This is a genomic window from Alphaproteobacteria bacterium, from assembly GCA_035625915.1.
Taxonomy (GTDB): domain Bacteria; phylum Pseudomonadota; class Alphaproteobacteria; order JACZXZ01; family JACZXZ01; genus DATDHA01.
The window spans coordinates 1-52,937 of record DASPOR010000214.1; the positions used below are offsets into that span (position 1 = coordinate 1).

A 52,937-nucleotide genomic window follows, 5' to 3' on the forward strand; every position below is an offset into this window, starting at 1 on the left:
TTGGTCCGCTATATACGCCAAGGCGGTCACGCGTGGCCTGAGCAGCCCACTGCCGGAGCGAATGGAGACACGATGACTGAGAAGGTAGCGCAAGGGCGATCCAATCGGCCAAAACTGCCTGTATATCTCGATTATCAGGCAACAACGCCGGTCGACTCCCGGGTGCTTGCGGCGATGGTGCCATATTTCACGGAAAAGTTCGGCAATCCCAGTTCGACCAGCTACAGCTTAGGGCGCGAGGCGGCACTTGCCGTTGAATACGCGCGGGCTCAACTCGCGGAAATCATTGGCGCCGACCCGCGCGAGATCGTCTTTACTTCGGGTGCGACGGAATCGAACAATCTCGCGATCAAGGGTGTGGCGAATTTCGCCCATGAGACGCGCCGCCACATCATCGCGGCGACGACCGAGCACAAATGCGTTCTGGAAAGCTGCCGCTCCCTTGAAGAAAAAGGCTTTCGCGTGAGCTATCTACCGGTCGGACGGAATGGGCTCATCGATCTTCAGCGCCTCGACGACGAGATTGGCGACGACACCCTTCTTGTCTCGATCATGGCGGTCAACAACGAGATCGGCGTAATCCAGCCCCTGACCGAGATCGGCGCACTCTGCCGAGCTAAGGGCGTTTATTTCCATAGCGACGCAGCCCAAGCGATTGGACGTATACCGATCGACGTTGACGCCATGGCGGTCGATCTCCTGAGCATTTCGGGGCACAAGATTTATGGCCCCAAGGGAATCGGGGCGCTTTACGTGCGTCGGCGGCCGCGTGTCCGCTTAGAGCCGCTTTTAAGCGGCGGCGGGCAAGAGCGTGGCCTGCGCTCAGGTACGCTGCCGGCACCTCTCTGTGTCGGCATTGGTGTTGCTGCGGCGTTAGCGAGCGCAGAGATGGCTGACGAGGCAGTGCGCCTGCGCGACTTGCGCGACCGACTCTATTCTGGCCTTAAGGAGCGGATTCCCGATCTTTTAGTCAACGGAGATGAACGACGCCGTATCGCCGGCAACCTCAATGTCGCCTTTCCGGGCATCGGCGCGGACAAACTAATTGAGAACCTTCCGGATTTGGCGGTTTCTACAGGTTCTGCCTGTACTTCGACATCCGTTGAGCCCTCCTATGTCCTGCGCGCGATGGGGCTCGACGACGCCCTTGCGGGTGCGAGCTTGCGATTTGGTCTCGGAAGGTTTACCCAAGCCGCCGAGATCGATTATGCGACCCAAGCGATCGCCGACGCGGTCGAGCGACTCCGTCTCGGGACCGCGGAAATCCCCGCTAGAGAGCGCATGAAAGACAGGTGAGCCCGAGACGGGCATCACCGGTTCGGCAGTCAGACGGAGCGGATACGAGATGCCCAGGATGGTGTTTATCGAGCGAGATGGCACACGTAAGGAGGTCGAAGCACCAATTGGCCTTTCCGTTCTTGAGATCGCCCACCGCAATGATATCGACCTGGAGGGAGCATGCGAAGGCTCGCTCGCCTGCTCGACCTGTCATGTCATCGTCGAACCCGAGTGGTCCGACCTGCTCGTCGAACCGACCGATGACGAAGAGGACATGCTCGATCTTGCCTTCGGCCTCACCAAGACCTCGCGGCTCGGCTGCCAGATCAAAATGACGGATGAGCTCGATGGATTGACCGTCCGACTGCCCGCGGGCAGTCGCAACATGATGGCCAGCGGCTGAGTCGGGTTCCAGACAGTTCGCAATTGGCTACGCTAATTCGGCGCGCGGCGCATTTGCAGTCCCCCTCCGATGGCTTATATTCGCGGCCATGATGACGCGCAGTGAAGCAACGGGTGGTTCCGGAAAGCGGATCGTCGTCGCCATGTCGGGTGGCGTCGACAGCTCGGCCGTGGCTGCCATTCTGCAGGCAGAGGGCTATGAGGTCGTGGGCGTTACGCTCCAGCTCTACGATCACGGCGCTGCTGCAGGGCGAAGGAGCGCGTGTTGCGCCGGACAAGACATTTACGATGCTCGGCGCGTTGCGGAGCGGCTCGACATTCCCCATTACGTGCTCGACTATGAGGCTCGTTTCCGCAAGGAGGTGATCGAGGATTTCGCGGCGAGTTACGTGGCCGGGGAGACCCCTATCCCATGCGTGCGCTGCAACGAGCGGATCAAGTTTCGCGACCTCCTCGCTGTTGCCAGAGACCTCGGTGCTGAGGCACTTGCGACCGGCCATTACGTGCGCCGGGTCGAGGGTGCCGGCGGGCCGGAGCTTCACCGCGCCGTCGATGAGAGCCGGGATCAAAGTTACTTCCTTTTTGCGACGAGCCGCGAGCAGCTCGACGCCCTGCGCTTTCCCTTGGGCAATATGCCGAAGCGGGAAACGCGAGCGCTTGCACAGCGCTTCGGCCTTCCCGTGGCCGACAAGCCCGACAGCCAGGATATTTGCTTCGTGCCGAGCGGGTCCTATGCGCAGATCGTCGAAAAGCTCCGGCCCGATGCGGCAACCCCGGGAGAAATCGTCGACCTCGAAGGCCGCGTGATCGGGCGGCACGGTGGCATCATTCATTTCACGGTGGGCCAGCGTCGCGGCCTCAATGTCGGGGGGTGTGCGGAGCCCCTCTACGTGGTGCGCCTGGACGCTGCCCGCCATCATGTGGTGGTCGGGCCGCGTAACGCCTTGGGGCGCTCGACCGTGGCACTGCGCGAGGTCAATTGGCTCAGCGCCCAACCGTTAGGCCCGGAAGGACTTCGGGTCACAGCCAGGCTTCGCTCGACGCACCGTCCGGCCGATGCCACCATCGTTCCGTGCGATGGCGGACGTGCAGCACTTCGATTCGATGAGCCGCAGCACGGTACCGCACCAGGCCAGGCGGCGGTCTTCTACGATGGAACGCGGCTTCTGGGCGGGGGCTGGATCGCCCCCGCCGAGGAAGTCCCCGTTGCGGCCTGAGCGACAAATTCGGGGAGAATCCAATGAGTTTGGAAAGCCTGACCGAGGAACTGCGCCGGCGCGTTACTCAAAGCCCGCCCCTTGGCCACAAAGTCAAATTCGACCTCGGTGATGACGGTACGATCCTTTGGGATGGTACGGCGACCCCGCCTCTCATCTCGAACGCCGACGAGGAGGCTGAAACCACGATCAGGCTCTCGGCAGAGAATTTCGAGAAACTGATGACCGGCGGCCTCGACCCGACCATGGCGTTCATGCTCGGCAAGCTTAAGGTCGACGGGAAGATGGGTGTGGCAATGAAGATTGGCTCCTTTCTCGGCGAATGAATGGTCTTCTCGGCAAGTTGCCCGTACGCGCTTGACAGCTTGTCTGCTTTGGCCCTATAGGCGCATCCTCCGATCCGAGCCGCCATAGCGGCGCCTCCTGTGGCGGAGTAGCTCAGCTGGTTAGAGCAGCGGAATCATAATCCGTGTGTCGGGGGTTCAAGTCCCTCCTCCGCTACCAACAAAATCAAGGGCTTGGCTATCCGCCAAGCCCTTTTTCATGTTGCAGCTCGTTCCGATGTTTTCCAAGAGGCCGCGGTGAAACTCGAGCGATCTCACGCTACGCGAACGCAAGTCGCATTGCATTCCGCGCGCAAATGCTGCTCGCTTATTTGATGGTTAGCACGCTATCGTTATGATCTCAACCACGTGAGGGATCCTCGAAGTTCTTATTGGGGAAGGTGGACCTGGCCCCTCAGGGGCGATGCGGTGTCGCGACTATCGCGGCGTGGTTTTGATCCAAGCGGCGATTCCGGCGAGTATTTCTGCGCGCAGGGCGTCACTATGGCTGACCATCCACGGTTGAGTCGGCACACCAGACTATCACCACAGCGTGCATAATCGCGACTTTCCGTCCCGATTACATCGACTGTGGGCGAACTGACGTTCGGCAGTTGGGTATGGACTCATGGCACCGCTAGGCCGGAAAATATTTTCGTGAAGCTGATCGTCGCGTCCTGTCCAGGTCGCCCGTCATCTTGACGCAGCGATTCGGCCGCCATTTGGCACGAATTCCACCGATGACAACGACAAAGAGAAATGAACGGAGGCCACGATGATAAATCTTACGCGCCGGCAAACTTTGAAGAGTGCTGTCGCAACCGCGGCAGTTGGGATCCTTGGCGGCACACTCGGCTCAATCGGGCGTGCATCGGCTGCCACCGATCTCACCTGCGTCGAATGGGGCGGCGATGTCGTCAACGCCATGAAGAAAATCGAAGCGACGCAACACAACGTGAAGGTCAACTGGGTGCTGCACCAGGGCGGTTCGGGCGCCATTCTCCCCAAGATAAAGTCGACTTGGCCGAAGGCCGAATACGATTATGTCGCCGGTTGGGAAGGCTCGTTCAACGGCATGATCAAGGAGGATTGGCTGGTTCCCGTGACGGTCGAATCAGTGCCGAATCTTGCCGACATTCCGAAGAAGATCATCGTCAAGAACGCAAAAGGCGATTGGGAGGCTGTCCCGCGCGCGGTCGGCGGTATTTACATCGCGTATCGCAAGGACATCAGCCCGGTTGAGGTCAAGAGCATCGATGACCTCTTCGACCCGAAATTGAAAGGCAAAGTCTGTTGGCCGGGGCCCACGCAAGCCATGATGTTGCCCTTGGTGGCACTGTCGCTCCATGCTGGGGGCAATGAGAACAACATGGATCCCGGGTTCGCGCTCATGAAAAAGCTGGCCCAATCGGGGAATATTGGCCGCGTCGGCGTCACGGACACGGATTTTTCGACGTCGCTGACGAGCGGGGAAACCGCCGTCGGATTTTATTCCGAGCCGCAGTTGACCGACGTTGCCAAGGCCTTCCCGCTCGTACGACTCACGAAGCAGGCGGGTGTACCGTGCTTCCTTTATCAGAGCGGCTTTGCCGTATTGAAAAATCGGCCAAACACGGCGGCCACGTTGGAGTTCATCAACTATTGCATCAGCCCGGAAATGAGCAGCCTCTATGCCGAAGTGGCCGGAGAGGCGCCGCTTAATGTCAAAGCCAAGACGCCAGACAGCCTCAAGCATCTCTCTTTTACGCCCGAGGAAATGGACAAGTACGTCTATGTCCCCGATTTCAATGTGGTGCTGGCGCAACAGGACGCTTGGAGCAAGCGCTGGGAAAACGAGATCGCTCCCTTGCTTTAGAGCGCCTGCCGTGTTGGATTTGGACCGGAGCCGCTGCAAATGGCAATGAATCCTAGCCGCGGCTCCGTCCCGCTCCTCATTCCCGCCGTTACGGTTTTCATGGGCCTTTTTTTCCTGCCCATGGCGGGGCTTTTTCTCGAAAGCTTGCGGCTCTATACGCCAGGCAGCATCGGCTCAACCGCCAATGCTCCCTTCACACTTGCCAACTATACGGAGCTGCTCACGCCGTCTTTCGCAGAATTCTTTTTCGAAACACTTCGCATCAGCCTCTTGGCATCCTTGGTCGGCATGCTTTTCGCGTTCCCGCTCGCATACTGGATCATCCGGCGATTATCCGCGCGCTGGCGGGCGATCGCAGTCGGCTTTTTCGTCACCTTGATGTTCCTGAGTGTGCTGGTGCGCACCTATGCACTCGAACTCACCTTTGGCGCCGCCGGCCCTTTGCGCCCGTTACTGCTTTCGATGGGCATCTCCCCCAACAGTCGATTCTACATTGAGATCCTCGTCGGGGGCGGACTGCTTCATTACATCGTGCCCATGGCCACGCTCACACTGTTGGGGACGATCCAGAATGTCGACCCCAGGCTTGTCGATGCGGCGCAAGCCCTTGGTGCGCCGGGCTGGAAGGCGCATCTGAGCATCACATTGCCACTTTGCATGCGCGGCCTGCTCGCCGCCTTTCTTTTCGCCTTCACCTTCTCCATTAGTGCCTTTGTGATACCCATGATCCTGGGGAAGGGGCGCGTCCTGTTTATTTCCAACCTGATTTACAACCGATTCAGCGAGATCGCCGACTATCCTAGCGGTGCGGCGATATCGATGGTGCTGTTTTTCGTGGCACTTGCGATTGTATACGTGACGTCTCGCCAAGTGGCGAAGCGATGGAACTCATGAGCGGACGCCTGCTCGACAATGTCTTTTGGCTGGCGGGTCTGTTGATGGTCGGTGTGATTATCTGCTTCCTTATCACGCCGATCATTGTGACCACGATCATGGCCTTCGATGCGCGGGCTTACCTTGGCCCGCTGCCCCCGCCTGCGCTGTCGTTTCGCTGGTTCGCGCAGTTTTTCTCCGACGATTATTTTCTGCGTGGATTGACGACAAGCATTCAGCTCGCCGTCATCTCCGTCGCGGTATCGGTCTCGATCGGGATATCGACGGCCATCGCAGTCGATCGAGTGAGTTTCGCGGGCAAGGACGCACTGATATCCCTTTTCCTCTCGCCCCTTCTCGTACCGCCGGTCGTCATCGGATTCGCACTTCTGCTCTTTCTCTCTCACTTGGGCTTGGTCAACGGCCTTGCACGTTTGATGTGCGGCCATATCATCATCACCGCACCCTATACAATCCGCGCAACGTTGGCAGGACTGTCGGGCATCGATCGCTCGCTTACTGAAGCAGCGTTGATCCTAGGCGCCACGGAACGCCGCGCCTTTTGGGATGTAACATTTCCGCTTGCCCGGACGAGCATCGTTAGCGGCGCCATTTTTGCGTTTGCCGTTTCCTTGGACGATGTAGCGGTTTCGATCATGCTGACAGACGCAAACACCTATTCGCTGCCGGTTGCGCTCATAAGCAGCATGCGCGCGAATTTCGACCTCAGTATCGCTGCAGCATCGGTGATGCTGATGCTCGTGACCCTTACGCTGATCCTCGTCCTTGACAGGTTTGTCGGCTTCAATCGTGTCATCGGCCAAGGCGTTTTCCGATCATAGTGGGCCCCATGCAACCTCCTCTTGAAAAAATCATCGAGTTCCGCAACGTTATAAAACGGTTTGGCGCCACGAGTGCCGTGGACAATGTGACATTCAGCGTCGACGCCGGTGCCACGGTTTCGCTGCTCGGGCCGAGTGGGTGCGGCAAGACCACGACGCTGCGCCTCATCTCCGGTTTTGAGGACCCCGACGAAGGGACCATCGAGATTGCCGGCGAATCCATGCTCGGCAAACGTCCCTACGAGCGCAACGTGGGTCTGTTGTTTCAACATTATGCACTCTTTCCCCACATGACGGTCGCCGAGAATATTGCCTATGGCCTGAAGCACCGACATTGGCCCAAAGCCGAAATCGGCGGCCGTGTACGGGAAATGTTGCGGCTTGTGCAGTTGCAAGGATTCGAGGATCGGCGACCCGGCCAGATGAGCGGCGGCCAGCAGCAGCGCGTGGCGCTCGCTCGCGTGCTTGCGACAGGGCCCAAGCTTGTCCTCCTCGACGAACCGCTGTCGGCGCTGGACGCCAAGCTGCGCGAGGAACTTCGCCTTGAACTAAAACAGATTTTGACGGCCGTCGGTTCGACGACGATCGTGGTCACACACGATCAGGATGAAGCGATGAGCCTCGCCGACCATATCATTGTGATGAATCGCGGCCGGATCGAGCAACAGGGTACGCCGGACGAGATATATATGCGGCCACAGAGCGCCTTCGTGGCAGCCTTCATCGGCCGAACCAATTGGTTTCACGGCCGTATATCGGGGACGCCGGGGGACGCCTTCCTTCGCCTTACCACCGATGCCGGCACGGTGCTTGCCATCCCAGGCCCTGGCCCCCAAAGAAGTGAAAAGTGGAGCGTTTGTATTCGGCCTGAACGAATTTCGGTTGCATCGGTCGAAGCAGACGCTAATAGGCCCGGCGACAATCTGCTGCGTGGTCAAGTTGTCGACGTCGTCAACATGGGTGCCGAAATTCACTACATCGTCGATGGCGCTGAAGGACGGGCGATGGTGGTCGAACCCAATCGTGAGGGGCCGCGTGTGCGCAAGGGCGATAACGTCCGTCTGTTCTTTCGCGCTGAGGATTGCGTCGTCCTTGCGCAAGGCGACGGCTGAGCGAGCATATTAAAGCGTTCTTCAGATTGACTTCGACGCGTCGGGCACGAAACGGACGACCATTTCATACCTCATACCAAGCGTGACGCCGCTCCTCGGCCGGCCTCATTCTTGTCGCGATTGGCGTGGGAGGATTTGACCGTGGCGGTCGTCGGTTTTCCGGCAACCCCGTCACGGTGGGCACGATAGAGTTCATGTACGAAGGCAGATAAAACGGGCGAGTGCCGTTCTGTCTTGCGGGTCGCGAGGTAGATCGGATTCTGGTAGCCCAGTTTTCGCTCGAGCAGCGGGCGCATCAGGTCGCGTTCCACCCAGTGCTCCGCATAATGCTGGGGCAGGAAGCCGATATATCGACCGGTAAGAATGAACAACGCAACACTTTCCATCAGATCGCCGACCGCCGTCGAAGCCAAGCGCAAGCCTACGGGAAACTTGTTGGGTGCGGCATAGGCGCGGCGAACGAATTGCTGATTCCTCAGCTCGGCAATACCGACCTCCCCGCTGTTTTGGAATAGGGGATGTCCGCGCCCGCAGTAGAGAACCTGACGCTCTTCGAATATGTCATCGTAGGTAAGATATGGCGAGTGTCGCCCACAGGCGCCGAGCCCGAGATCGAATCGGCCATCGAGTACTGTCCGCTCAAGTTCCGTCGGCGAAATAACGTGGATCGAGATTTGCACCTCTGGAGCACGGGCGTTGAAGGCCATGACCGCTTCATGCAAGTGGGACATGGGATTGGTGATCAGATTGTCGACGATCCCGATGTCCAGTGTCCCGACGAGGCAATTTCGAACGGCGCCCGCTTCCGAGCGAAATTCATCGAGTGAGGCAAACAGCCGTTGGCTTGCCTGGTAAATCAATTGACCCTTTTCGGTCAGTCTGAATCCAGCTCGACCGCGTTGGCAAAGCCGTACGCCCAGGCGTTGCTCAAGTGCTGTCATATGGGTGCTGATAGTTGACTGGCCGACATTGAGTTCAATCTGTGCAGCCGAGAACCCGCCGGCCTCGACGACTTTCGAAAAGACCTTGAGCAAGCGTATATCGCCTTCGCTGAGGTTCCCAAGCATTGGTCCGTTCCTTACATTGATTTTTCCTCATATCAATCTACGTCGAACTACAATTCGACCATTGTCTATTGTAGCGCGTCGCCAAGCAAGGCATCTTGACCTGTCTCGCCCCGACAAGATCTCTTGTCGGGAATATTCCATCGGTTGAGGAGCGGGTCGAAGGCCATGGCGACATGCGGCGAATTGTTGGTACGGCTGCTCGAGGCCTACGGTGTCGAGCTGGTATTCGGCATACCCGGCGTGCATACCGTCGAACTCTACCGGGGTTTGCCGGCGACCCGGATCCGCCATATAACCCCGCGCCATGAGCAGGGGGCGGGGTTCATGGCCGACGGCTACGCCCGGGTGACGGGCAAACCCGGCGTCTGCTTCATCGTCACAGGTCCGGGCATGACCAACATTCTGACCGCGATGGGTCAGGCGTATGCCGATTCCGTCCCTATGCTGGTGATCTCGAGCGTCAATCGCCGCGAGCATTTGGCCATGGGCGACGGCCGGCTGCACGAGCTTCCCTCCCAACGCAATCTAGCAGCGGGCGCCGCCGCCTTCAGCCACACCTTGCTGCGCGCCGATCAATTGCCGCAGGTATTGGCGCGCGCCTTCGCGGTTTTCGCGAGCGCTCGGCCGCGCCCTGTTCATATCGAAATTCCAATCGACGTGATTGCGGAGCCGCTTGACCCTGCGATCATGACCGTGCGGCCCTTGCCCAGCCCGCCCGCGGCGCCACCCGCCTCAGTGGAGCGTGCCCGCCTCTGGTTAGCCAACGCAAAGAGTCCTCTTGTGATCTTAGGGGGTGGTGCTGTCGGTGCTGCAAGAGAGGCGCTGGCACTTGTCGAATTTCTCGATGCGCCGGTCGTCCATACCGTCAACGCCAAAGGAATTCTGCCGCCCGGGCATCCCCTGTGGGCCGGTCAGAATATGGCGTTTGCGCCAATCCGCGAGGCGATAGGTCGAGCCGACGTGGTGCTAGCGGTGGGCACCGAATTTGGCGAAACCGAAATGTATCCCGATCCTCAACCACTCGTCTTCGCGGGCAAGCTCATTCGCGTCGACATCGATCCCGAACAATTGGTCCGTGGGTTTCCGGCGACACTTCCGATCCTATCCGATGCGCGTTCGGTCCTGTCCGAGATCAATGGCGCACTTGGAGTGGGGAAAGGCGGAAACGTCCGGCCTGATAGCCCCGGCGCACGGCGTGCCGCTGAGATACGGCACGCTGCAGCCAAGCACTGGTGGCCGGCCATCGCCCTCCACCAGCGCATCGCACGGGCAATCCAGGAGAGTCTACCCAACGTCATCATCGTCGGCGATTCGGCCGAACCGGTCTATGCACTCAATCAATGTTACGAATCGCCGCAGCCTCGTTCCTATTTCACCTCGAGCACGGGCTACGGCACCCTAGGTTATGCCTTGCCGGCCGGGGTCGGCGCGCAACTTGCAGCCCCGGACCGACCGGTGGTGGCGCTCGTCGGGGACGGCGGATTTCAGTTCACTGTGGGGGAGCTTGCTGCCGCGGTCGAGGCCAAGGTCCCGTTGATCGTGTTGCTGTGGAACAACGAGGGCTATGGCGAGATCAAGTCCTATATGATCGAACGCCAGATAGCGCCCATCGGGGTCGACATTTTCACACCGGATTTCCTTGCGATCGCAAAAGGCTTCGGCTGCCAAGCCGCGCGCGCAGAGAGTTTCGAGCAATTGGCCCAATTACTGAAATCATCGGTCAAGCGAACCGCCCCGACATTGATCGAAATTCGCGCCGATGCTGCCTTTTTGAAGGTTTGATCAGGTTCAGTCTTACCCGCCGCACGAATAAAGGAAGCGAAATCGGTGCTCCGCAGGCCGCACGCCTATGGTTCGACCCCATGGCTACGTTCTTGCGTTCGTGCGGCCATCTCTGGCGAGTACGCGATCGTATGTGACCCTTCGCGAAACGTCTCGAAGGACTGCGTCCAAGCCGCCTTGGGCCAGCGAAATTCGGCGCGCCCGCTCGCGACATGATAGACAGCCGTGTATAGCGTGCCGAACCCTCTTTCATACTCGGTGGAGTAAAGCGGCGGCTTGTGAAAATCGGCGATCAACTCGTCGAGGCTGTCGTGTTTGCGGCCTAAACGCATTTGGAGATGACGCTCGCGTTCCAAACTATTTGTAAAAGCGGCGTGCCGATGCCATTCGACATGCCCCTGATGATTGGTAGCAAGCGGCGAACCGCTTATCACTGCCGGGCGGTTGGGCGACAGATAAACCGTTCGAATGCTTCCCAAGCGATCGACAATAGTCACGTTGTATGCCATATGCGTTGGCACGCGCGTCAACACTGAAGCCGCCTCCGCGGCGGTCTCGGCAAACTCGAGGACGTATCGTAGGATAAGCGGCGTTCCGAAACCGTCAGCCACGGCGCGGCGGCCGCCGAATGTCAGTGAAACGGCAAGCCCGGCATCGTTCATGCCGTCGAGTACGCCCCATGCGCAATCGCTCATCGCAATCACGCGCCGGCTGTTCCAGCGCGTGCACCAGAGTGTGCCCTCGCACAACCACGGCGCATAGTCGTAATTGCGAATGAGGATCGGCTCCTCGCCAAGCCAAACCAACTGTGAGCATCCGACTAGATACGATGGCGGGCAATAGAGACTGAGGAATCGGGCGGCGAGTTCATCGCCTTCGACGAGTTTGCATAGCCGCTCGTAGGTCGGCAATAGTTCGGGCATGGCATCCTTGAGCGCACGATAGGACGACCCATAAGGTCGCCTCGCCCCGTCGCCCTCCGAGAGAAACCAGTTTCGGTAGGCCGGCCAGTTCTTTTCAAAGAGAGTACGCCATTTGTGCCCCGGCTTCACTTCAGCCAGGGCCTGAAAGGAAAGCTTCACGACCTCTTATCCTTTGCACTTCGATCCATTGCTATTCTCGGTCGCGGCTTCCTTTGCATCAGCATCAGCTACGCAGTGCGTCCCGAAGCGAATCTAGTGAATCTCCGGCCCCACTCTACATCCACCACTAGAGGATCTTGAACTGGGTGTTGACGGCGACCGGTGGGGCCGCGACTTCGGCCGTGGCAAGCGACCGGCCGATGAAATGTGCCCGGATGCCCTTGATCCACGCTTTCGCGCGATCGTTGAGTTTGAAATCGTCGGTCATGAGGCGGCCACGCGTAATGAGAATCCCAAGGTCGGCGCCCTTATATCGATAGTCGCCCGCACCGCTTATTCGCAGAAAGAAGGCCTCTCTTTCGCTTCCGACCGCTCGGCGATGGTAGTCGAATCGGTCATAAGCCAAGGTGCCATCATCGCGCATGCGCCAGATCCCCGACTCGGGTGCCGCGATCACGACGTCGACACTGTCTTCGGGATGCTTGATCACCATTTGGCTCCAACTGTCGATGTTCTCGGGATCGGACCAGCGCTTGTTGAGCTCGTCGACGTCAAGCTTGAACTTAGCACCCGAGCATTCGAGCAAATGGAAGACGAAAAGTGGAGCGTCTGCATGCGCGAATGCAGCATGATTTGTCATCGAACTCGCGCCCGTGACGCGCGGGTTGAGTTCCCCAAGATAAATCTTGCCGCTATCTTGGTCGATTAGGAAATCGAGCTCGAAATAACCGCGATAGCCTTCCTTGCGGAGCTGCTCCCCGAATTGGAAGGTGTATTGCCGCGCTTTATTGCGAATGGCCTGAGTGAAGGAACTGGGGAAGATTTCGTTGCCGCACCAGCCGCCGCGATAGGGCGTCAATTCGGCGAATCCCACCAGTTCGGTCATCAGTGGACCGACGATCGTTCCTTGCTTGGTCGTGCATGCTTCAATTGCCGCGCTGCGGCAGTTGATGCGCTTCATGACTTTGACTTCCGGCTCCGCGGCTATTTCGTCGGCATGTTTTCGGTAATCCGCTTCCTTGGATATGAAGAAAGTCGTATGGCCCGAATCGCCGAATGCGGTCTGGACAACGAGGTCGCTGCCCAATTTGGCGCGGACCGCTACCGAACGCAGATCCGCATAGCTCCCAATCTTGGCGAGCGCGTTTGGAACGCTTGGCACGCGGGCTTTATTGCCGATTCGCACGGTTTCGACTTTGTTGTCGACGCGGTTGCGCAACGCGGCCGGCGGGAACCATATTTCCAGGCCCAGTTTGCGGGCAAGCGTCTCGGTAGTCTCGTCGAACATGAGAAAACATGCTTTGGCGCCATCGCCGCGGCGCTTGATGTACTCGATGACCTCCCTGTGTTGGAGCAGGTAATTGTTGATGTCCTCGATGCTCGTAAATTCGCGGTGAGGAATCTTACTCGGCACGAAGGTATTCGGATGGCGCCCATCGTAGCAGTCTATGTAGCAAACAAATTTGAAATTCTTGACCCACTCGTCCATTCCGAGCAGGTTGAAATTCGTGGCGCTGATAAAGTAGATGGGCGTTTCGTTGCGATGGAAGAACCGCCGGATATCGGAGATGCCGTTAAGTTGCTTTGCCATACTCCCCTCCTCGCAGGCTCGACGCCTCGAAGACGTCTCAATCGTCGCTCGCCGCCGCAGAAACGCTCGCCTTCGCCGCTGCGGTTGGCTTCGTCGCCGCTGTGAGTGCATCCACGGTGAAGACTCTCAGGCCGAATTCAGGCCGATAGCCGTGGATTTCCTTTACGTCCGTCTTAGCTATGAATGTCAAAATGTCATCGCTGACGACCTGGCCGGGCACCAAGATCGGGAAGCCCGGCGGATAGGGCGTTACGAAGTTCGCTGACACTATTTGCCGCCCGGCGGCCAAGCGCTGACGGGCGCCCGCAAGCAGAATGTATTCCACCTTGTCCTCGTCGTACGCGAGAAAATACGCCTGTCGGATATCGCCTTCACGCGTCTCACTGCCGGTCGAAGAGCGGAAGGCATCGTGAAAGCACGTGAAATCGGGAAGTGGCGGCAAATCCTGACATAGCGAGTTGACGCGATTATCTTGCATGCGCCGTTCGATGGCGCTCGCGTCAGCCTGACTTTCGTCCAGTTCCTGCGCGATCTTCACCAGGACTTCGATCAAATAGGCGATCGAGCTGCGGGTCGTCCCGATGTTGGTCATGAATAGCACCGTATTGCGGGACGTCTTGTTGATCTGGATCCCGAACTTATCCATGAGGTGCTTGTTCTTGAAGGTGTTGCCGTCGATCCCCGTCGGGCCGACATAAAGCGTGAGGCGGGTGGGGTCGAGAACGAATTCGTCTCCCGCCCAGGCTTGTTCCATACGCGACCAGCCCGTGTCCGGACTGTAATAGGTCTCGATGCCCGACTGACGGTGCTCCGCTGGAATGACATCCTCGATGGTGAGAAAACGAAAATAGCGGCGTAAAAGCGGGTGCGTTGCGACACTTTCGCGCAGTACCATCGCCATCTCGACCTGTTTTTGGACGAGCTCGTAACCTTCGAGTTCGACCTGCCGGCGGCCGACGTCGAGCGATGCAAGAATCTGGTAGTTGGGCGAGGTCGACGTGTGCGTCATGTATGCTTCGTGGAACATCTCCTCGCTCTTCGCCTTGAAATCCTGATCGTTGATATGGATCATCGAGCCTTGCCGCAGCGATGTGAGCGTCTTGTGCGTCGACTGGGTGCTGTAGGCTCGCACGCGCACCTTATCGGGATCGGGTAACAGTCTGGTCGTCAGCCACGCCTGATCGCTGTCGCGGTCGAATACGGCCTTGAAATCTTCATGGCGCTTACGGTAGGTCGACGTGCGATAACGCTCTCTGAGACGCTCCGCCACCGCCATCGCGGTACGCTGACGATAAGTTGGCGTAAACCGTGCAAAGGCGAACCAAGCCTCATCCCATAGAAAGATCAAGTCAGGCTTTATCGCAAGGCACTCCTCCATCACGCGCTCGACGTTGTAGACGACACCGTCGAACGTGCAATTGGTGAGTAACAACAGACGCACCCGATCAAGCTTTCCGGCGCGGCGATATTGAAGGAGCGCCTCTTTAATCTGGCTGAGGGGTACCGCGCCATACATCGAGTAATCGTGAAGTGGGTAAGAATCGAGGTAATGAACTTGAGCGCCTGCAAGCACGAGCCCGTAGTGGTGTGACTTGTGGCAATCGCGATCAACGAGCACGATATCGCCCGGTTGCACAAGCGCCTGCACGACGATCTTGTTGGCTGTCGAGGTTCCGTTGGTCACAAAAAAAGTGTGACGTGCGCCGAACGCTCTCGCGGCCATCTCCTGGGCGGCTTTGAGCGGACCGGACGGATAGAGCAGCGAGTCGAGACCACCGGACGTGGCGGAGGTTTCCGCAAGGAAGACGTTGATGCCGTAAAATTGAGCCATGTCCTGGATCCAGTGGGATTTAACTATCGACTTCCCGCGAGAAATCGGCAGGGCATGAAAAACGCCAGTCGGTTGACGCGCATAGGCCCTCAGTGCGCTGAAGAACGGTGCATCGAAGCGGTGACTAACCCCGCGCAAGATACTGAGGTGCAGCTCGAGATAATCTTCCTGACGATAGAAGATTCGGCGAAACTTCTGACTGATGGTGCCGGCAATATCCTCAACCGAAACATCGGTGACGAGATAAAGATCGATTTCGGGGCGCAGAGTATTAATTACGGCTCCAAGCAGGGGACCCCGTTCGGTATCGGGCTGGAGTTCGAGATCGCTCTCATCGATTCCGTCGAGATATGACTGCAAAATTTCTAGTCGGTGTTGTGAACGAAAGGCGAATCCGTAGCGTATCACGCAGGCCTGGATGTTGTGGTTGAACAGCACGGCGATCAACGCGTCTTCGAAACTCGGCACAACAACAAGCTCGTAGACGAACGGGTCCTCCGGTCGACGCACGCGGCGGAGGCCGATCCGCAAATTTTCTTCCTCCTTCTCGTCGAGCGTATCGACGATCAAGACCTCGAAGTATGGTCGGGCGCGGCCGATTTCCTCTGGAACGTCTTCCGGCTCGACGTCTTCGGTTCTCCCGGCCTGCAGCCCAGCCGCATTGCGCTCCATCCCGCCGCGGTACGATTCGCTTATGAGTGCCCGGTTGATGCGCGCGGACGATTGAGCAAGTGCTCCGTAATCTTTTCGATCGAAAAGGAGCCTGAGCCTGCTTAGGCAACTTTTGCCGGGAAACGCCCAGTAGCTCTCCACGGGCTCCAGCAGCCGTATGTCCTTTTCGACGGCTGCGCGAACCCGCTCATTTTCGGCCTTTCGGAGCGTCGCTTCCGCGAGCCTTGCCGAGTTATGCTTGACTCTGTTCCAGGCGTCCGCCCGCAACTGCGAGGCATTGTAATATGCGCTCAGCGACGACCCCGCAGGATGAGTGTCGCTATCCGGTCGATCGTGCGACATCAAAGCAACTCCCACGTCATGGCTGAATTGCGTCAGGGCCAAATTCAGTCAGGTGGTCCGACACGCAATCAGCGATCGGCGCTAGCCGGTTCAGTTTCCACGCACGGGCTTGCTCACTTTCCCCAACGAGTTGAGGTACGACCCATCGAAACTTTCGCGCTTGTAGACAGTAAAGTCGACAGGTCTGTCACGGAAACTTTTCAGCGGTTGCCCTAGTCCGCGCACGCCCCGCTCGCGCTCCCATCGCACACGCTCGAGGTCGATCTGAATTGGCATCAGTTCGGTGTCATCGCCGGCTTGATGCAACACGTAGCCCGAGGGATCGATCACAATCGATCGGCCGACACCGCCCCCGCCCGCGCCATTGATATCGAAGAAGTAGCACTGGTTGATCGCCGCCATGGCGCGAGCAATCGGCAGTTCGACATCGCGGTCTATGGTATCCGTCATGGTTGGATGCAAGATTACCTCAGCCCCGAGTGCGGCTAGTGTGCGCGTCGTCTCGGGAAACCACATGTCGTAGCAAATCGATAAGCCAAATCGGCCGGTCTGCGGTACGTCGAAGACGCAAAACTCCGTGCCGGCTTCGACGCCGAGCTCGAAGGGGCGAAATGGAAACATCTTGCGGTAGCGCTGGATGACTTCACCCGTCGGATCGATGACGAGTGCGGTGTTGTATATGCGGTCATCGACTCGCTCGAAATAACTCCCCGGAATGAGCCAAATCTTGTGGCGCACCGCCATTTCTCGGAAAGCTGTTTCCGCCGGGCCTCCAGGCGCCTGGGCAAGTGCGGGCATTGGACCGTAAGCGGCTAGTTCGCTGAACAATGCCATTTGCACCCAGGGGAAGCGGTGCATCAGCGCGTCGAGCGCTTGTCGAAGGACGGGCACATTGTCGACACCCGCCGATATTCGCAATTGGATGCCGGCAATTGTGAATGGAATCATGCATTACCTCTGATTGTCACGCCATCCGCCGCTACACGTATCGACTAGCCGGTCCTTTTCACAGCATTATGGTTTTCCTCGGCGCGAACACGGCATCGAGCCGTTTCGCTCGCCTGCCCCCCGCACGGGTCAGGCGGCCGACCCCATATTCCGCCAGGGATTAAATTGAATTGTACCGATAGCGCCCGGGGTTAGCGACCGGGAAAAAGCGACCATTCGTCCTAAAATGAGCTCGGCCGATAAACGACCTTCTGGCCACCGTTGAATCGATGGGCGGGCGGATGATCGTGTCCGATCAGCCCGCCGCCTCGCCTAATCCATTCGAAATCGACGCGATTGGGACGTTGCCTGCGAGCCACATGAAGAAGATCAAGACGACGCCAAGCGTGAACGGAAAGCTCAGATAGTTGTGGGCGTACCTCGCCCATTTCGATCACGCCGTGAAGGCTTCGGGGATTATGAGTGGCAACAACAGCGACTTGCCGAAAGTGATTTTGGGTCCGGAGAGGGCCAGTGTGACGAAACAGGTCGCGGTAAGCCAGTGAACGAAGCGGGAGAACCACAATGCGCAGCTTCATTGCCGTCTGTGTGGCGACTATCCCGATCGCCGTCGTTGGAGCAATCGGCCGGAGTTTCATGCAGGAGCCTGTGTCGGTAGCGTTCCCAACACAAGCCGTCAGACTATAGTCCCCGGCAGAATCGTCGGCTCGCGCCTGGTTCGTTTTTGCGAGTTGGCGTCAGCGAACCAGGTGACGATCTAGCGGCGGTCTTGCAGGCCATTTAATAGCCCCGGACCGGATCAACGACGTTTTTCAGCGCTTCACCGCTGCGCAATCGGCGCGCGTTCTCGAAAACAATATCCATGGTTTTGGGCATGTAGTTCTCAGCGTCGTCTGAGGACACGTGCGGCGTGATCACGAGGTTGGGCGTGCGCCAGAGCGGAGAGGTGGACGGCAACGGCTCCCGCTCGTGAACGTCTATGACCGCACCCGAGAGAGTGCCAGACTTAAGCACCTCGGCGAGCACTTCATGGTCGATTGAAGCGGCACGACCAATGTTCATGAAGGCGGCCCCAGGCTTCATCAGCGCGAACCGCTCCCGGTTCATGAGCAGTTTCGTCCGAGGCGTCACTGGCACGGACAGGACGACTATGTCGGCCTGTGGCAGCACTTGGTCAAGTTCGTCTTCGCGAAACATACGATCGACATGGGGATGAGGCGCACCTCTCATCCGAATGCCAAGTACGCGGCATCCAAGAGATTTCGCAGCCTCAGCTACCGTGCCACCCATGTGGCCGACACCAATGACCAGAACGGTCCGACCTTTAATTCTCGGGGTGAAAATCTGCTCCCAGCGGGATTCTCTTTGGTTCGTCATCATTGCCGGAAGGCGCGCATGCATCATCAGAAGCGCCATCAATGCGAACTCGCGCAGCTTCTCTACATGGACGCCGCTGTTATTCGTAAGCCGGATTCGGTCAGGTAACCAATCGAGCGGCAACAGGGGCTCGATTCCCGCACCGTTGATATGTATCCACTGAAGGTTTGGCGCCTGCCGCAAGAGGTCGCGCAGCGGAAATTTGGGGTCGCGGAGCACGTCGTTGGACGTCACGAGGGCGTTGGCCGTGGCAAGTGGGGTAAGGTCCGCGAGATCGGAGCCCAGGGTCGTGTGAATGTCCGACATGCCAGACCTCGACTTGGCCGCGTCGATCAACTCGGTCGTCATACGGAAGACCACCGCGCGCGTGCGCCGCGTCTCGAAATGAATGTGGAAGGTAACGGACGTCGCACTCGCCATGCGCATCTCCGATCGGGCGCTCGAGGTAATCTAACTTTTGAACAATTGGGCCATTGAGCATGTGGGTCTTGTTCGGTGATCGTCGAAGCTGAACCAAGCGCAGGCGTAGATCAAGTCGCGATTTGCGCCGATGCGACGATGCGCGCTTGGAAGATTTGGCCTAATCTAGTGCAATTTACTGCATTCACAGCGCAGGTGGTCCATGAAGGCTTTCCGGCTTCCAGATCTGGGAGAAGGCCTGCAGGAGGCAGAGATAAGGGAATGGCACGTAGGAGAGGGTGATCAGGTCAGGTCCGACGATCCGCTCGTCTCAGTCGAAACGGAAAAGGCGGTAGTCGAGGTACCCGCACCTTGGACTGGTCGCATTGGGAAGCTATGCGCCCGTACTGGCGAAACCGTCAAAGTCGGAGCGGTGATTGTCGAATTTGAAGATACCTCGGCCACTGCTACTGCAGGTCGTGAACAGCACCTCAGCACCAATAGACCGTTAATTGAGTTTCCGCCGCTGCGGCCATTCGCGGGTTCAGATCGCATTGTCGCAATGCCCGCGGTGCGGTTGCTTGCGCGAGAACTTGCCGTGGATCTGACGACAGTCAAAGGTTCGGGCCCGGAGGGTGCAATCCTGGTCCGCGACCTGGCCGCGGCATTCAGGGCCCGTTCGGGAGTCGAACCGGAACAGATAGGGCCAGCCGTAACTGAGAGCGACGTCACGGCGGACTATCGTCCGCTCGCCGGAACGAGACGTGCGATGGCGCGAACGATGGCGCGTTCGCACGCCGAGGTTGTGCCGGCGACCGTTCATGAGGAGGCCACGTTCGCTCCCTCTCGAGTCCGAACGAACCTCACGGTACGGCTGCTTCGCGCGCTTATCGCCGCGATTGAGACCGAGCCTGTATTGAATGCCTGGTTCGAAATGCACCACGGTCTGAAGATGAATCGCAGGATCGATGTAGGAATTGCCGTCGACACCGCGGACGGCCTTATCGTACCGGTGCTGAAGGACGTCCAGGGGCGTGATTCAGCAAATCTTCGCGCCGAACTTGACCGTTTGGTTGCGGCGGCACATGCGCGCACGCTGCGCGTCGACGAGTTGCGTGGTGCGACTATTACGCTTTCGAACTATGGGATGATCGGCGGCCTCCATGCTACACCGGTCGTCGTACCACCACAGGTCGCAATTCTCGGTGCAGGGCGGCTCACGCCTCGTGTGCTTGCCCAAGAAGAACGGCCCGTTGTCCGTCCAGTTTTACCGCTTTCCCTTAGCTATGATCATCGGGCGATCACCGGCGGTGAGGCTGCCCGTTTCATATTGGCCGTGGTCGCGGACCTCGAACGACCGGAATGACAGAGGCGGCGCACGGGAGGACCGCGGCAATATTGACCCGGCGTCGTCGTGTTATTAGCATTGGATTTCATCGCAATTCGAAAGTGTGCGCGCGACCACCAGGGAGGGTGTTCCATGCCTAAATATCGCGTGCGCAATGCCGACACCTACGGGCACGCCATAGGGGTGCTCCTGCTCGATTATCGTGGGCCCTTCATACCGGGCGATGTCGGTAACGCGACGACCTATCGCTATCCGGTTCTGTTCAAGCTCGTGAAGGGCCTGACGCTCGATCGCGTCTTTGCGGGGGATCCGGAGTGCGAGACCGCTATCGTGGAGGCGGCGAGAGAGCTTGAGGCTTTCGGTGTGCGCGGCATATCGAGCGATTGCGGATTCCTCATCCAGTACCAGGAGGCCGTGAAAAAGGCAGTCAAAGTGCCGGTATTCATGTCGAGCCTCTTGCAGATCCCGTTCCTGGCCCAAATGTTCGAACCTTCGCGTCCGGTCGGCTGCATCACGGCCAGCCGCACTAATCTCGGCAACAGGGTACTGGAGCTGGCGGGGATCAAGAGCGAGATCAACGTGGTCATCCGGGGCATGGAAGATCAGCCGCACTTCAGGCAGGCCATTCTCGAGGAAGCCGGCGACCTCGATTCCGACATGATCGAGGCCGAGACGATTGCATGTGCTCAGGACCTGAAGGAGCGGTACCCCGACATGGGCGCCATCGTGTTCGAGTGCTCCATGTTGCCGCCTTACGCGAAGGCAGTACAGGATGCGACGGGTCTCCCCGTGTTCGATTTCATTACCATGATCAATTACTTCTACGAAGGCGCTCATCGGCGGGCTTATCATGGATATTACTGATCGGTAGGCTGCGACCGGAGAAACGAATGGCGGAAGGCCAGACGGGAAAGCCCGATACGCTTGTTGCAGCGTTCGAAATCCGACGTCGGCAATACCTCGATGAGCATGGCATTGCCGTGGCCACACTTCCCGCAAGCGCTGCCGATCCGCAATTTCTCAAGCGACTCTATCGCGCGATGTCTCAGGCACGCGCCTTCGATGCCAAATGCGTGAACTTGCAACGCACTGGCCGTCTCGGCACGTACGCGACTGCACTTGGCCAGGAGGCAGTACCAGTTGGCGTTGCATCTGCCATGCGAGAGCGAGATGTGCTCGTGCCCTCTTATCGAGAAGGGGGTGCTCAGATTTGGCGCGGCGTTCGGATGGACGAGCTATTGATCTACTGGGGTGGCGATGAAAGTGGCAATGCCTACGCCGACCCGCGCGTGAGGCACGATCTGCCGGTTTGCATCACCGTTGGCAATCACGCCCTCCATGCCGCAGGTGTGGCCACAGCGTTCAAACTCAGAGGCGAGGATCGTACCGCTGTCTGTGTGTTCGGTGACGGGGCCACGTCGAAAGGCGATGTCTATGAGGCATTCAATGTCGCAGGTGCGTGGTCGCTGCCGGTCGTATTCGTCATTACCAATAATGGCTGGGCTATTTCGACCCCGCTCGAGCGGCAAACGGCTGCAAAAACGCTCGCCCAGAAGGGACTAGCCGGCGGACTTCAGGTTCTTCAAGTCGACGGAAATGACGTGATCGCCGTTCACGACGCCATGCAGGAGGCGCTCGAGTTCGCCCGCGCAGGAGTCGGGGCGAGCCTCATCGAATGTTTGACCTACCGTCTGAACGATCACAACACGGCTGACGACTCGACGCGCTATCGCGAACACGCCGAGGTCGAGGCGCGCTGGCCCTATTGCCCGCTGAAACGGATGCGCGCATTCCTCGAAAATCGGGGCTTATGGTCCGAAGTTGACGAGGAGGCCTTGCAGGCGGAGTTGGCATCCTCGATCGAGCACAGCGTCGCCCTCTATCTCGCCCATACCGCGCCCGCGGTTGATAGTATGTTTGCTTATCTTCATGCCGAACTGCCGGCCGCCTACTTGGCCCAGCAGGCGGATGCGCTGCAACACGTCGATGGCTGAAGTCAACGTCATCCAAGCGATCAACATGGCTTTGAGGCGCGCACTCGAGGACGATCCAGCGGTTGTGATCTTCGGGCAGGACGTTGGTGTTCATGGCGGGGTGTTCCGTGCGACGGAAGGCCTCTACCAGCGATACGGCGGCAAACGAGTGCTCGACACGCCACTGGCCGAGACAATGATTGGAGGCCTTGCAGTCGGCATGTCGACACAAGGAATGAAACCCGTCTGCGAAATCCAGTTTCAAGGTTTCCTCTATCCCGTGCTCGACAATCTCGCAAACCATGCCTCTCGATTGCGCACGCGCACGCGGGGGCGGATTAGCTGCCCGATCGTGCTCCGGGTGACCCATGGCGGCGGCGTCCAGGCACCCGAGCATCATTCTGAGGCTATCGAGTCGATCCTGGCTCATATTCCGGGCCTTAGGGTGGTCATTCCATCCACGCCGGCAAAGGCCTACGGGCTTTTGCTGTCGGCGATCCGCGATCCAGACCCCGTTATTTTCCTTGAGCCGACGCGCCTCTACCGATCAGTGAAGGCAAACGTGGAAGATAGCGGCGATGGCTGGCCGCTCGATTGTTGCGACGTGGTGCGCGAAGGGGACGACCTGACCCTCGTCGCGTGGGGTGCGATGATGCAGGAAACGCTTGCGGCAGCGTCAACACTCGCCGAACGCGGGGTGTCGGCCGAAGTCATCGACGTCGCCACGATAAAGCCCTTCGATGCGGAGACTGTGCTCCGCTCGGTCTCCAAGACGGGGCGCTGCGTGATCGTCCACGAGGCGGCCCGCACGGCTGGATTCGGCGCGGAAATCGCAGCAATCCTCGCAGAACGAGCAATGACGGCGCTTTTGGCGCCAGTTGGGCGGGTCACCGGCTACGATGTCGTCATGCCGCTTCCGAAACTCGAGAAGCGATATCTTCCAACAACCGGTCGTATCCTCGCTGCTTGCGAGCGGTCGCTCGCATGGGGGTGACCCAGCACTCATGCGCTAAGGCCACCGTCCACGACAATCGTCTCGCCCGTAACGTAGCCTGCTCCCGCGCAAAGGAAGAGGATGACTTCGGCATAGTCCGCGGGCGTGCCGGCCCGCTTGAGCGGCACGCTCGCAATTGCCCGGCCCATCCATTCAGGGTCCCATTTGCATTCCCACGCAGACCCGTGGACGATCCCCGGAGCGATCGCATTCACGCGAACTTCGGGGGCAAGGCCACGTGCGAGTTCTTTGGTCATGTTGACGAGGGCGGCTTTTGTCGCGCAATAGACCGAGCTGCTGCCGCCGCCGGCGAATGCGGAAATCGACGCTGTATTAACGACGGCGCCATGGGCGGCCCTGAGGTGCGGTGCTGCTGCCTTCGTGCAGCGAAATGGTCCAAGGAGATTGACGGACAATAGCCGCTGCCAGAACGCTTCCGTCTGGCGGTGAAGATCGCTTGGCGAAATTGGATGCGGGGTGCCGGGCGTTGCCGCGTTATTGATCAGGTAATCGAGCCGACCCAGCTTGGCGACGGTCGTTTGCACCATTGATTTCGCGTCCTCAGGGTCGCCGACATCGCCTGGGGCGGCCACCGCCTTATGGCCTTCGGCACAAAGTTGCTCGACTTCGGATGCCAAAGTGGCGTTTTGCGGCAGATCGTTCAATGCCACGTAGGCTCCCATTCGCGCCAATAGCGTCGCCGTCGCCAGCCCGATTCCTGCGGCAGCGCCGGTTACGAGTGCTGCCTTGCCGCTCAGGTCCGTCGCAAGCATCTGCGCACCTCGCTGCAAAAGGTCATGACCAAGTGCAGGTTATCGTACTGCGTTAACGCGGCGGAATCATCGACTCCGCCACGCGAGACCTAGATTGACAGAACGACTCCCCAGCGCGAACAATGTCGAATGGCAAGGGGGGGAATAGGGGAACGACTCCTCCGCAAGGAGGACGCGCGATTTCTTGAGGGCCGGGGCCAGTACGTTGCCGACATCGTCCTTCCGGGCATGATGCATGCAGCGTTCTTGCGCAGCCCCCACGCCCACGCGCGTCTCAAGTCCGTGCGCAAACCTCGTGGACAGGACAATCGGGTCTTTGTCGCCGCCGATCTCGATGGCATCAGGGCAATCCGCTCAAGTCCAAACTTTGCAGGATTCAAAGCGGCTGATTTCCCGGTTCTGGCGGTTGGCAAGGTCCGCTATGCCGGCGAGGCGGTTGCCATGGCGGTGGCGGAAACAGCCGCCGTCGCCGAGGACCTGATCCACGAAACCGCGGCCGACTATGAACCGCTCGAGGCGGTCGTCGACATGAAACGTGCCCTCGATCCGACGTCGCCGCGCGTTCACGATGAGTGGGCCGACAATCTCTTCTGCGAGTCGCGGTTCGATTGGGGCGATATGGACGCGGCGATTAAGTCGGCCAAGCATGTGATTACGCGGGAATTCCGCATGAACCGCCAGACCCCAATGCCGCTAGAGGGGCGTGCATGCCTTGCTTACGAGGATAAGCGGACCGGCGAGATATCGGTTTACGTCTCGCACCAGCTACCGGTGCCCATTCAAATCGGTCTCGCCAACTTTCTTGGATTGAGCCAGCGGCGCATCCGCGTTATCTCACCGGACGTTGGTGGTGCGTTCGGGCTCAAGACATACCTCGATGGAGAGACGATTGCGGTTACATGGGCGGCGTTGCGGCTTGGCCGACCGGTTCGATGGGTCCAGGATCGGTATGAGCACCTCGTCTGCGACGCCAACTGTAGGGATCACTGGTATCGGGTGACCGGCTACGCCGACGAGTCCGCAAAGATTCTTGCCATCGACTGCGAGGCTTGGTGCGACACCGGCGCATACTCGCCGTGGCCCTGGCCCGCTGGAATCGAGGCGGGCACCGCACCCGGCAATATTCAGGGCCCATACGACGTAAAGGCGGTACGAGGACGTGCCGTGACCGTGGCCACCAACAAGCCGCCTTCCCAACCCTATCGCGGCGTCGCGCGCCCCGGTGCGTGCTTCGCGCATGAGACAATGATAGACGCGCTCGCCCACGTGGTCGGGCTCGAGCCGCATGAAGTAAGGCTTCGCAATCTCGTCCGTCCCGAGCAGATGCCGTACCGGACCATTTCACGCAAGCTTCTTGATAGCGGCGACTATCCCGAAGCGATGCGACGTGCTGCGGAACTTATCCGCGTTGAGGCCGTGCGTGAGCGGCAGAAGCGTGGTGAGCCCGATGGGCGGCTCATAGGGCTCGGCTTTGCCGCCTTTTACGAACAGACTGCCTATGGCACGGGTCCATTTGGTTATTCCGCATGGGGCATTGAATTGGTTCCAGGACTCGAGCCGGCGACCGCGCGGCTTACTGGCGATGGGGAACTCGTTGTCGACGTCGGCGTCCATTCCGACGGTCAAGGTCACGAGACGATTTTCGCTCAAATCGCTGCGGAGGTTCTCGGCATCCACCCGGACAAAATCACCGTGCGATATGGCGATACATCGATCTCGCCTGTCGGGACGGGCACCTACACCTCGCGCAGCACGGTTTCGGCCGGTGGTGCAGTCGTGACTGCTTGCAAGCTCCTACGAAAATCTCTTGCCCGGATCGGCGCGCATCTTCTGCAGGCGAAGGAATCGGAGGTTGAAATTCGCGACGGCCATGTAGTTTGTCCGCATGGCAGCGTCTCTTTCGCCGAGATCGGCCGTGCCTGGTACCATCATCCTGAGGAACTGCCGGCCGATGTCGATCCACAAGGCCTTACAGCTATCGCGGGCTACAAAGCGATCGACGGCGGCGTTTTTTCATACTCGGTCCACGGCGTCACGGTCGCCGTCGATCCGGAGATCGGCACTGTCGAGATCCTCGATTACGTGATCGTCGAGGATTGCGGGCGCATGGTGAACCCGTTACTGGTCGAAGGTCAGGTGATCGGCGGTCTCGCGGCGGGCATCGGCAACGCGCTTTTCGAGGAATCGACTTATAACGAGCAGGGCCAACCCTTGGCGGCCACGCTTGCCGACTATCGTGTACCCGGTGCCGCGGCGATCCCGGACGTTCGTATCGTGCACATGGAAACACCGTCACCTTTCTCGGAGTTTGGCATGAAGGGTGTTGGCGAGTCCGGTGCGATCGGCCCACCCGCTGCGATCGCCAACGCGGTCAACGACGCGCTTCGCGCATTGGGCGTTGAAATCCTGGAAACGCCGATGACTCCCAAACGCGTTCTCGATGCGACTCGGCAAAGGCCGTCACGCTCATGAAGCCCGCCAAATTCGAATATACGCGGCCGAACTCAATCGAAGAAGCACTGCACCTTCTTGCGGGCAGCGCTGGACGAGGCCGCTTGCTAGCCGGCGGCCAGTCGCTAGGGCCGATGCTTAATTTGCGACTCGCGATGCCTGAGCTGGTTATCGATATTGGTCGAATCCAGGAGTTGCAGCGCGTCGAAGAAACGAGCGACGAAATCATTCTTGGCGCTGGAATCTGCCACGCCGACATAGAGGACGGCCGTGTCGTCGACGTCGCGCGTGGCCTATTGAGGCGGGTCGCAGGAGGCATCGCACATCGCGCGGTGCGCAATCGTGGGACGATCGGAGGTAGCCTCGCCCATGCCGATCCGGCAGCGGATTGGCCGCCGACGATGATCGCGTTGGATGCTGCACTCGATATCCGAAGCGTGCGGGGCGCTCGTAGAATGCAGGTTGCCGATTTCGTGACTGGTCCGCTAACGACGGCACTGGCGGAGGACGAAATGATCACGGCGATCCGTCTGAGGCGCTTCGACGCTGCGCTGTGCTGGGGGCATTGCAAGATTTCCGCAAAGCCAGGCGACTTCGCCGAAGCCGTCGCCATCGTGGCGATTGACCGCGCGCGCAACTCAGTGCGAGCCGTACTTGCCGGGCGTGCCCAGGCACCTACGATCATGCCTCTGACCGCGCGACGCATCGCCGAAAAACCGGGATGGACCAGCATCGATGGTCCTGCGATCAAGGAGGCGGTCCGTACCGACATTCACAGCGGCGCATCTGTGGCGCCGTTGCCGTTTTACGACCTCGCGCTGTTTGAAGCGAGCATGGCACGGGCCGCACGCGAGGCTCTAGCCGCATGATCACGGTTCATCTTCGCCTCAATGGACATCCCGTCGAGGGGTTGGTTGAACCACGGACTTCCCTTGCCGACTTCATTCGCGACAGCCAGCGCCTGACCGGTACGCACCTCGGGTGTGAACATGGTGTCTGCGGTGCTTGCACGCTGCTTGTCGACGGAAGGCCAATCCGCTCGTGTCTCATGTTGGCCGCCAGTGCTGATGGGCGCGATGTGCGCACGGTCGAGGGATTTAGAGGCGACAAAATTATGGGCGTTATTCACCGCTGCTTCACCGAATGCCATGCCCTTCAGTGCGGTTTCTGTACGCCGGGCATGCTCGCGACGGCATACGACATCGTGACGCGGTTGCCGGGGGCGGACCGCGCAAGGATCCGCGCCGAGCTCAGCGGCAATCTTTGCCGATGTACGGGTTACCTCGGCATCATCGCTGCCATCGAACGAGCACTTGACCAACTGCATGGCAAGGATCGCCACTCGCAATCGTCCTGATGCGTGGACGATCGAAATTGGTCGCAAATTCTGGAGGCTCAATGATCACACCACGCAAGGCCGCCATGAACCCCGAGGGCGTTGCAAAGCCCCTGAAGCCCCATTACTCCAACGCCGTTCGTGTGACCGCGGGGCCGCTCCTGTTCGTTGCGGGTCAAGTTGCCGTCGACCCCGAGGGTAAGATCATCGGCAAGGGAGACCTTCGCGTACAGGCGGTCCAGGTCTTGGAAAATATTCGGCTCATTCTTCGCGCACATGCCGCCGACATGGAAGACGTCGTTAGCGTTACCGTCTACGTGACCGACATCCGAGCATTCAATGAGATCGCGGATATCCGATTGCGCTACTTTCCCAAGGATGGCCCGGCCAGTGCCATCGTCGAGGTCTCGCGACTCGCTTTACCGGAGTTGTTGGTGGAGATATCTGCGGTCGCCGCGGTACCGTGACACATTGAGACTTATTCCTTGGCGCCCAACCAGCCCTTACGGGAGATGTCGAAGATGATACCGTCGGGATCCTTGAATTTGCGCTCGAAGTTTTCCTTTTCCTGATCGTTGCCGAGGTCAAAGAAAAAGGTACCGCCCGCTTCCTCTATTCGCTTTTGGGTCTCGACCATATCGTCGACCTGAAAACCAAAATGATGGGCGCCGACGAAACTCTCGGCATTGTCGAGCCCCGATCCCCGCTTGCCACGGTATTTGAGGATTGCGAGGTTGATGACGCCATCGCTCAAATAGATGGCGGACGCGAAGTCGAGATCCTCGCGCCCGACCCGCTTGAGATCGAAAACCTGCTCGTAGAACCGCGCAGATTTCTCGAGATCCCGAGCGACGATCGCAAAATGCCGAAGTCGAGCCATTTGTCTCCTCACTGAATAATTGGCAGATAATCCATCGCGATCAGGTGTTACGCAAGAGGGTGCGGACCCTGGTCGTCCACGGGCGATCGGCGATGCCGCAATCCTCGTGCGTGTTGAAGTGATTGCGGCACTCAAGCTCGAGAAGCTCGGCAACGTTTCCCGCGGCGCGCAAAGCGTCCGCCATCCGGCTCGCCTGCGGAATGAGTTCGGGAAGATCCTTTGCGCCGTAGGTAATGTGGAACCGGACATGGTTTCCCATCGTAAAGCAAATCGGGCTTGCGACGGTGACGTCCTCGGGTCGCGACAAAAAGCTAGCGACTTTCTGGCGGCGCACGGGGTCGTCGCTTGCCAGATCGAATGGTGCGCTGATCGCCAGGCAACTTTGAATCGCGCCGTCGGGCACCCCGCGGGCGCGCGCAGCATCACGCCGCAACGTTGCCAACGCCGCGAGATGGCCGCCTGCGGAATGACCGCCAAGATGGATTCTATGCGGATTACCCCCGTATTTAGCGATGTTGCGTAGAATCCAGCCAACCGCATCCAACGTGTCTTCAAGCTGTGCGGGGAACCGTGCCGCCGGCGCATGGCGATAGGAAACGGCAACGAAAGCCGCCGGCGTGCCAACAATGGCGGGTGCCATGAAGGCGAGCCATTCCTTGCAGCCGTTGACCCAAGCCCCGCCAGGTAAAAAACACAAGACCGGCAGATCGGCGTGACTCTCGCCGTCAGGCAGATAGACATCGAGTTTCTGCCAGTAATCCGGTCCGTAGGGTTGATCGAGAACGCATCTCGTCGCCGACTGCGCCTGCCGCCCAAGCGTCATGATGTGGTCGACATAGCGCGGACCGTCGGGGTGTATCAGGGCCGGAAGCGGTGGCAAATCGTCGAATGACATGAGACCGAGGAACCGCCGTCGATTTCGATGTACACGCGGATAGTAAGTCCCAAATACCTCCTTGGCGCAAACGTTCTCAAATCCAGACGCCCGCCAAGTGTTGCACATTTTTACTCGTCCTTGGGCTGCGGCTTGCAGGACAAATATTTCCGCGATATGTTGAAAATGCGGGCTATTTCGCGCTTGCCGACGCGAATTTCGGGCGGGTGCAACCGAATTGAGAGGCGCCCGCCGGCCTTTGCAGGGACGATCGTGATGCCCTTATACGGCGAGCGAATTCGATGCCGACCCCTCGCGCCGGCCCCGACGTCTCAAAGAACTCTACCGAAACGACGACGGGAACACGGAACATGAGTAGCAAGGCCAACGCCGGTAAGCCGCTTTTCACGCGTCGGTCTGCGAGCTTAATTCTCGCGGGTGCCACGATATCGATCGTCATGCCGCGCGCGAGGGCGGATGAAAAGACGGTCTATCTCCTCACCTGGGGTGGCACCATCCAGCAAATGTTGGAACGCGATAATTGGGCCCAGAAATTTGCCGACGCGGCGGGCTTTCGCGTGGTGCTCGTCCCCAAGGCCACCGGTACCGAAATCATGGCGACGGCGATTGCACAGAAATCGAACCCACAGGTTGATGTCGTGCAGTCGGACCTTTTGCCCTGGCTCAGCGGGATTGATCAGGACCTTTACGTCCCGCTCGATCGGTCGTCCGTGCCGAATATCGCGAAGCTATACGAGCCGGCACTGATCAAAGATCGGAAGGGGGCGCAAATCCTCGGTGTCGAGCCATATGGCGACTTGTTCTGCCTGATCTACAACAAGGACACATTTGCAAAGAAAGGGTGGGCACCGCCAAGCAAATGGACTGACCTCGAGCGGCCGGAATTGAAGGGTCAGTTGTTGATTCCCCCGGGTACATCCGCATATGGGCTTTATGCGTTGATCATCGAGGCGCGCGCCCATGGCGGCAGCGAGAGAGACATTGAGCCGGGCTTCAAAGCCATGGAGAAGATCGGTCCCGGCGTGGTCGACTGGAGCGATACCTTCGCCAAAATGTCGCAATTCCTGGAGGATGGAACGGCAGCGCTCGCCTTCCACGGCGTCGCGGGCGCGCTTGACATGCAGCGACGCGGCCTGCCGGTCGCTTATGTCATTCCGGACCCCGCCTATATGAGCCCGACGGCCATGGGCATCATGAAAAACGGGCCGAACCCTGCCGGCGCACGCGCGTTTGTCAATTGGTGGATCAGTCCTGAGGTCCTGGCTTATCGCGCGGAGACTTATGGACAGACGGTCACAAACAAAGACGTCAAACTTTCGGAGGCGGCCGCTGCGAAGCTCCCCGACAAGGAGAAATTGGCCAATCTCGTTGAAATCGATTATTTCACAGTGCTGAATAATCGCCAGGCATGGGTGGACCGCTTCCAGCGTGAGGTTTCCAAATAGGATTGTTGACAATCGCTGGCGGCAAGAACGGCGCAATGGCTTCGCGTGGAGTTATTCCGGCGCCACGGGCATATGATTTTGCGCGTGAGATCGCCCGAAGAATTCAAGAGCAATTTGCAATGATGTCGTAGGTGCGCCGAATGTCTCTTGAGCTTGTGGGGGTCAAGAAATTCTTTGACGGCGTACGCGCGGTCGACGGAATTGATCTGTCGGTCGTGAAGAGCGAGCTCTTCGTTCTCCTTGGGCCGTCCGGCTGTGGGAAGACGACGTTGCTTCGCACGATCGCTGGCATCTATGGGATCGATTCGGGCCGTGTAATCCTCAATGGCCGCGATCTAACGCGCACGCCGATGCATCGGCGGAACATGGCGATGGTGTTCCAGAGCTTCGCACTCTTTCCGCATCTCTCAGCCTTCGACAATGTCGCCTTCGGCCTGAAAAACCGCGGGCTAGACCGGCGCGAGATCGATAAACGGGCGAAGGAGGCGCTCGCCCTTGTGAGGTTGGAGACGCTCGCGGCTCGCTATCCGGCTCAACTCTCGGGTGGCCAGCAGCAGCGCGTGGCCCTTGCACGCGCACTTGCGGTTCGTCCCGATCTTCTTCTTCTCGATGAACCCCTGAGCAACCTTGATGCGCGTCTGCGCGACGAGATGCGCGTTGAGATCAGGGAACTTCAACGCCGACTTGGAATCACGACCGTACTTGTCACTCACGACATCGGTGAGGCTTTCACCATGTCCGACAGGATAGCAGTGATGAGGGAGGGTCAGATCGTCCAAATTGGACGGTCGACGGAAATCTATCACTCCCCGGCAAACCGGTTCGTCGCGAATTTCGTGGGTCCGGCGAACGAGTTCCAGTTGACGAGCATCGAACAGGTGTCGGATCGGATGCGGGGCTTGGCGGGGGGAGAACTACAGGTCTGGCTACCCTCGCGAATTGACCGCCATGTTCTCGAAGCCGGCCCGAGCCTCATACTTCGCCCAGAGAGTCTACGCGTCGCGGTCGCCGATGGGGTGACGGACAACAAAATCACGGCCGAAATCGAGGATCTTGTTTTCCGCGGCAGTACTACCGAATGCCGCCTTCGGATCGGCACGCTGAAGCTCCTCGCCATATTGCCGAGCGCAGACGCCGCCTTGCTTCACGCTGGCCACTGCGTCACCGTCGGCTGGAATGCTGCGGACGGCGTGGTGACCGGTGCTCAGTAGTTCGGCAAACGTCCACATTTCCGCCAACAGGACAGGCGGCACATCCGCAATCTTTGCGGCGCCACTCATCCTCGTGATGGCGATCGGATTCGTCTTGCCGCTGATCCAGGTCTTCGTTAACAGCTTCCACCCAAACACCACGCGCGGTGTCGATTTCGAGCATTGGACCGTCGAAAATTATTTTCGTCTCGCCGATCCACTATATCTCGAGATCCTTCTGCGCACTCTGCGGATCAGCGCTGCGGTCACGGTGGTGAGCGCCATCCTCGCTTATCCGGTGGCGCTATTCATCGCGCGACTCTCACCGCGTCTGCAATCATGGATGATCCTCGCCTATGTCAGCCCGTGGCTCGTCAACACTGTCGTCAAAGCCCTCGGGTGGACAGTGCTCTTACGCACCAACGGCGTGATCAATACCGTCCTGAGCCAGCTCGATCTCATCGATCGTCCGCTGCGGCTTTTGCTCACGGAGGCAGGTGTCGTCATAGCACTCGTGCCCGGACATTTCATGTTCGTCCTTTTGCCACTGTGGACGGCGATTTGTGCGCTCGACCCGGCGTTATCCTGGGCGGCGGGAACGCTCGGCGCAACACCGGGTGGGGTATTTCGGCGCGTTGTCTTGCCATTGACATTGCCCGCTTTGATTGCCGGACTCGTTATCAACTTCATTATGAATATGACCGCCTTTGCCATTCCGATGCTGATCGGTGGCGTGCGCAACATGGTCGTTTCGATGCTGGCCTATCAGGTCGACCTTATCTCGCTCGACTGGCCATTGGGGGGTGCGCTTGCCGTAACCCTGCTCGCCTTCACACTGGCACTCGTCTGGGCTGGTCAGCGCATCGCGGTTCTCGGGGTTTCGAGGCAGGCGGTCAGGCTATGATCCGTGCGATCAACGTCATCATGCTCGTTGTCGTGCTGGCGCCGGTGGTGGTCGTCGTGTGGATCTCATTCACGCCGACCGCAACCTTTGTAATGCCTTTCGGGTCGCTTTCGCTGCGCTGGTACCGAGAAGCTCTCTCCTATCCAGGATTTGTCGACGCCTTTTTTCTAAGTGTGGAGGTCGCCGCTATCGCCTCGCTAATTACGGTTGCCGCAAGTTTTCTCGCGGCCTACGGCCTTGTGCGGTATCCGCGCAATGCAGCGCCCGCGTTGATGGGTATCTTCACGGCACCCCTGCTGGTCCCGGCGGTTGTCTACGGCATCGCCATGCTGCAATTCGTCAATCGGATCGGCCTCTATAACCAACTCCTCGGTCTTGTCCTGGCGCATGCGATCCTCGTCGTCCCCTTCGCCATTCGTTCCCTGGCCTCGACAATACGCAGTGTTCCGGAGGAGCTCGAATGGGCGGCGATGATACTCGGGTATAATCGCGTCCGCATGCTGTCGCTCATTACCTTACCGCTTTGCACGCGCGGGATTGTGACCGCCGGCCTGTTTTGCTTTCTTCTCTCTTTCTCCGAAGTGACGACCACGATTTTCATGTCCGGCCCGAGCTTGCAGACGCTTCCAGTGCGCATCTACAACTACATGTCCGACCGCATCGATCCGACCGTGGCCGCAGTCTCGGCGCTTGTCGTTTTCGTTTCCCTTGCGCTGGTCCTCATACTCAATCTGTTAGGTGGCTTTCGACGCATGGGTTCGCGGCTTTATCCATGAAGGTACGAACCAATGAGCAACGATTTACTCGTCGAGCACGATGGCTTCCTCACCAAGCTGACAATCAACCGCCCGCCTCTCAATCTTATGACCCTGCAACTTCTGAAAGACATCGTGCTGGCGCTCGAAGAGATGAAAGCGCGTTCAGATACTCGCGCGATCCTGATTGGTGCCACGGGTACGCGGGCCTTTTGCGCCGGCGCCGATCTCAAGACGCAGGATGAGACCAGTTCGGCTGGCGCTGCCGCTTCCCGCGAAGTTGGGATGCGAATGATCGAATTGATCGAAGATCATCCAAAACCCATAATTTCGGCCGTACGCGGCTGGTGTATTGGCGGCGGTACCGCAATCGCCTGGCCCTGTGACATCCGCCTTGCGGCGCAATCGGCCAGATTCCGTGCGGGCGACGTGTACCTTGGTCTGGCGCCGAGCTGGGGTTTGGGCAACGCACGCCTCGTACATTATATCGGCCGCAACCGCACGCTCGACGTATCGTTGCTCGGCGACGATGTTACGGCTCAGGAGGCTTATGACTGGGGCCTTGTCACGCGCGTCTTCCCCGATGAGATCTTCGATCAGGAAGTTATGCACCTTGCCCACAAGCTCGCGGGCGCTGCACCCCTTCCGGTGCGAGCAATAAAGGAGAGCGTGCGCGTTCAATACCGGGAATCGCCCGATCGCGCCATGGAGATTGCCGAGCACTGGACTCGTGTCATTCACGACTCGGAGGATGCAAAGGAAGGTGTGCGCGCAATGCTGGAAAAGCGTAAGCCTGTATTCAAGGGCCGGTAAAGTCCCGTATAGGGTGTCATTGGAATGCAGATTGACAACCGCGCACAGCGTCGTCGGAGTATGAAATGACGAGCGCGCCGAATAAGAGCGCTCCCCGCCTCACAATACGCGAGATTTTGGAGCCGAAACGAGTGGCTGTCTTCGGCGCCTCCGATGACCGCGGAAAGTGGGGCGGTCGCATCATGCACTATCTCGCCTTGCATGGTTTTGCGGGCGACGTCGTGCCAATCAATACGCGCCGCGACCTGGTGCAAGGGCGCAAATGCTATTCCCGTATCGGCGATGCGCCAAAGGCCGATGTCGCGGTGATTGCGGTGCCGGCACCCGCTGTGCCGAACACGCTCCGCGAATGCGCCGACGCCCATGTTGGTTGCTGCGTCATCATTACCGCAGGGTTTGCCGAGGCTGGTCCTGAAGGCGAGCAAGCGCAGCGCGAAATAGCGGCGATCGCCGCGCAGTCGGGCATGCGACTTGTCGGACCGAATTGTCTCGGCCTCATCAATTTTCGCAATGGAATGGCGCTTACGTCGGCGCGCGTTCTCGATGTCGAGAAAATTCACCGCGGCCATATCGGGCTCGTCTCGCAGAGTGGAGCCTTGATGCTTTCCGTCTATAACCGCGCCCACGACCAGGCGATCGGCTTTAGTCAGATTATCTCCGTTGGCAACCAGGTCGATCTCGATATAAGCGATTTCTTCGAGCACATGATCGGCGATCCCGATACCCAGGCCATCTGTTTGCACATCGAGGGCCTGCCAGACGGGAAACGCTATCTCGAACTGCTGCAACGCGCCCGGCGAGAGGGTAAGCCCGTGGTCGTGCTGAAAACCGGCCGCAGTGCGCAAGGGGAGCAAGCCGCACGCTCGCACACGGCGAGCCTCGCCGGCGCTTATCCGGTGTTCGCGGCCGCAAGTCGCGAGGCCGGCGCCGTCCTTGTCGACGATCCCGACGTGATGGTGATGCTGGCGAATTTCCTGATTCGCTACGGCCCAGCGCGCGGCGAGACCCTAGGCATTGTGTCGTCCTCGGGAGGTATGAACGGAATTGTTGCGGACCGATTGGCTGATGTAGGCCTGAGGCTCGCGCGCTTCGAAGACAAGACGCGCAAGGCGCTATCCTTCGCAATACTTCCCGATCATCTCGATAATCCAGTCGATATGGGAGCCCGCCGGCAGGACGCGGGCGAAGCGAAGGTAATCGCCGAGCCTATCGCCGCCGCGGTGGCTGCCGATTCCAACGTTGGGGTTGTGTTCGTCCCGCTGACGACGATTCCGAACTATGAGGCCTCGGTGACGGGAATCGCGAACGGCCTTCTTACCTCGAACACACCGGCGCTAATGGCACTCACGCCGGGCTCGGTCGCGACAGAGGTACGCGCGATCATCCGCGAGAAAGGCATTCCTTACTGCGACCGCATCGATGACGCTATCCGTCTCATGCGTGCGTATTTCGAGTATCGTCCACAGGCGGGAGCGCCTGCCAAACCGGCGCCGCGTCGGTTTCGCGGACGGGTGCCACATGGCGGGTACCTGACCGAGCCCGAGACTAAATCGTTGCTTGCCGCGGCAGGCGTGCGCGTGACGCGGGAACAGCTCGTGCGCACGCGCGAGGAAGCGGTGGAGGCGGCACAGGCGATCCGATTTCCTGTTGTCCTCAAGGGGGTCAGCAAAAAGGTGGTGCATAAAAGCGACGCCGGCCTCGTGCGAACTTCGCTAAACGATCAGCGCGATGTCGAAGCCGCCTTCGATGATGTGCGTGCCAAGCTTGCCGCTGTCGATCCCCACGCCGCGGCATGCGTTGTGGCTGAAATGGTGGCAGGTGAGGCAGAGTTGATCGTCGGCGTCAAGTACGACGGGCAGTTCGGCTCGGCGGTAATGGTCGGCTCAGGTGGAGTGCTGGTCGAGCTGATCGGCGACGTCGAAGTGGCGCTAGCACCGCTTTCACCCGAGATGGCCGAGGCGATGCTGCGGAGGCTGCGGATTTGGCCCTTGCTCGGGGGCTTCCGCGGGCATGCCCCGCTTGACGTTGCTGCCGTCATAGACACCCTCGTCAAGGTTGGCGAACTTGCTGCGGCGCTGGGCGAGCGTCTCGTGGAACTCGACATCAATCCGCTTTTCGTCAAACCTCGTGGGATGGGCGTCGTCGCCGCGGACGCGAGGGCCGTCATCTCCTGAAGCGATATGCACCAGTACCGCAATTTCGACGAACAATGTATCGCGGGTCAGTCGAGCCGGAAAAAGTTGCGCGCATTGTTGTAAAGCCATTTGTCAATGACATGATCCTTCAAGGGCAGCGCCTCGTAAAGCGCAATCGATTCCTTATAGGGAATTCCAACGCTTCCGAGCGATATGCCCACCATTATCTTGTCCTGCAGGAGCGTATTGCCGAATTGCAGGAACTGCTCCCAGCCCGAACCTGCCTGTGCGAAATAACGCGGGTGATGTGCCGCCGTATCGCAATAGAGATTGGGGTGGCGACGTAACAGACCGACCATGTCCGCGACCCAGGGCCAGCCGCTAAGTCCCGCGATGATGCGCAATTCCGGGAAATCGATGGCAACCTGGTCAAGATGCCGCGGATGACCCAAGTCGTACGGCCTGTCATTGGCATAGTTCATCGATGTGTAAATTCGCACGGGGACGTCGAGTTCGACGCACTTCGCGTAGAGCGGATAGTAGCGGCGGTCGCTCGCGGGGATCGTGTTGAAAAGGGCTGCGATCCGTAGGCCATGCAGGCCGAAGTCGCGAATGGCACGCTCAAATGCTCGCACGCCGCGCATGCCGTCGAAGGGGCTTATCGACGCGAGGCCCAGAAACCGGCCGGGATATTTCGCGACAATTCCGCCGAGTTCTTCGTTTGCGACCCGTCCAACGACACCGGTTACCACACCGGCCTCATCCATGCGCGATACGAAATCGTCAAGCGACATTCCCGTCGCGACTTTTGTGCTGCCCTCCGGTTGTGGTGCGCGGGAGCGAAAGATTCTGCCATAATTCGCAAATCCGTAGTCAGGCGGCGGTTCCATTCGTTCGGGATCGCCGTAGCCTTGCACGAGCGTCGTCGTTTCGAATTTGCGTGGCCGACCATGCTCATCAGGCGGCAGATCGCACTCGACATCGATTACTTTTCGCATTTGGCTCCCCAACGACGACCGATCGGAACGGGATTCGCAATCGTCGACAGCATGATAGCGAATTGCTGCGCGCAAAAGCGCGATTCGATAGGCGGAATTTTCTACGCGGGTCGGACCTTTCGACGTAAATCCTTAATGACGCGCATTGCGGCATTGTGTCCTGGACCGCCGGTCACGCCACCGCCTGGATGACTACCGGAACCGCATAAATAGAGCGCTTGGATAGGTGTGCGATAACGTGCTGCCCGCGGCTGTGGGCGGAGGCTGAATAACTGGTCAAGCTCATGGCGGCCGTGAAATATGCACCCTTCGGTCAATCCGAAAATGCGCTCGAGATCGAGCGGCGTGAGAACCTGACGAGCTACCGTGATCGTGCCGAGATTCGGAATGTGACGCTCCACGGCGGCAAGGATTCGATCGGCCACCTGGTCCTTGATATCATCCCAATTCCTCCCGCCTGAAAGCTGGTAGGGGTAGTATTTACACAGCAGAGACATGACGTGATGGCCGTCGGGCGCCAAGCTATCGTCGAGTGCCGAGGCGATTTGGATCGTTACGTATGGTTCGTCAGAGAGCTCGCCATTGCGGGCGAGATTATAGTTTCTCTCCATCGTCTCGACATCTGGCAGCATGTTGATGATCGAGCCCCGTGCGAGTTCGCCCTCGGCACCGGGAAGGGCCGAAAATTCCGGAGTCGCGCGAAGTGCCAAATTCATGCGCAGCGAAGCCGTTCCCATTCGAAAACGCTCGATATCCGCGGCAAAGGTCGCGTCCAGATGCTCCTTGCCGACAAGGTGAAGAAAGGTGCGCTTGGGATCCGTGTTTGCAAGTACGACCCGTGCGCGGACCTCCTCGCCACTCTCGAGCCGAACCCCTTCGGCACGGCCGTTCTCGACCATTATCCGCGCGATTGGGGCCGACGTTCGTATCTCGACGCCATTTTTGCGCGCGGATGCGGCTAGTGCCTCGCTGACCGCACCCATGCCTCCTTTGGCGACCCCCCATCTGTATCGCACACCATCGAGCTCGCCCATGACGTTGAGGAGAAACGGCACCGCCGAGCCCGGTGCTCGAAGGCTCGCGAAATTACTGCTGACGCAGTGCACAGTGTAGATCTGACGGACCGTGTCGCTCTCGAACCAGCGCGCTGCGAGATCCTCGGCACTCAATGTAAACATTTGAATCAAGAAGTGCCGATCTTCCAGGCTCAACTTCCGAAGCTGCCGGCCGATGGCCACCGCGCCAAGAAGCGAGTCGAGTCCACCCGCAAGATCGGGCGGCGCGCGGAGCCAGAGGCGGCGCACGATATCGCCGACTCGCAGCAATCGAGCACGCAGCGCTTTCATTGCCTCGTAGTCCCGGTTCGAAAAGCGGCCGATAACCATTTGGTCGTGGCCTTCGTCGCCCGTCAGCAAGATAGCCCGGCCGTCGCTCAGCAGATCGACCGCGCCGCGATAGGGGATCGCTCGCAACCCGTGCTGCTTGAGATTGAGATCACGACTTATTTCGGAGCGAAACAGGCCGAGCGAATAGGATGCGATCGAGTTGCGGTAGCCAGGATGGAACTCCTCGCTGACGGCTGCGCCGCCGACGATGTGGCGACGCTCGAGGACCAGCGTTTTGAATCGTGCCCTGCCCAAGTAGGCCGCGGCAGTCAGCCCGTTATGTCCAGCGCCAATGACTATCGCGTCGTAAACGCCTGCCATGGATGGATATCCCTGAGGCGGATTCTCTTTACGTCATTATGCCCTGGCGCCGTTGCAAATCAAATTTGGAAATGCCGGTAGCACCTTACACCCAGGACACGCAGCTCAGGATGCGGCTAGATCGATCGCTCGTATTGGCGTCGCATGATAAAAGGGTATTCCATTCGCCGCAGCCGTCCCCTAGGCTGACTGAGTCGCCGATAGGAGCCGATAGGTTCAAGGGCTTGCCGATGAGAAAGCAATGCGCGCTGGTTGCAGTGGTGATGTATGCCACGGCACTCCTTGTGCCCCAAGGTTTTGCGACGCTGACGGTTCTCGTTCATGATGCGGTGGCGTCGCCCGCTTTTGCAGCGGCCGATTCGGAAACCGCTGCGCTGTGGTCAAGTCTGGTCGATCTGGCATCCCGCCATGGCACCAAAGACGAGCAACTCGACCCCGGAATCTGCAAGGGCTTTGGGCTTAGTGCGAAAAACCCTCAATGCAAATTCACCGACATCTCGATTTCGAACGACGATGGTGATTCGATCGGATTTGGGATTTTCAAAGAGCCCGGGACGGAGCGCACGCTTTGCGTCTCGGGCGACCGAGATCGACAAACAGGCCGTTATTATCTCAGCTCGCCCGACGGTACTCTGTTGCAGGCGTTGCGCGCGGAAGTGGGAAAGGGCTTTTCCCCCATGCCAAAAGGCGAGGCTCCCAAATCCTTTATGGAACACGTGTCGTTACTGAAGTCGCATTTGCAAGATCTTGTTGCCGCGTATGGTCAGTAATGCAGGCTGCTGACAGAGCGAAGCCTGCCGCGAGCGCTCTTGCGACAAAAGAGCGGCTTAATTTCGGAGCAAGGGGCAAAGCGGCCGTCGAATAGGCTCACCGCAATCGCCTGGCTACTCGTCGACGGGGTGTGGTGGCACGGCCCGCGACGAGGGGGGCCGGCATTCCCTTATTTGGACCTTTGCATCGCGCGCCCACCCGCGCGAGAATGTGTCATTCGCTACTCGCGATAGCGGGAATGGCACTTCGCGGCTGCGCTACATTATTTCGTTCGACGGAGATGGTACAGGATTAGCCTGTTTCGCGGGAGGGTCGAATGTTTAATCCAACGCGGCTCGTCATCGACGCATTTGTCGACCACTTGCAGGAAATGTATAAGCGCATATACGGCCTGCTGGAACCCGGTTATCCGGGAATCATCGAATTCGTGGGAAACCTGGCCCTCGAGAATATTGCCAACAGCGATGCGCCATACCATGACATGGCGCATACGATCATGGTGACGTTGCTGGGCCAGGAGGTCCTGCGCGGCAAGCATATCAGCGAGGGTGGGGTGACGCCGCATGACTGGCTGCACTTCATCATTTCCCTGCTCTGCCACGACATTGGCTATGTGCGCGGCGTCTGCAGAGGCGATCGCGACGGGCGCTATGTCATCAGCTTTCAGGGCGATACCATGGAACTGGCGCCGGGTTCCACGGATGTGTCGCTGACCCCCCATCACGTCACTCGATCAAAGCTCTTTGTGCGCGAGCGCTTCGGGAAGGGTACGCTCGCGAAGATCGACACGGAGATTGTCGAGGCGAATATCGAGCATACGCGCTTTCCGGTACCTCAGGATGAAACGCATGCGCCGACCAGCGATTATCCAGGGCTCGTCCGCGCATCTGATCTGACTGGACAGCTCGCGGATATCGATTATCTGCGGAAGATCCCAGCATTATTCGCCGAATTTCAGGAGACCGGCACGGCCGAAAAGTTGGGCTATCGCAACTCTGCCGATTTGCGCGCGGCGTATCCCGGCTTCTTCTGGAACCTCGTCAACCCCTATATCGCCGACGCCCTTCGATATTTGCGCGTGACGCAGGAGGGCAAACAATGGATTTCAAATCTCTATGCCCACGTCTTCTCCGTGGAGCACCGGGACGCCCTACACTAGCTCAACCCTGGTGGCTTTCGAACATCTTGGCGAGCGTACGATGCACAATACATTGCTTTATTGCGCGGTTACCCGCCGGCGAATTCGAAGATCGGCGTCAAAAGTGAACAACGATGGGCGAGCCCATGTCGAGGACCCAAAAGCCTGACGCCGGCCCAGAGGAATTGTTGGTCGCCGTCGTAGCGTACCCGACGCCCGCGTCATTCAGATCGTCGGTGAGGATCTGCTCTCGATTGGACGGGTTCGCCATCCAGTCGGCAATGACTTCCTGAGGATCTGCATGCGGTGCTGCAACCACTTCGACGGCGATCGAGTACCGATAGCCAGCTTGCAGGAAACGGGCATCTATCCCGGCGCCATTGCTGTCCACGTGTGAGAGAACGCCACGCCGCGCCAGGTCGTCCGCCATCGATTGAGCGACCGCAGTCAGCTCCGCGTTCGGATGCACGGGAGCGAGCCCGGCATCGCTGCGCGCCCGATTTACGAGCGCCAAGAGATTAGCTGCCGCCGCCGGATCGGCGGCGGGACCGACCGCAGTCGCCGGGACAGCGGAAAGGGACATCAAAATCGCGAACAAGACCGAGGACTTTGCTATCTTCATTGTCTTCCTCATGTTTTGAGATTTAAACCAGGCGGCTACGTGAAAATACCCCATCGAGCCAGCGCCGCCCGAACAGCGCCCCCACAATTCAATCGAGGGCGCACGGCCCAAGCGGTCAACAACGGCAAACGGCAGCGCAAAATATTGGAACGAAGATGGGACATTGATGAGACAAATTCGGGATCATTTGGCGTCGGATCGAGTCGTAGTGATCAAGCATTGAGCCGCCAGACGGTCGAATTGAGACAAACGGCATAGCTGACCCACAAGAGATACGGCACGAGGGCTGCCGTTGCGAGGGTCGAATGAAGGCGAAAATCGAGCAGAGTCGCGAGCAGGACGGCCCATAGAACCATTGCATCTATCATTGCGGCAAACGGACATTCGAGCCCGAAGAAGAGAATTGGCCAAAGGAAATTGAAGGTCAGCTGTCCCGCGTAAAGAAGCAACGCTCGCTTGCCGTTTCGCCAGCCGCTTTCGCGCCAAACCAGCCATGCGGCCAAGGCCATTAAGGCGTAGAGGACCGACCAGACGGAACTTAATACAGAATTGGGTGGCGCCCACTCGGGCTTCAAAAGGGTCGCATACCATTGATCGACTTTCCCAACCGAGGCATGTCTGCCGAAACCGTAAACGGTAAAGACAAGGACAAAAGAGACGGCAAGCCAAGCGAGATCATTTATCCGGCTCGCTTGGGTTTTTAGTACCATACTATGTTTCCGTGGTTATTCGGAGAGAAACAGCGACAGCGTGGAGGAATTGCATTCACTGCCTGCCGCGCCCCATGGCGCTACGTTCGGCTTCGACGTACCAATCGGCAATGGCGCCACCCGTCACGAATATGACGTCTTCGCGGTCGAGCAGCACATCAAGTATTTTCTGGAGATATACGAAGCGATGGGGCACACCGATCAAGTGTGGATGAAGCCCCAACGTGAGCACGCGCGGTTGCTGCCGCAATTCCCAATCGAAGACTTCGAGTGTATCGGTGAAGCGGCGATAAATTTCCGGCGAGGGATGACGCTCGACCGCGTAGATCACGCTGTCGTTGAGTTCGAGCGTGTAAGGCATCGACAGAAGAGGGCCGCTTGCAGTGTCCAGCCAGCTTGGCAAATCGTCGATTACCCAATCGAAGAGGTACTCGATTCCCGCGGCTTTAAGAAGATCTGGCGTCTCGAACGATTCCCGGAGCCCGGGGCCGAGCCAACCACGCGGACGGCGTCCGGCAAACCGCGCTATCTTGTCGAGCGCCAATTCGATGACTGCCGCCTCGTCGCCAGCGTCTTGGATCGAGCGCTGGTGCATGCCGTGGCCGACAAATTCCCAGCCGGCCTCCAGAATTGCTTCCGCACAGGACGGATAGGCCTCAATCACACTTGCATTGATACTCGCTGAAGCCGGAAGGGTTCGGTCCTCCAGGAGCGTGAGGATGCGGGGGATACCGCAACGCAGTCCGTACTCTGCCCAAGCGAAGTTGGGCACGTCCGGCACTTGGTCGAGGCCATGGGGTGGAGGAAGGATCGTGCGCGGCATCTTCTGATCGAATGGCCAGTGTTCGACGTTGACGACGATATGAACCATGAGTGGCTTTCCTTCAAGCGGCTCAAGATGCGGACGGCCAAACGACATTCGAAAAGGGATGCGGGGATTGGCCATTTCTGTTCTCCCTTGCCGTCGGAGGCGAGCTGCTTGGCCGAAAGAGTTTGAATGCCCAGGGTAATCGAGCGCGGGAATAATTGGTATCGGCCAGTCACAAGCGCCCAATGGCGGGCGGCTGCCCGCGAAGTGGCGGATTGGGGTGAGTCGCCCCGCGATTGCAACCGGAACCCGCGGCAAAGGGCGCGATCTCGGCAGATCGTTGCTTGGGATCGCGCGTCGACGAACTATATCGAAGAGGCGGCCCTCAAATGTACTCTGTGCCGTATCGGGTAGGGATTTGTTTATTGACGCACCAAAGATGCAGGAGCGGCTGAGGCGATCCGGAACCGTGGTCAGGGTGGGTATCGTTCGACAAGGGTTGCGTCGTTTTATCGGCATTTTGCTGCGCTTGGCAGTGGCCGTCGTCGGCATTTGGTTTGCGCTCATCCTTCTCTATCGCTGGGTCGATCCGCCGCTGACGCCTCTCATGCTGTTGCGGCTTCCCGCGGCTGGCACGATCCGTCACCAGACGGTCCCATTCCGAGATATTTCGCTCGAGCTACGGCGCGCTGTGATCGCGTCGGAGGACAATCGATTCTGCTTTCATCATGGGATCGATTGGCAGGCGGTCTCCCAAGCGGTCGATGAATATGAGATAGAAAACAGATTAAGGGGCGCCAGCACGATCACCATGCAGACCGTGCGAAATCTTTTCCTTTGGCCAGGTGGGGGATTTTTCCGCAAGGCCATCGAGGCTGGTTTGGCCCTGACGGTCGATGCCCTGTGGCCGAAGCAGCGGATTCTCGAAGTCTATCTCAATGTCATCGAGTGGGGCGATGGCATATATGGCGCCGAGGCGGCGGCGCGCATCTACTTTCATAAAGACGCGTCCCGCCTGACGCAGCGAGAAGCCGCACTCCTTGCAGCCGTATTGCCGAATCCTCGCCGCTGGTCCCCCGAGGCGCCGAACCGATACACCGCCGGGCGAGCGCGGCTGATTGCCGAGCGGATCGAGAAACTCGATGGTTATTTCGGCTGCACGCAATAGTGTCTTTTCGCAAGGCCTGCGATCCGATGTCCCTAAACGCGATTTGAGCTATATCGATTCGATGGATTCCAACGGCCCTTGCGCGGATAGCCCGGCGACCCCAGACTCTTAATTGCTACTTCGGCGCTTGGAGGGGGATTCGATGCGGCACGTCATGGTCAGCGCGCTCTCACTCGGCTTTGCAATTGTGGTCTCCGTGTCGGCGCATGCGGACTATACGATGCAGGCATTTCCCTTGCCGGAAGGTGCTGAACCGCACGATGTCTTTCCCGCCGCCGATGGAACCGTCTGGTACACGGCACAGCGTGCGGGTGCGCTCGGCCACCTTGACCCCAAGACCGGCAAAGTGACGCTTATTCCCCTCGGCGAGAACGCAGCACCTCACGGCGTGATCGTGGGCCCCGATGACGCGCCGTGGATCACGGACGGTGGGCTCAATGCGATCGTGCGAGTCGATCCGCAAACCCAGAAGATCGACACGTACAAGTTGCCGCCGCACGGGAATGAGCTCGCAAATCTCAATACGGCGACCTTCGATCGGCGAGGAATTCTGTGGTTCACCGGGCAAAATGGCGTCTACGGTGTTCTCGATCCTCGCACCGGCGGAATGCAGGTTTACGATGCTCCAAAGGGGGCCGGTCCCTATGGAATTACGACAACGCCCCAAGGTGCGGTCTTCTTCGCGTCGCTTGCAGGCAATTATCTGGGCCGTATCGACATTGATAGCGGCGAGGTCAAGGTCATCGAGCCGCCGACGCACGACCAAGGGGCCCGGCGCGTGTGGTCGGATTCAAAAGGTGGCATCTGGGTTAGCGAGTGGAACGCAGGTCAACTGGCGTGTTACGACTCTAAAAACGGGACGTGGCAAGGTTGGAAACTTCCAGGCGCGCATCCCCAACCCTACGCGATCTACGTCGATGAGCAGGATGAAGTTTGGCTCAGCGATTGGGGTGCGAATGCGATTCTGCGGTTCGATCCGGTCAAGCAAACCTTCGAGACGTTCGCACTCCCTCGGCGCGACGCGAATATCCGTCAGATGGCCGGACGCAAGGGCGAGGTGTGGGCGGCTGAGTCAGGCACCGACCACCTTCTCGTCATTCGGTTCTAGCGAGAGAAGCAATTGGCCAAGAAATGAAAACCCCGGCGCTTGAATTTTCTCGCCGGGGTCCATCAAGGCTGCGGGCCTGCATCCCCTCGCGCGGCGGGGGCATGCAGGCCCGCGTCGCGCGATACTAGCGCTTCTTCGCGGCCTTCTTCTTGGCCGGCTTCTTAGCAGTTTTCTTCACGGTCTTCTTTTTCGCAGCCATATCGTTCCCCTTTGCGAAAAAATACCCGCCGCGGGGCGGGCCGGGCGGGGGCGGGTTGAAAGCCCGCCGGACACCGACACGCGGGCGCACACGATGTGCAAGCGCCAATAACATATGTTGTGGTCAAAGCCGCTGTCAACACTTTCTATTGTTGGGGATAACTTTTTGAGCGAATTTTGTTCGTAGAAGTTTCCCTTCGCTGGATTTCATCCTTCAAATTCCACGATAGATACCCTCGCATGTCATTCCGGCGTCGTCGGGACAACAAGACCGCCTAGAGTGGTGGATTTGAAGTTCCCAGCATTTTGCTGGCATCCGCGATTAGGAACTTCAAATCCGAATACCACGCTCAATACAATATATTCCTCGTGTGGCCTTGAATCCGAAATTCGCTCCCGGTCCCGCCCCCTTAATGTGGCGAATATCGGAATCGTCACACGAGGCGTCTGTACCGAAAAAGCCCGCATCTCCCCTTTTTGCTCGGAGGTGTTGGACAATCGGCATCAGCGACCGTTTCGATCTTAAACGCCGAGCGTTGACGGCGGGGGTCGCAACGCTGTCTTCTTGGGGCTCTTGCGTGCGTTTGCCGCCTCATGCGATGACGGAAAACAGGGAATGCCGAAGCATGGAAAGCCGTCTATCCGCTGCTCCACCCGCCGCCTTCGGCCACCGCGAAATTCTCGTGATTTTGAGCGGGGTCATGTTGGGAATGATACTCGCCGGCCTCGATCAGACGATCGTGGCGACAGCGCTGCCGACAATCGCGCGCGAACTTCATGGCATCCAGCACATGTCATGGGTTGTTTCCGGCTATTTGCTCACTTCGACCGCTGCGACCCCAATCTACGGAAAGCTATCGGACCTTTACGGCCGGAAGGTCATGCTGCAGGTGGCGATCGGTATTTTTCTGGTCGCATCGACCCTTTGCGCGATTGCCGGCACGATGACCGAACTTATACTCGCTCGCGCCCTGCAGGGAATTGGCGGTGGCGGCCTCATGGCCATGGCGCACGCCACGATCGCCGATGTGATCGCACCCCGCGATCGAGGGCGCTATCAGGGTTATTTTTCGAGCGTCTTTGCCGCCACCAGCGTTGCCGGTCCGGTGCTCGGTGGATTTTTCTCGGATCACCTCACTTGGCGATGGGTTTTCTGGATCAACATTCCGATCGGCGTGGTCGCGATTCTCATATGCAATAAGACGCTCCGCAAGCTCACAGTCCCGCGGACGGCGCGCCGCGAGATCGATTATGTGGGTGCTACGCTGTTAGTGAGTGCTATAACCCTGCTCGTTCTTGCAACGACCTGGGGCGGCGTCGAGATGGCCTGGTCGTCGCCGAATCTAATCGGGCTCGTGGTCGCAAGTCTCGTACTTTTGGCCGCCTTCGTATTGAGGGAGCGGATTGCGCGCGAGCCTATTATTCCTCTTCGTCTATTCAGGATCGGCATATTCACCGTTGCTAGCATCGGATCCTTCCTGTCCTCGATGGCGATGTTCGGCGCCATCATATTTCTTCCGTTGTTCCTCCAGCTCGTATCCGGCGAGACGGCGTCACAGTCCGGGTTTTTGTTGATTCCACTTACCGGTGCCATCGTCGCTGGCGCTTATGCGGCTGGGCGCATTGTCAGCCACACCGGACGGTACAAGATATTTCCAATCCTTGGGCTCGCCATTGCAACATTCGCGTTCGTACTTCTTTCGACGATGGATGCGCGTACCGGCCGCATCGAGTCCGGTTGTTTTATGGCGCTCGTCGGTTTGGGGATCGGAATGGTGCTGCCGATCATGGTGGTCACGATACAAAACGCCGTCGATCTGCGAGACCTCGGCACGGGCACCGCCGCCGTGAATTTCTTCCGCTCGATGGGCGGATCTTTCGGCGTGGCTCTGCTCGGGTCGGTGCTGCTCAGTGAGCTCGATAGGCGGATTGCACGTGTGCCCGGTCACGAAACGATGGGCGACCGTCCAGCCTTCGACCTTCTGCACGGCGATACGAGCAACATCGGTAAGCTTGGTGAATCGGCGCGCCGGCTACTCGTGATGGCTTTGGAGCAATCATTCACCGTCGTCTTTTTGACGGGGGCTGCCATTTCCGCAATCGCTCTGATTACGGTGTTTTTCCTCAAGGAGCTGCCCTTGCGGACTGCACAGCCGCACGGCCTCCCGGCGCCCTCGGCATCGGACGACTGTGCTTGAATAGGGTGATTTGGCGCTACCGCGACGCCATTCGATCCTGCAGTGCCGCAAGAAACTTCGCGACTCGTCTGGCATTGACGCCAAAATCGCTTCGGCCGTAGCGCGATTCTGAGCGCATATCCAGCCGAGTTCCCGAGCCATCCGCAATAATTCGGAGCACGATATCGTCCTTGAAGCCGTACCAGAGGGTCGTATCGAATGCCTCAATGCGTCCCTCGGCGGGAGCGTCCGCCGTCACTGTCCAACCTGATTCCTTGACGAGCGAGAGCGCGGCAGCGAATACCTGATCGGGTGGTGCATTGAAAAAGGCGGGCTTGATATCGGGATAGCTCGCCAACTGTTGCTTTGCGATATCCGGCCCGCCATATGTGGCAGAATTCTCCGCACCTTGGCGGAGTGCCACTGCAGCGACAAAGGCCGGGGGGTTTTCGGTATCGGTTGTGATGTCGTGGATGTATGGCTTCGATGGCAGGATCACGTAACGGAAATACGCGGGATAACCGGCGATCACAACGCTGACGGCGAGGCCACACAACGCGGCGAGGGTGCCCGATCGCCGGATTCGTTGGCGCGGCCAGAAAAGGGCGACGAGCGAAAGAAGGCCGGCGGCGATCGCAACATAGACCGAATACTCCAGGATCTTGAATCCGTCCCGGAAGTACCACAGGCCAAGGCGCCAGCCGAAACCGGAGGAAATTGCGGCGATACCCGCAAGAATGGCGAGTGTCAGGGCATAGCTCGACAGCGTCGCTCTGGTCGACGACTTGCCAGCGGAACTCGCGGCGGAATGGGCGGTTCGGTCAGACACGGCTTGCCTCCACGCAATTGAACGCGCGCGTCCCCGTTTCTTCGTCGCCGCTAGGCAAGCATGGGGGGTCTTGAAAAGGCAAGCGCCTTGAAAATTAGGTTTTTCTAACGACTGGCCTAATGAGTTGGTGCCTGGCGCTGGATTCTCCCGCGGCGGTGCGGCAATCTAGGTCGACGAAAGAACTTGACAGCCGATGACGGATACCGACGGCACGGCGTCCTGACAAAGGTAAAAAATGACAAATCCCGCGGTAGCCGGCGAGTCGCAGCCGAACAATTTTAGTGCGAGCGAAGCTGCGCGCCGCATTGCGCGCGGCGAGCTCAGTTCAATTGACCTTGTCGAGGCATGCCTCACGCGCATCGCCAAGCGCGAGCGCACCGTCGGTGCGTGGCAGCATCTCGACCCGGATTCCGCGCGCGAAATGGCGCGCACGCACGACGCCGAGGCGCCGCGTGGCGCGCTTCACGGTGTGCCGGTCGGAATCAAGGACATCTTCGACACGGCTGACATGCCCACTACCTATGGCTCTGACATCTATCGGCATAACCGGCCGAGCGCCCATGCTGCGGCGGTCGAATTGCTGGTGGCGGCCGGCGCCATCGTGCTCGGTAAGACGGTCTCTACCGAGTTCGCGTATTTCACGCCGGGAAAAACCTCTAACCCCCATAACCGGGCTCATACGCCAGGCGGCTCATCGAGTGGATCGGCGGCGGCCGTGGCGGACTACATGGTGCCGCTTGCGATCGGCAGCCAGACCGCGGGCTCGGTGATTCGGCCAGCGGCTTTCTGCGGTGTCATCGGATTCAAACCGAGTCATGGTGTCGTCTCGATGATGGGTGCCAAACCCTTTGCCCCTTCCCTTGATACCGTCGGCACTTTCTCTCGCTCGGTCGAAGACACCGAATTGATTGCCCGCGTCCTCATGGGCGACAATCTCAGAACGCCGGATTTGGCGGTTGAGCGTCCGCGCCGCATCGGCATTTGCCGGACCGAACATTGGAGGGAGGCGGGGCCCGCCACCGTCGTTGCGATGGACACGGCGGCGGCCGAGCTTCAACGGCACGGTGTCGAGACTGTCGACCTCATGTTGCCGGAAGCTTGCCAAGGGCTCACCGAAGCCCAGCATGTCGTCATGGCGTTCGAGGCGCGCCTCTCCTACGCGGTGGAACTGCGCGACCACGCGAGTCAGCTAAGTCAAAAGCTTCTCGACTTTCTTGAGGAATCCCGCACGATCTCTGAAGGGCGATATTCTGCGGCCCTCCAACGCACGGCAATCGCGCGAGCTGCATTCGACGCCCTCCTTGAAAAATTCGACCTTGTGATGACCCCGAGCGCGCCGGGTGAGGCGCCTCTCGGACTGAACGCGACGGGCGATCCCATTTTCAACCGACTCTGGACGTTGCTTCACGTTCCGTGCGTGACGATCCCTTTTGCAACCGGGCCGCACGGCCTGCCGATCGGTCTGCAGTTCGTAGGGCGTTTCAAGCACGACCGCACACTGTTGGCGCTTGTGCGTTGGATTGAAGCCGAACTCTCTTAGGGGATGGTACGACGAGCGGGGCCTCTCCGGGCGTGGAGCGCTTCATGCGCGCTGCGGGAGTTCCACCGCTGAAGCACTACATCACTGCACCCATCTGCCAAGGTGCGAATTCATCTTCGCCCATGCCGAGGAGTTCGCTCTTCGTCTTCTGGCCGGACGCCGTCTTGAGGATGAGATCGAAGATTCGTGCCCCGCACGCCTCGACCGACTCAGCACCGTCTACGATCGTTCCGCAATTAATGTCCATATCGTCGCTCATCCGGTGGTAAAGCGAAGTGTTTGTCGCCAGCTTGAGTGACGGCGAGGGCTTGCAGCCGAAGACGGAGCCCCGTCCCGTCGTGAAGCAAATTACGTTGGCGCCACCCGCGACCTGGCCTGTCGCGGAAACAGGATCATAGCCGGGCGTGTCCATGAACACGAAACCCTTGGCCGTCACGGGTTCCGCGTATTTATAGACATCGACCAGGTTCGTCGTACCGGCCTTGGCGGCCGCACCGAGCGACTTTTCCAGAATCGTCGAAATGCCGCCCGCCTTGTTGCCGGGCGAAGGATTGTGGTTCATTTCGCCGCCGTGCTTAGCCGTGTAGTTTTCCCACCAATTCATGAGCTCGACGAGCTTGGCGCCGACCCCGGGGCTGACCGCCCGCCGTGTCAGAAGGTGCTCCGCCCCATACGTTTCGGGCGTTTCGGAGAGGATGACGGTGCCCCCGTGGCGTACGATGAGGTCGGAGGCCGCACCCAAAGCGGGGTTGGCCGAAATGCCCGAATATCCGTCGGAGCCGCCGCACTGAAGGCCGATTGTGATGTTGGAGGCAGGTACGGCATTGCGGCGTACCTTGTTCGCATCGGGCAACATCGCCTTGATCCGGGCAATGGCTTCCTGCACGGTCCTCCTGACGCCGCCTGTCTCTTGAATCGTCATGGTCTGGAGCAAGGGACCCTCGGAAAGTTCCTCGGCGCGCATGAGCCCGCCTATTTGCGCGGCCTCGCAGCCAAGGCCAAGGATAAGCACGCCGAAGAAGTTCGGATGACGCGCATAGCCGGCGATTGTGCGATGGAGAAGCTCCATGCCTTCCCCGTCGACGGCCATGCCGCATCCCGTCTTGTGGGTAAGAGCGACGACGCCGTCGACATTGGGAAAATCGACAAGCAGCCCTTCGCCTGTGAAGGGATTGGTACGGAAAGCGTCGGAAATATGTCGTGCGGTTCCGGCTGAGCAGTTCACCGACGTCAGGATTCCGATGTAGTTGCGGGTGGCGACACGGCCGTCCACGCGCACGATGCCTTCGAAGCTCGCGGGTTCATTCATATACTGGGTCGGTTTGGCGTTTTCACAATAGGCATAGTCACGGGTAAAATCGTGCATGCCGCAATTATGTGTATGGATATGTTCCCCCGCCGAGATCGCGGACTCGGCAAAGCCGATTATTTGCCCATAGCGCAGGATTGGCTCACCCTTGGCGATGGCGCGCGTTGCGATCTTATGGCCGGAGGGTATATGGGTTCGGGCACTCACACCCTCGCCCGGAATATTGGTGCCAGGAAGAATATCGGCCCGGGCGACCGCGATATTGTCCGAAGGATTTAGACGAATGGTGAGGGCGGCGACTTCGGCCATGGAATATCTCACATCGATTGGATCGTATGCTCGCAGTATAGCCTTGCCGACGGGGATGTGAAGCGAAGGGAGCCGTGTGCGGCCCGCGTCTTGCCAAAGGTGCCATGTCACTTCTACCATCCGCCCAGAAACGAAAAGGGGCGAAGAGTGAGCGGACGGCTTCAAGGAAAGAAGGCGCTGATTACGGCCGCAGGGCAAGGGATTGGCCGGGCAAGCGCACTCGCTTTCGCACGCGAAGGTGCCGAAGTTGTCGCGACTGACATTAACGAGACGACGCTAGGGGAGATATCCGAAATCCCAGGTATCAGCGTGCGGCGGCTCAATGTGATGGACTTTACCGCCATCGAACGACTCGGGCATGAACTCGGCTTCGTCGATATCCTCTTCAACTGCGCGGGCTATGTCCACCACGGCAATGTCCTCGAGGCCAGGGAGCCGGAATGGGATCTCGCGATGAATCTTAACGCGAAATCGATGTTTTACACGATCAAAACGTTCCTTCCGGCAATGCTGGAGAAGGGTCGGGGCTCGATCATCAATATGGCGTCGGTATCAGGCTCGGTGAGTGGCATCTTGAATCGCTTCGTTTATGGCGCAAGCAAGGCGGCCGTAATCGGACTTACCAAATCGGTGGCGATCGATTACATCAAGCGCGGCATCC

At 59.1% G+C, this 52,937-nt stretch carries 45 protein-coding genes, 1 tRNA gene and 2 pseudogenes; 31 read left to right on the top strand and 17 right to left on the bottom strand.

Annotated elements, in window-relative coordinates; translation table 11 throughout:
- Window positions 1-72: 72 nt before the first annotated feature.
- From VEJ16_17480 to VEJ16_17520, 9 genes are all read left to right on the top strand, one after another.
- A complete protein-coding gene (locus tag VEJ16_17480; GenBank protein HYB11456.1) occupies window positions 73-1,296 on the top strand; it encodes an IscS subfamily cysteine desulfurase in 1,224 nt (407 codons plus the stop codon).
- 49 nt (window positions 1,297-1,345) lie between these two features.
- Window positions 1,346-1,681, top strand: coding sequence for a ferredoxin family 2Fe-2S iron-sulfur cluster binding protein (locus tag VEJ16_17485; protein HYB11457.1), 336 nt, complete (start codon window positions 1,346-1,348; stop codon window positions 1,679-1,681).
- A gap of 88 nt (window positions 1,682-1,769) precedes the next feature.
- Window positions 1,770-2,897, top strand: a complete 1,128-nt coding sequence (gene mnmA, locus VEJ16_17490) for a tRNA 2-thiouridine(34) synthase MnmA (GenBank protein ID HYB11458.1) — start codon at window positions 1,770-1,772, stop codon at window positions 2,895-2,897.
- Between the two features lie 23 nt (window positions 2,898-2,920).
- Window positions 2,921-3,223 carry an SCP2 sterol-binding domain-containing protein gene (locus VEJ16_17495; GenBank protein ID HYB11459.1) on the top strand — a complete coding sequence of 101 codons (303 nt, stop codon included), beginning with the start codon at window positions 2,921-2,923 and terminating at the stop codon, window positions 3,221-3,223.
- 101 nt (window positions 3,224-3,324) lie between these two features.
- Window positions 3,325-3,401: transfer RNA gene (locus tag VEJ16_17500), tRNA-Met, on the top strand.
- A 594-nt stretch (window positions 3,402-3,995) separates the two neighbouring features.
- Window positions 3,996-5,075 carry an extracellular solute-binding protein gene (locus VEJ16_17505; protein HYB11460.1) on the top strand — a complete coding sequence of 360 codons (1,080 nt, stop codon included), beginning with the start codon at window positions 3,996-3,998 and terminating at the stop codon, window positions 5,073-5,075.
- 39 nt (window positions 5,076-5,114) lie between these two features.
- Window positions 5,115-5,969 carry an ABC transporter permease gene (locus tag VEJ16_17510; protein HYB11461.1) on the top strand — a complete coding sequence of 285 codons (855 nt, stop codon included), beginning with the start codon at window positions 5,115-5,117 and terminating at the stop codon, window positions 5,967-5,969.
- A complete protein-coding gene (locus VEJ16_17515) occupies window positions 5,966-6,790 on the top strand; it encodes an ABC transporter permease (protein HYB11462.1) in 825 nt (274 codons plus the stop codon). Before VEJ16_17510 ends, VEJ16_17515 begins: the two co-directional genes overlap by 4 nt.
- Before the next feature lie 8 nt (window positions 6,791-6,798).
- A complete protein-coding gene (locus VEJ16_17520; protein ID HYB11463.1) occupies window positions 6,799-7,902 on the top strand; it encodes an ABC transporter ATP-binding protein in 1,104 nt (367 codons plus the stop codon).
- 71 nt (window positions 7,903-7,973) lie between these two features.
- Here the strand turns inward: VEJ16_17520 and VEJ16_17525 are convergent, their stop codons facing one another.
- The gene (locus VEJ16_17525; GenBank protein ID HYB11464.1) at window positions 7,974-8,969 is read right to left on the bottom strand and encodes a LysR family transcriptional regulator; all 996 of its coding nucleotides are present in this window, start codon (window positions 8,967-8,969) and stop codon (window positions 7,974-7,976) included.
- Between the two features lie 165 nt (window positions 8,970-9,134).
- On the opposite strand from VEJ16_17525, the gene VEJ16_17530 reads away from it, so the two are divergent.
- Window positions 9,135-10,751, top strand: a complete 1,617-nt coding sequence (locus VEJ16_17530) for a 5-guanidino-2-oxopentanoate decarboxylase (protein HYB11465.1) — start codon at window positions 9,135-9,137, stop codon at window positions 10,749-10,751.
- A 65-nt stretch (window positions 10,752-10,816) separates the two neighbouring features.
- On the opposite strand, the gene VEJ16_17535 is transcribed toward VEJ16_17530, so the two are convergent.
- From VEJ16_17535 to VEJ16_17560, 6 genes and pseudogenes are all read right to left on the bottom strand, one after another.
- Complete coding sequence (locus VEJ16_17535; protein HYB11466.1) at window positions 10,817-11,833, bottom strand: C45 family peptidase; 1,017 nt, start codon at window positions 11,831-11,833, stop codon at window positions 10,817-10,819.
- Between the two features lie 127 nt (window positions 11,834-11,960).
- Window positions 11,961-13,424, bottom strand: coding sequence for a biotin carboxylase (locus tag VEJ16_17540; GenBank protein HYB11467.1), 1,464 nt, complete (start codon window positions 13,422-13,424; stop codon window positions 11,961-11,963).
- Window positions 13,425-13,461: 37 nt separating this feature from the next.
- Window positions 13,462-16,269, bottom strand: a complete 2,808-nt coding sequence (locus VEJ16_17545; protein ID HYB11468.1) for an aminotransferase class I/II-fold pyridoxal phosphate-dependent enzyme — start codon at window positions 16,267-16,269, stop codon at window positions 13,462-13,464.
- Window positions 16,270-16,359: 90 nt separating this feature from the next.
- Window positions 16,360-17,217 (bottom strand): carbon-nitrogen hydrolase family protein, encoded by an 858-nt coding sequence (locus VEJ16_17550; protein ID HYB11469.1) that lies wholly within the window; start codon window positions 17,215-17,217, stop codon window positions 16,360-16,362.
- A gap of 239 nt (window positions 17,218-17,456) precedes the next feature.
- Window positions 17,457-17,776 (bottom strand): annotated as a pseudogene (locus VEJ16_17555) (cytochrome b/b6 domain-containing protein).
- A gap of 221 nt (window positions 17,777-17,997) precedes the next feature.
- Window positions 17,998-19,014, bottom strand: a complete 1,017-nt coding sequence (locus VEJ16_17560) for a D-2-hydroxyacid dehydrogenase (GenBank protein HYB11470.1) — start codon at window positions 19,012-19,014, stop codon at window positions 17,998-18,000.
- Between the two features lie 202 nt (window positions 19,015-19,216).
- On the opposite strand from VEJ16_17560, the gene VEJ16_17565 reads away from it, so the two are divergent.
- The 4 genes from VEJ16_17565 to VEJ16_17580 all read left to right on the top strand — a co-directional run bounded on the left by VEJ16_17565 (window position 19,217) and on the right by VEJ16_17580 (window position 23,308).
- Complete coding sequence (locus VEJ16_17565) at window positions 19,217-20,359, top strand: dihydrolipoamide acetyltransferase family protein (protein ID HYB11471.1); 1,143 nt, start codon at window positions 19,217-19,219, stop codon at window positions 20,357-20,359.
- Window positions 20,360-20,473: 114 nt separating this feature from the next.
- Window positions 20,474-21,205, top strand: coding sequence for an aspartate/glutamate racemase family protein (locus VEJ16_17570; protein ID HYB11472.1), 732 nt, complete (start codon window positions 20,474-20,476; stop codon window positions 21,203-21,205).
- A gap of 26 nt (window positions 21,206-21,231) precedes the next feature.
- A complete protein-coding gene (gene pdhA / locus VEJ16_17575) occupies window positions 21,232-22,335 on the top strand; it encodes a pyruvate dehydrogenase (acetyl-transferring) E1 component subunit alpha (protein HYB11473.1) in 1,104 nt (367 codons plus the stop codon).
- Entirely contained in the window at window positions 22,328-23,308 is a 981-nt protein-coding gene (locus VEJ16_17580; protein HYB11474.1) for an alpha-ketoacid dehydrogenase subunit beta, read from the top strand. The genes pdhA and VEJ16_17580 overlap by 8 nt, the downstream gene beginning before the upstream one ends.
- Before the next feature lie 8 nt (window positions 23,309-23,316).
- Here VEJ16_17580 and VEJ16_17585 read toward each other — a convergent pair whose 3' ends face one another.
- Window positions 23,317-24,081, bottom strand: a complete 765-nt coding sequence (locus VEJ16_17585) for an SDR family oxidoreductase (GenBank protein HYB11475.1) — start codon at window positions 24,079-24,081, stop codon at window positions 23,317-23,319.
- A 129-nt stretch (window positions 24,082-24,210) separates the two neighbouring features.
- On the opposite strand from VEJ16_17585, the gene VEJ16_17590 reads away from it, so the two are divergent.
- The 4 genes and pseudogenes from VEJ16_17590 (at window position 24,211) to VEJ16_17605 (ending at window position 28,335) form a co-directional block, all read left to right on the top strand.
- Complete coding sequence (locus tag VEJ16_17590; GenBank protein HYB11476.1) at window positions 24,211-26,553, top strand: xanthine dehydrogenase family protein molybdopterin-binding subunit; 2,343 nt, start codon at window positions 24,211-24,213, stop codon at window positions 26,551-26,553.
- On the top strand, window positions 26,550-27,401 hold the full coding sequence (locus VEJ16_17595) for an FAD binding domain-containing protein (GenBank protein ID HYB11477.1): 852 nt from the start codon (window positions 26,550-26,552) through the stop codon (window positions 27,399-27,401). Before VEJ16_17590 ends, VEJ16_17595 begins: the two co-directional genes overlap by 4 nt.
- Window positions 27,398-27,835 (top strand): annotated as a pseudogene (locus tag VEJ16_17600) ((2Fe-2S)-binding protein). The gene VEJ16_17595 and the pseudogene VEJ16_17600 overlap by 4 nt, the downstream one beginning before the upstream one ends.
- A gap of 95 nt (window positions 27,836-27,930) precedes the next feature.
- Entirely contained in the window at window positions 27,931-28,335 is a 405-nt protein-coding gene (locus tag VEJ16_17605) for a RidA family protein (protein ID HYB11478.1), read from the top strand.
- 11 nt (window positions 28,336-28,346) lie between these two features.
- Here the strand turns inward: VEJ16_17605 and VEJ16_17610 are convergent, their stop codons facing one another.
- Window positions 28,347-28,748, bottom strand: a complete 402-nt coding sequence (locus VEJ16_17610) for a VOC family protein (GenBank protein HYB11479.1) — start codon at window positions 28,746-28,748, stop codon at window positions 28,347-28,349.
- A gap of 40 nt (window positions 28,749-28,788) precedes the next feature.
- Window positions 28,789-29,643 carry an alpha/beta hydrolase gene (locus tag VEJ16_17615; GenBank protein HYB11480.1) on the bottom strand — a complete coding sequence of 285 codons (855 nt, stop codon included), beginning with the start codon at window positions 29,641-29,643 and terminating at the stop codon, window positions 28,789-28,791.
- A 350-nt stretch (window positions 29,644-29,993) separates the two neighbouring features.
- Between VEJ16_17615 and VEJ16_17620 the strand changes: the two genes are divergently transcribed.
- The 6 genes from VEJ16_17620 (at window position 29,994) to VEJ16_17645 (ending at window position 36,924) form a co-directional block, all read left to right on the top strand.
- Window positions 29,994-31,088: an extracellular solute-binding protein gene (locus tag VEJ16_17620; protein HYB11481.1), complete on the top strand. Its 1,095-nt coding sequence runs from the start codon at window positions 29,994-29,996 to the stop codon at window positions 31,086-31,088.
- A gap of 140 nt (window positions 31,089-31,228) precedes the next feature.
- Window positions 31,229-32,299: an ABC transporter ATP-binding protein gene (locus VEJ16_17625; protein ID HYB11482.1), complete on the top strand. Its 1,071-nt coding sequence runs from the start codon at window positions 31,229-31,231 to the stop codon at window positions 32,297-32,299.
- Window positions 32,289-33,182, top strand: coding sequence for an ABC transporter permease (locus VEJ16_17630; GenBank protein HYB11483.1), 894 nt, complete (start codon window positions 32,289-32,291; stop codon window positions 33,180-33,182). The genes VEJ16_17625 and VEJ16_17630 overlap by 11 nt, the downstream gene beginning before the upstream one ends.
- Window positions 33,179-33,958, top strand: a complete 780-nt coding sequence (locus VEJ16_17635; protein ID HYB11484.1) for an ABC transporter permease — start codon at window positions 33,179-33,181, stop codon at window positions 33,956-33,958. Before VEJ16_17630 ends, VEJ16_17635 begins: the two co-directional genes overlap by 4 nt.
- A gap of 12 nt (window positions 33,959-33,970) precedes the next feature.
- A complete protein-coding gene (locus VEJ16_17640; protein ID HYB11485.1) occupies window positions 33,971-34,750 on the top strand; it encodes an enoyl-CoA hydratase-related protein in 780 nt (259 codons plus the stop codon).
- A 131-nt stretch (window positions 34,751-34,881) separates the two neighbouring features.
- Window positions 34,882-36,924, top strand: coding sequence for an acetate--CoA ligase family protein (locus VEJ16_17645; protein ID HYB11486.1), 2,043 nt, complete (start codon window positions 34,882-34,884; stop codon window positions 36,922-36,924).
- A gap of 47 nt (window positions 36,925-36,971) precedes the next feature.
- On the opposite strand, the gene VEJ16_17650 is transcribed toward VEJ16_17645, so the two are convergent.
- A complete protein-coding gene (locus VEJ16_17650) occupies window positions 36,972-37,883 on the bottom strand; it encodes an amidohydrolase family protein (GenBank protein HYB11487.1) in 912 nt (303 codons plus the stop codon).
- Between the two features lie 101 nt (window positions 37,884-37,984).
- Window positions 37,985-39,589, bottom strand: coding sequence for an NAD(P)/FAD-dependent oxidoreductase (locus VEJ16_17655; GenBank protein HYB11488.1), 1,605 nt, complete (start codon window positions 39,587-39,589; stop codon window positions 37,985-37,987).
- Window positions 39,590-39,813: 224 nt separating this feature from the next.
- Between VEJ16_17655 and VEJ16_17660 the strand changes: the two genes are divergently transcribed.
- Window positions 39,814-40,359 (top strand): hypothetical protein, encoded by a 546-nt coding sequence (locus tag VEJ16_17660; GenBank protein HYB11489.1) that lies wholly within the window; start codon window positions 39,814-39,816, stop codon window positions 40,357-40,359.
- Between the two features lie 317 nt (window positions 40,360-40,676).
- Window positions 40,677-41,519, top strand: coding sequence for a metal-dependent phosphohydrolase (locus tag VEJ16_17665; GenBank protein ID HYB11490.1), 843 nt, complete (start codon window positions 40,677-40,679; stop codon window positions 41,517-41,519).
- Window positions 41,520-41,616: 97 nt separating this feature from the next.
- Here the strand turns inward: VEJ16_17665 and VEJ16_17670 are convergent, their stop codons facing one another.
- The 3 genes from VEJ16_17670 to VEJ16_17680 all read right to left on the bottom strand — a co-directional run bounded on the left by VEJ16_17670 (window position 41,617) and on the right by VEJ16_17680 (window position 43,749).
- On the bottom strand, window positions 41,617-42,120 hold the full coding sequence (locus tag VEJ16_17670) for a CAP domain-containing protein (GenBank protein HYB11491.1): 504 nt from the start codon (window positions 42,118-42,120) through the stop codon (window positions 41,617-41,619).
- Window positions 42,121-42,332: 212 nt separating this feature from the next.
- Complete coding sequence (locus VEJ16_17675; GenBank protein ID HYB11492.1) at window positions 42,333-42,830, bottom strand: TspO/MBR family protein; 498 nt, start codon at window positions 42,828-42,830, stop codon at window positions 42,333-42,335.
- 55 nt (window positions 42,831-42,885) lie between these two features.
- Window positions 42,886-43,749, bottom strand: coding sequence for a polysaccharide deacetylase family protein (locus VEJ16_17680; GenBank protein ID HYB11493.1), 864 nt, complete (start codon window positions 43,747-43,749; stop codon window positions 42,886-42,888).
- A gap of 358 nt (window positions 43,750-44,107) precedes the next feature.
- Here VEJ16_17680 and mtgA point away from each other — a divergent pair, with 358 nt between their 5' ends.
- The 3 genes from mtgA (at window position 44,108) to VEJ16_17695 (ending at window position 48,310) form a co-directional block, all read left to right on the top strand.
- On the top strand, window positions 44,108-44,806 hold the full coding sequence (mtgA, locus tag VEJ16_17685) for a monofunctional biosynthetic peptidoglycan transglycosylase (protein ID HYB11494.1): 699 nt from the start codon (window positions 44,108-44,110) through the stop codon (window positions 44,804-44,806).
- A gap of 142 nt (window positions 44,807-44,948) precedes the next feature.
- Complete coding sequence (locus tag VEJ16_17690; GenBank protein ID HYB11495.1) at window positions 44,949-45,914, top strand: lyase; 966 nt, start codon at window positions 44,949-44,951, stop codon at window positions 45,912-45,914.
- Between the two features lie 824 nt (window positions 45,915-46,738).
- Window positions 46,739-48,310, top strand: coding sequence for an MDR family MFS transporter (locus VEJ16_17695; protein ID HYB11496.1), 1,572 nt, complete (start codon window positions 46,739-46,741; stop codon window positions 48,308-48,310).
- A gap of 16 nt (window positions 48,311-48,326) precedes the next feature.
- Here the strand turns inward: VEJ16_17695 and VEJ16_17700 are convergent, their stop codons facing one another.
- A complete protein-coding gene (locus VEJ16_17700) occupies window positions 48,327-49,118 on the bottom strand; it encodes a DUF1499 domain-containing protein (protein HYB11497.1) in 792 nt (263 codons plus the stop codon).
- A 235-nt stretch (window positions 49,119-49,353) separates the two neighbouring features.
- Between VEJ16_17700 and VEJ16_17705 the strand changes: the two genes are divergently transcribed.
- Window positions 49,354-50,658: an amidase gene (locus tag VEJ16_17705; GenBank protein HYB11498.1), complete on the top strand. Its 1,305-nt coding sequence runs from the start codon at window positions 49,354-49,356 to the stop codon at window positions 50,656-50,658.
- Between the two features lie 76 nt (window positions 50,659-50,734).
- Here VEJ16_17705 and VEJ16_17710 read toward each other — a convergent pair whose 3' ends face one another.
- Complete coding sequence (locus VEJ16_17710) at window positions 50,735-52,276, bottom strand: altronate dehydratase family protein (GenBank protein HYB11499.1); 1,542 nt, start codon at window positions 52,274-52,276, stop codon at window positions 50,735-50,737.
- Window positions 52,277-52,423: 147 nt separating this feature from the next.
- Between VEJ16_17710 and VEJ16_17715 the strand changes: the two genes are divergently transcribed.
- A partial coding sequence (locus VEJ16_17715) for an SDR family NAD(P)-dependent oxidoreductase (protein HYB11500.1) occupies window positions 52,424-52,937 on the top strand: 514 nt, incomplete at its 3' end.

Bases quoted from the DNA above. Each gene is read 5' to 3' on its own strand.
- VEJ16_17550 (HYB11469.1), bottom strand. From the start codon at position 17,217: ATGATTCCATTCACAATTGCCGGCATCCAATTGCGAATATCGGCGGGT.
- VEJ16_17480 (HYB11456.1), top strand. From the start codon at position 73: ATGACTGAGAAGGTAGCGCAAGGGCGATCCAATCGGCCAAAACTGCCT.
- VEJ16_17585 (HYB11475.1), bottom strand. From the start codon at position 24,081: ATGCTTGCGACGGACCTGAGCGGCAAGGCAGCACTCGTAACCGGCGCT.
- VEJ16_17695 (HYB11496.1), top strand. From the start codon at position 46,739: ATGGAAAGCCGTCTATCCGCTGCTCCACCCGCCGCCTTCGGCCACCGC.
- VEJ16_17565 (HYB11471.1), top strand. From the start codon at position 19,217: ATGAAGGCTTTCCGGCTTCCAGATCTGGGAGAAGGCCTGCAGGAGGCA.
- VEJ16_17505 (HYB11460.1), top strand. From the start codon at position 3,996: ATGATAAATCTTACGCGCCGGCAAACTTTGAAGAGTGCTGTCGCAACC.
- VEJ16_17485 (HYB11457.1), top strand. From the start codon at position 1,346: ATGCCCAGGATGGTGTTTATCGAGCGAGATGGCACACGTAAGGAGGTC.
- pdhA (HYB11473.1), top strand. From the start codon at position 21,232: ATGGCGGAAGGCCAGACGGGAAAGCCCGATACGCTTGTTGCAGCGTTC.
- VEJ16_17650 (HYB11487.1), bottom strand. From the start codon at position 37,883: ATGCGAAAAGTAATCGATGTCGAGTGCGATCTGCCGCCTGATGAGCAT.
- VEJ16_17545 (HYB11468.1), bottom strand. From the start codon at position 16,269: ATGTCGCACGATCGACCGGATAGCGACACTCATCCTGCGGGGTCGTCG.
- VEJ16_17570 (HYB11472.1), top strand. From the start codon at position 20,474: ATGCCTAAATATCGCGTGCGCAATGCCGACACCTACGGGCACGCCATA.
- VEJ16_17530 (HYB11465.1), top strand. From the start codon at position 9,135: ATGGCGACATGCGGCGAATTGTTGGTACGGCTGCTCGAGGCCTACGGT.
- VEJ16_17680 (HYB11493.1), bottom strand. From the start codon at position 43,749: ATGTCGTTTGGCCGTCCGCATCTTGAGCCGCTTGAAGGAAAGCCACTC.
- VEJ16_17710 (HYB11499.1), bottom strand. From the start codon at position 52,276: ATGGCCGAAGTCGCCGCCCTCACCATTCGTCTAAATCCTTCGGACAAT.
- VEJ16_17510 (HYB11461.1), top strand. From the start codon at position 5,115: ATGGCAATGAATCCTAGCCGCGGCTCCGTCCCGCTCCTCATTCCCGCC.
- VEJ16_17635 (HYB11484.1), top strand. From the start codon at position 33,179: ATGATCCGTGCGATCAACGTCATCATGCTCGTTGTCGTGCTGGCGCCG.
- VEJ16_17515 (HYB11462.1), top strand. From the start codon at position 5,966: ATGAGCGGACGCCTGCTCGACAATGTCTTTTGGCTGGCGGGTCTGTTG.
- mnmA (HYB11458.1), top strand. From the start codon at position 1,770: ATGATGACGCGCAGTGAAGCAACGGGTGGTTCCGGAAAGCGGATCGTC.
- VEJ16_17675 (HYB11492.1), bottom strand. From the start codon at position 42,830: ATGGTACTAAAAACCCAAGCGAGCCGGATAAATGATCTCGCTTGGCTT.
- VEJ16_17580 (HYB11474.1), top strand. From the start codon at position 22,328: ATGGCTGAAGTCAACGTCATCCAAGCGATCAACATGGCTTTGAGGCGC.
- VEJ16_17595 (HYB11477.1), top strand. From the start codon at position 26,550: ATGAAGCCCGCCAAATTCGAATATACGCGGCCGAACTCAATCGAAGAA.
- VEJ16_17690 (HYB11495.1), top strand. From the start codon at position 44,949: ATGCGGCACGTCATGGTCAGCGCGCTCTCACTCGGCTTTGCAATTGTG.
- VEJ16_17620 (HYB11481.1), top strand. From the start codon at position 29,994: ATGAGTAGCAAGGCCAACGCCGGTAAGCCGCTTTTCACGCGTCGGTCT.
- VEJ16_17705 (HYB11498.1), top strand. From the start codon at position 49,354: ATGACAAATCCCGCGGTAGCCGGCGAGTCGCAGCCGAACAATTTTAGT.
- VEJ16_17590 (HYB11476.1), top strand. From the start codon at position 24,211: ATGGCAAGGGGGGGAATAGGGGAACGACTCCTCCGCAAGGAGGACGCG.
- VEJ16_17525 (HYB11464.1), bottom strand. From the start codon at position 8,969: ATGCTTGGGAACCTCAGCGAAGGCGATATACGCTTGCTCAAGGTCTTT.
- VEJ16_17605 (HYB11478.1), top strand. From the start codon at position 27,931: ATGATCACACCACGCAAGGCCGCCATGAACCCCGAGGGCGTTGCAAAG.
- VEJ16_17610 (HYB11479.1), bottom strand. From the start codon at position 28,748: ATGGCTCGACTTCGGCATTTTGCGATCGTCGCTCGGGATCTCGAGAAA.
- VEJ16_17495 (HYB11459.1), top strand. From the start codon at position 2,921: ATGAGTTTGGAAAGCCTGACCGAGGAACTGCGCCGGCGCGTTACTCAA.
- VEJ16_17655 (HYB11488.1), bottom strand. From the start codon at position 39,589: ATGGCAGGCGTTTACGACGCGATAGTCATTGGCGCTGGACATAACGGG.
- VEJ16_17640 (HYB11485.1), top strand. From the start codon at position 33,971: ATGAGCAACGATTTACTCGTCGAGCACGATGGCTTCCTCACCAAGCTG.
- VEJ16_17625 (HYB11482.1), top strand. From the start codon at position 31,229: ATGTCTCTTGAGCTTGTGGGGGTCAAGAAATTCTTTGACGGCGTACGC.
- VEJ16_17520 (HYB11463.1), top strand. From the start codon at position 6,799: ATGCAACCTCCTCTTGAAAAAATCATCGAGTTCCGCAACGTTATAAAA.
- VEJ16_17670 (HYB11491.1), bottom strand. From the start codon at position 42,120: ATGAAGATAGCAAAGTCCTCGGTCTTGTTCGCGATTTTGATGTCCCTT.
- VEJ16_17540 (HYB11467.1), bottom strand. From the start codon at position 13,424: ATGGCAAAGCAACTTAACGGCATCTCCGATATCCGGCGGTTCTTCCAT.
- VEJ16_17560 (HYB11470.1), bottom strand. From the start codon at position 19,014: ATGGCGAGTGCGACGTCCGTTACCTTCCACATTCATTTCGAGACGCGG.
- VEJ16_17665 (HYB11490.1), top strand. From the start codon at position 40,677: ATGTTTAATCCAACGCGGCTCGTCATCGACGCATTTGTCGACCACTTG.
- VEJ16_17615 (HYB11480.1), bottom strand. From the start codon at position 29,643: ATGTCATTCGACGATTTGCCACCGCTTCCGGCCCTGATACACCCCGAC.